The organism is Stenotrophomonas sp. SMYL86 (assembly GCF_036320025.1).
In the GTDB taxonomy this organism is placed as follows: Bacteria; Pseudomonadota; Gammaproteobacteria; order Xanthomonadales; family Xanthomonadaceae; genus Stenotrophomonas; species Stenotrophomonas maltophilia_A.
Window position 1 is genome coordinate 1 of record NZ_JAWIRU010000030.1, and the last position, 45,014, is coordinate 45,014.

The following is a 45,014-nucleotide window of genomic DNA, read 5'->3' on the forward strand; positions in this document are numbered from 1 at the left end:
CGCATGGCGTGGATCTACTGCAGATCGCAGAAAACTGTCGAAGGCGGGGTGGGGGGGGGGGGGGGGGGGGGGGGGGCGGGGGGGGGGGGGGGGGCGGCGGGGGGGGGGGGGGGGGGGGGCGCCCCCCCCCCCCCCCCCACCCCCCCCCCCACCCCGCCATCCCACGGAATTCCGCACTTGCTCTTGATGTCGCTCTGGCCTCTGCGGGTGCAGGGCGCCGTCCTGCCGAACTAAACTACCCGCCGTTGTCCCTGCAGGATTGCCCATGTTCGATACCTCGCCCCAGCTCGATTGCGCCGGCCGCATCCTGCGCCTCGACCGTGCCCGGGTCATGGGCATCGTCAACGTCACCCCGGACTCGTTCTCCGATGGCGGCGCGCACGACACCACCGAGGCCGCGGTCGCACATGGTCTGAAGCTGGTCGAGGAGGGCGCGGACCTGCTCGATATCGGCGGCGAATCCACCCGCCCGGGCGCCGCGCCGGTATCGGTCGAGGAAGAGCTGCGCCGGGTGCTTCCGGTGATCGAGCAGCTGGCCGCCCGTACCCAGGTTCCGATCAGTATCGATACCTTCAAGCCGGAGGTGATGCGTGCGGCCGTGGCCGCCGGCGCCGGCATGATCAATGACATCTACGGCCTGCGCCAGGAGGGGGCGCTGGACGCCGCCGCTGCAACCGGCGTGCCGGTGGTGCTGATGCACATGCAGGGCGAGCCGGGCCACATGCAGGCTGACCCACACTACGATGACGTGGTCGCCGAGGTGCACGGTTTCCTGGTGCAGCGCCTGTTCGCTGCAGAAATGGCCGGCATCGCGAAGAAGAACCTGCTGGTCGACCTCGGTTTCGGCTTCGGCAAGACCACGGCCCACAACATGACCCTGCTGGCGCGCTCGGAACGCTTCCTGGAACTGGGCGTGCCGATGCTGGCCGGCTTGTCGCGCAAGCGCAGCCTGGGGGAACTGACCGGCCGCGATACGCCGTCCGAACGCGTGGCCGCGTCGGTGGCCGCGCACCTGATTGCGGTGCAGCGTGGTGCGCGCATCGTGCGCGTGCATGACGTGGCGGCCACCGTCGATGCGCTGAAGATCTGGCAAGCGGTCGAGGCGGTGCCGACGCCGCGCGCCGACGCCACGCCGACGATCCGCTGGCCGGACGAAGACTGATGGGCATCGACCGGCGGCCACTGGCGATCGCCGTGATGGGGCCGACCGCAAGCGGCAAGACCGCCACCGCGATCGCCCTGGCGAAGCAGCTGGATGGCGAAATCGTCAGCGTCGATTCGGCGCTGGTGTACCGCCACCTGGATATCGGTTCGGCCAAGCCCGATGCGGCAGAGCGTGCGCAGGCGCCGCACCATCTGCTGGACCTGCGCGATCCCTGGCAGACCTACTCGGCAGCCGAATTCGCCGCCGATGCCGGCCGGGTCGTGGCCGACATCGTGGCACGCGGCAAGATGCCGATCCTGGCCGGTGGCACTGGCCTGTACTTCCGCGCCCTGTTGCAGGGCCTGTCGCCGATGCCGGAGGCCGATCCGGCGATGCGCGAAGCACTCAGCGCCGAGGCGGCCGAGCGTGGCTGGGCGGCACTGCACGCAGAGCTGGCCCAGGTCGATCCGGCGGCGGCCGCACGCATCCATGCCACCGACCCGCAGCGCATCCAGCGGGCGCTGGAGGTCTATCGCCTGACCGGCACCCCCATCACTGAATGGCAGCGCCGGCCGGGCGTGGCGCCGTTGCCGGTGCGCACCCTCAAGCTGATCCTGGCGCCGCGTGACCGCGCGGTGCTGCACCAGCGCATCGAGGCACGCTTCGACGCCATGCTGGCGCAGGGCTTCCTCGACGAGGTGCGAGCGTTGCGCGCGATGCCGGAAATGGCTGCCGTGGAGGCGCCGCTGGACCTGCCGGCAGTGCGCGCGGTCGGCTATCGCCAGGCCTGGGAGTACCTGGACGGGGAGGGCGATGCTGCCCGCTTCCGTGACAAGGCGATCTTCGCCACCCGCCAACTGGCCAAGCGCCAGCTGACCTGGCTGCGCGGCGAGCTTGATGCGCGCTGGTTCGACCCCCATATCGACCACGAGCGCCTGGCCGGCGCGGTGTCGACCTTCGTCGCACGCTGAACCCCCGCCAGCCGTGTAACATCATCGGTCGGCGGGCGGCTCGGGGGCCGTGGCAACCGTCGGCAACCCAATAAGAACAATAATCAGGAGTGTGCAATGTCCAAGGGGCAATCGCTGCAGGATCCTTTCTTGAACGCACTGCGGCGCGAACGCGTGCCGGTTTCGGTGTACCTGGTGAACGGCATCAAGCTGCAGGGCACGATCGAGTCGTTCGACCAGTTCGTGGTCCTGCTGCGCAACACGGTCAGTCAGATGGTCTACAAGCACGCCATTTCCACGGTCGTTCCGGCACGCAACGTGAAGGTCGGTCCGGGCGGTGGTTACGTGCAGTCGGGTGAAGGTGGTCAGGCAGGTGATGAAGCAGACGAGTAATACCGGAGCGGTGAATGTTTGACCGCTCAAAAAAGGGTGAACACGCCCTGTTGATCCAGCCCCATTTCGGCAAGCTGGAAGACGATGTGCTTGAAGAGTTCGGTGATCTGGCCCGCTCGGCTGGGGCCAGCATCGCCGCGACGATCACCGCACGCCTGGATCGTCCGAATCCGTCGACCCTGATCGGCAGCGGCAAGCTGGACGAGATCAAGGCCGCGGCCGATGCCAGCGGTGCCGATCTGATCCTGGTCAACCATGCGTTGAGCCCGGGCCAGGAGCGCAACCTGGAACGCTTCCTCGAGCGCCGGGTGATCGACCGTACCGGCCTGATCCTGGACATCTTCGCCCAGCGTGCGCACAGCCACGAGGGCAAGCTGCAGGTCGAGCTGGCACAGCTGCGTCACCTGGCCACGCGGCTGGTGCGCGGCTGGACCCACCTGGAGCGCCAGCGCGGTGGTTCGATCGGCCTGCGTGGCCCGGGTGAAACCCAGCTGGAAACCGACCGCCGCCTGTTGCAGAAGCGGGTCGAGCAGCTGCAGAAGCGGCTGGAAAAGGTCGAGGTGCAGCGCACCCAGATGCGCCGTGCGCGCGTGCGCAGCGAGCTGCCGCGTGTCGCGCTGGTGGGCTACACCAACGCCGGCAAGTCGACCCTGTTCAACGCCATGACCGGCGCCGAGGCCTATGCCGCCGACCAGCTGTTCGCAACGCTGGATCCGACCGTTCGCCGCATTGCGGTGCCGGGCGGCAACGTGGTGCTGGCCGACACCGTCGGCTTCGTCCGCGATCTGCCGCATGATCTGGTCGCTGCGTTCCGCTCGACCCTGTCCGAGGCGCGCGAGGCCGATTTCCTGCTGCATGTGGTCGACGCTGCCGATCCGCACCGCGAGGAGCGCATCGCCCAGGTGGACGAGGTACTGACCGCGGTCGGTGCCGGTGACCTGCCGCAGTTGCTGGTGTTCAACAAGATTGACCGGATCGAGGGCGCCGACGTTCGCCACGATGGCCAGGACGGTATCCCGGATGAGTCGCGTCGCGAGCGGGTGTGGATTTCCGCGCGTGACGGGCAGGGCCTGGAGCTGCTGCAGGCGGTGCTGGGCAAGCGCCTGGGCCTGCAGCATGTCACCGGCGAACTGCGCCTGCCGCCGGATGCCGGTCGCCTGCGTGCGCGCCTGCACCAGTTGGAAGTGATCCGCAGCGAGCAGGCCGACGAAGACGGCTGGCTGCTGCAGGTCGACCTGCCGATCGCAGAAGCCGAAAAGCTGGCCGCCAGTGCCGACGGCGCGCCGATCCGGGCGCTGCTGCCGGAGAAACTGCCGGAGTGGTGAGGTAGCGGCCCATGCCCGGTAGTGCCGGCCGCTGGCCGGCAGCGCAACCGTGCCGGAGGGGCGCGACATCCAGCTGTCATCTGCGGTACAACGTGCAGGTTCTTCACCCCACCGTCATGCCGATGTCCATTCCCACCGATGCTGAACTCAACGCCCAGTCCGCCGCGCTCGGGCAGCGCCTGCAGCAGGCCTCGCTGCAGCTGGTGACCGCTGAAAGCTGCAGTGGTGGCTGGATCGCCAAGTGCATGACCGACATCGCCGGTTCCTCGGCGTTCTTCGACTGCGGCATGGTGGTCTACAGCTACGAGGCCAAGCAGCGCCTGCTGGGCGTGCGTGCGCAGACGCTGGAGCAGTTCGGCGCGGTCAGCCGCGAAACCGTGCTGGAAATGGTGTCCGGTGCGCTGGTCAATTCCGGCGCCGGTATCGCCGTGGCGGTGACCGGCATCGCCGGTCCTGGTGGCGGCAGCCCGGACAAGCCTGTCGGCAGCGTCTGGATTGGCTGGAAGCGCCGCGGTGGCTACGCCCGTGCCGAGCTGTTCCAGTTCGACGGCGACCGCGAAGCCATCCGCCGGCAAACCGTGGCGGCGGCATTGCGCGGTATCGACGCCCAGCTGTGACATGCTGCTCCGGTAATCGTCCGGAGCACGCATGATGTGGGAAACGCTGGGCACGGTCCGTGACCTGGGCCGACTGCAGGAAATCGCCGTCGTCCTGATCCGCTATGGCTTCGGCGACGTGGTGCGGCGCATCGGCCTGGCCAGCACGCTGGAGCGGGCAGGGCGCCTGCTGCACTGGAACGAGGAGCGGCAGGAACTGTTGCGGATGACCGCGCCGGTGCGCGTGCGCAGCGCGATGCAGGATCTCGGCCCGACCTTCGTCAAGCTCGGCCAGGTACTGGCGACGCGCGTCGACCTGCTGCCGCCGGAATGGATCGCCGAGCTCTCTGAACTGCAGAACGCAGTGCCGGCGCTGCCGTACGCGGATATCCGCGAGCAGCTCGAGGCCGACCTTGGCGCATCGCCTTCAGAAGTGTTCGCCTTCCTCGATGAAACCCCGATGGCCGCCGCCTCGTTGGCGCAGGCCCACCGCGCGCGCCTGCATGACGGTCGCGAGGTGGTGCTGAAGGTGCGTCGCCCCGGCATCCGCGATGTGGTCGAGGCCGACCTGCGGCTGCTGGCCCGCCTGGCGGAGATCGTCGAGGCGCGCCTGCCAGACCTGCGCCGCTATCGCCCGGCCGAGGTGGTGCAGCAGTTCACCGTGTCGCTGCGTCGCGAGCTGGATTTCGCCGCCGAATGCCGCAATGCCGAGCGCATCGCGCGCAACTTCAAAGGCCGCGACGACATCCTGATTCCCGACGTGCACTGGCAGTGGACCTGCGAAAGCCTGAACGTGCAGGACTTCGTCGACGGCATTCCCGGGCGCGACCTGGCCGGCGTCGATGCGGCCGGGCTGGACCGGCGCGAACTGGCGCGGCGTGGAGCCGATATCGTGCTGAAGATGGTGCTGGAGGACGGCAGCTTCCATGCCGACCCGCACCCCGGCAACATCATCTACCTGCGCGACGGCCGTATCGGCGTGATCGATTTCGGCATGGTCGGTGCGTTGTCGGAGGTGCGCCGCTTCCAGGTCGCGCAGTTGCTGCACGGGCTGGTCGAGCAGGACCCGCAGGGTGTGGCCGACGTGCTGCTGGACTGGGCCGGCGGCGTGGAAGTGGACGAGAACCGGCTGCAGCACGACATCAGCCAGTTCGTCGACCAGTACCGTGGCGTGCCGCTGAAGGACCTGCGCATCGGTCTGATGCTGGGCGACATCACCCAGCTGCTGCGCAGCTACAGCCTGACCCTGCCGGCCGACCTGGCGCTGATGATCAAGGCGTTCCTGACCCTGGAAGGCATGGGGCGGCAGCTGGACCCTGATTTCGACATGGCCAGTGCCGCGCGCCCGTTCCTGGAACGGGTGGTGCTGCAGCGCTATGCGCCCAGGGCCCTGCTCAAGCGCGGCCGCCGCAGCTTGCTGGGCCTGGTCGACTTCGCCGGTGAACTGCCACGCGACCTGCGCAAGCTGGTCCAGGCCGCCCGCCGTGGGCGCCTGCAGCTGAAGGTGGAAACCACGGCGCTGCAGGGCTTCGGCGAGCAGGTCAACCGTGCGGCGAACCGGCTGGTGATGGGCATCGTCACCGCCGCATTGATCATCGGCTCGTCGATCGTGATGCACAGCGTTGGCGGCGTCTCCAGCCGCTGGCTGCTGGCACTGGGCGTGTGCGGCTTCATCGGCGCCGGCTTCTGCGGCGTCTGGATCCTGTTTTCGATATGGAGAAGCGGCAAGCACACATAGTGTGCTTGCCGCAGCGGTTCCCAACGGGAGCCGCGGAATCGCTGCGCGATTCCTGTAGAGCCGACCGCTGGTCGGCTGCTTCTGCTCTCGCCTTTGTCTCTGCCAGCCAGGCCAAGCCCGGCGACGATTACCGAGCACAGCTCGGCACCACAGCTGTCGCCGTGTCGCCCCCGGCACTTGCAGTCCCGCTCATTAGTAGTAATACTACTAACCATGGACCTGACCGACACCCAGCAGGCGATCCTGCAGTTGATCGCCGAGCGTATCGAGAGCGAAGGCGCGCCGCCGTCGCAGACTGAAATCGCACGTGCGTTCGGCTTCAAGGGCGTGCGCGCGGCCCAGTACCACCTGGAAGCCTTGGAGCAGGCCGGTGCGATCCGTCGCATCCCGGGCCAGGCCCGCGGCATCCGCCTGGTACAGGCGCCACCGGTCGAGAAGCTGGCCGAGCCGGGCCTGCCCGACAGCGTCCTGCGCCTGCCGGTATTGGGCCGTGTCGCAGCCGGCCTGCCGATCGGTGCCGATATCGGCTCGGACGACTTCGTGGTGCTGGACCGGGTGTTCTTCTCGCCGGCACCGGATTACCTGTTGAAGGTGCAGGGCGATTCGATGATCGACGAGGGCATCTTCGACGGTGACCTGATCGGTGTGCACCGCACCCGCGATGCCCATTCCGGACAGATCGTGGTGGCCCGCATCGATGACGAGATCACCGTCAAGCTGCTGAAGATCGCCAAGGATCGTATCCGCCTGCTGCCGCGCAACCCCGACTACAAGCCGATCGAGGTGCTGCCGGACCAGGACTTCTCGATCGAGGGCCTCTATTGCGGCCTGTTGCGACCCAACCGTTGACCCGTTCCATAGCGCATTACCCCGCGGTCTTTTGTGGCGATTCTCTGGTTCCACTGAGGTTGGTACGGATGTCCGATAATTCTTTTCAGAGCGCCGGGCAGAATCTCAGCCTGTGCGATACGTCCGACTTAAAGTGAACCCATGGCAAAGAAGACCCCCAAAGACAGCACCTCCAACGACACGACCTCTGCAAGGACCAATCCGATGGACGAGAACAAGAAGCGCGCCCTCGCTGCAGCTCTGGGCCAGATCGAAAAGCAGTTCGGCAAGGGCTCGGTGATGCGCATGGGTGACCGCGTGGTCGAGCCCGTCGAAGCCATCCCGACCGGTTCGCTGATGCTCGACATCGCGCTGGGCATTGGCGGTCTGCCGAAGGGCCGTGTCGTTGAAATCTACGGGCCGGAATCCTCGGGCAAGACCACGCTGACCCTGCAGGCCATCGCCGAATGCCAGAAGATGGGCGGCACCGCGGCCTTCATCGACGCCGAGCACGCGCTGGACCCGATCTACGCCGCCAAGCTGGGCGTGAACGTGGACGACCTGCTGCTGTCGCAGCCGGACACCGGCGAGCAGGCGCTGGAAATCGCCGACATGCTGGTCCGTTCGGGTTCGGTGGACATCCTGGTGATCGACTCGGTCGCCGCGCTGACCCCGAAGGCCGAAATCGAAGGCGAGATGGGCGACCAGCTGCCGGGCCTGCAGGCCCGCCTGATGAGCCAGGCGCTGCGCAAGCTGACCGGCAACATCAAGCGCTCCAACACCCTGGTGGTCTTCATCAACCAACTGCGCATGAAGATCGGCGTGATGATGCCGGGCCAGAGCCCGGAAACCACCACCGGCGGCAACGCGCTGAAGTTCTACGCTTCGGTGCGCCTGGACATCCGCCGTATCGGCGCGATCAAGAAGGGCGACGAGATCATCGGCAACCAGACCAAGATCAAGGTCGTCAAGAACAAGCTGGCGCCTCCGTTCAAGCAGGTCATCACCGAGATCCTGTACGGCGAAGGCATCAGCCGCGAGGGCGAGCTGATCGATATGGGTGTGGATGCCAAGCTGGTCGAGAAGGCCGGCGCCTGGTACAGCTACGGTGAAGAGCGTATCGGCCAGGGCAAGGACAACGCCCGTGGCTACCTGCGCGACAACCCGACGGTCGCTGCCAAGCTTGAAGCCGAGCTGCGCGAGAAGTTCCAGCCGACCGAAGCCACCCGTGAGGAAGGCGACGACGAAGGCGACGACGAATAAGGCTTGCTGTGGGGCAGGGCGGCGCCGTCAGTGACGTCGCCCTGTCCCGCAGGTTCGAATCGCCCAGGGATGGGCTGGGCGCCACGGATGGCGCCACCCTTGGAGCACCGATGTCCGACGCCGACGACATTCCCACCGGCCGCAAACGCCGGCCGCGCGAGCAGACCCCGGTACAACGGGCGCTGGGCCTGCTGGTCCGCCGCGAACACTCGCGCAAAGAGCTGACCCGCAAGCTGACCGCCCGTGGCATCGAGGATGAGGCCGCGCAGGCCGCTGTTGCCAAGCTGACCGAGGCGGGCTGGCAGGATGACACCCGCTTTGCCGAGAACCTGGTGCGGATGCGTGCCAATACCGGCTACGGGCCGATCCACGTGCGCGCCGAGCTCGGCACCCATGGCCTGGACAGCGAGGCGATCGCCGCGGCGATGGACAGCTATGAAGGCGACTGGCAGGAGAACGCCCGCGACCTGGTCCGCCGCCGCTTCGGCGAAACCGGCCCGCAGGACCTGGCGCAGCGTCGCAAGGCTGCGGACCTGCTGGCCCGACGGGGCTTCGACGGTGACAGTATCCGCCGCGCGACCCGCTACGACCCGGATGACTGAGACTGGCGGCGCCGGGCCTGATACCCTTTAGGTTTTCGGCGGTCCCGCGCGACCCTGGCCATTGCGGCCGGTGGTCCGGGTCCGCCGGCCCGCCGACTGCCAGCCCCCAATGAACGCATCCGCCAAATTCACGACTTCCCAGATCCGCAGCGACTTCCTTGAATTCTTCAAGGGCAAAGGCCACACCATCGTGCCGTCGGCGCCGCTGGTGCCGGGCAATGATCCGACCCTGCTGTTCACCAATTCCGGCATGGTGCAGTTCAAGGACGTGTTCCTTGGCGCGGAGAAGCGCAGCTACGTGCGCGCGGCCGACGTCCAGCGCTGCCTGCGCGCCGGCGGCAAGCACAACGACCTTGACCAGGTCGGCTACACCGCACGTCACCATACTTTCTTCGAAATGCTGGGCAACTGGTCCTTCGGCGACTACTTCAAGAAGGACGCGATTGCCTGGGCATGGGAGCTGCTGACCCAGGTCTGGAAACTGCCGGCCGAACGCCTGCTGGTCACCGTCTACCAGACCGACGACGAAGCGTATGCGCTGTGGCGCGACATGGTCGGCATCCCCGAGGAGCGCATCGTGCGCATCGGTGACAACAAGGGTGCGCCGTTCGCCTCGGACAATTTCTGGCAGATGGCCGATACCGGCCCGTGCGGCCCGTGCACCGAGATCTTCTACGACCACGGCGACCACATCGCCGGTGGCCCCCCGGGTTCCCCGGATGAAGACGGCGACCGCTTCATCGAAATCTGGAACCTGGTGTTCATGCAGTTCGATCGCCAGCCCGACGGCACCCTGGTGCCGCTGCCGGCACCGTGCGTGGATACCGGCATGGGCCTGGAGCGCCTGGCAGCGATCCTGCAGCACGTGCACACCAATTACGAGATCGACCTGTTCCAGGCACTGATCCGCAAGGCGTCCGAGCTGACCGGCACCGCCGATCTGGAGAACAAGTCGCTGCGCGTGATCGCCGATCACATCCGTGCCTGCTCGTTCCTGATCGTCGACGGCGTGCTGCCGTCCAACGAAGGCCGCGGCTACGTGCTGCGCCGTATCATCCGCCGCGCCCTGCGCCACGGCTGGATGCTGGGTGTGCGCCAGCCGTTCTTCAGCAAGCTGGTGCCGACCCTGGTCGAGCAGATGGGCGAGGCCTACCCGGAACTGCCGGCGGCGGTGGATACCGTCACCCGTGCGCTGCAGGCCGAGGAAGAGCGTTTCGCTGAAACCCTCGATGCCGGCATGAAGATCTTCGAGGACGTGGCCGGCAAGGCCAGCAATGGTGTGATCCCGGGTGTTGACGCGTTCCGCCTGTACGACACCTATGGCTTCCCGCTCGACCTGACCCAGGACATCGCCCGCGAGCGCGACCTGACCGTCGACATCGCTGGCTTCGATGCGGCGATGGAGCAGCAGCGCGAAACCGCGCGCGCGGCAGGCAAGTTCGGCGGTGGCGTGACCCTGCCGGCCGAGCTGGTGGCGACCCTCAGCCCGACCCGCTTCCTCGGCTACGACCGCCTGCAGGCCGATGACCTGACCGTGCTGGCCGTGCTCAAGGACGGCCGTCCGGTGCAGTCGGCCAATGCCGGTGATGCGGTCATCGTGATCACCAACCAGACCCCGTTCTACGCCGAGTCCGGCGGCCAGGTCGGTGACACCGGCGTGCTGACCGGCAACGGCGTGCGCCTGGTCGTGGACGACACCCAGAAGTTCGCCGGCCAGTTCCATGGCCACGTCGGCATCCTGTCCGAAGGCGGCCTGAAGGTTGGTGACGTGCTGTCCGGCCAGGTCGATGGCGAGCGTCGTGGCGCCACCATCCTCAACCACTCCGCCACCCACCTGCTGCATGCCGCCCTGCGCGAAGTGCTGGGCACCCACGTGCAGCAGAAGGGCTCGCTGGTGGCGCCGGATCGCCTGCGCTTCGACTTCTCGCACTTCCAGCCGATCAGCGCGGAAGAGCTGGCCGTGATCGAGCGCAAGGTCAATCAGCAGGTGCGTGCCAACAATGCAGCCGAAGTGCACAACATGGGCATGCAGGAAGCGCTGGACTTCGGCGCGATGGCCCTGTTCGGCGAGAAGTACGGTGAGCACGTGCGCGTGCTGAAGATGGGTGACTACTCCACCGAGCTGTGCGGCGGTACCCACGTCAACCGTACCGGCGACATCGGCCTGTTCAAGATCACCTCCGAGGGCGGCGTCTCCGCCGGCGTGCGCCGCATCGAGGCGGTCACCGGCCAGGGTGCCCTGGACTACGTGGACGCGGAAGAGGCTCGCCTGGCCGAAGCCGCCGACCTGCTCGGTGGCAGCGCTGCCGACGTGGTCGAGAAGATCCGTGCCCTCGGCCAGCGCCAGAAGCAGCTGGAGCGCGAACTGGAAGCCGTGAAGGCCAAGGTTGCCGCTGGCGCCACGGCCGACCTGTCCGGCCAGGCCGTCGAGGTTGCCGGCGTGAAGGTGCTGGCCGCCCGCCTGGAGGGCTTCGATGCCAAGGCCCTGCGTGACGCCATGGACCGCCTGAAGCAGCAGCTGGGCGATGCGGTGATCGTGCTGGCCGGCGCCCAGGACGGCAAGGCCGCCCTGGTCGCGGGTGTGAACGGCAGCGCAATGGGCAAGGTCAAGGCCGGGGAACTGTTGTCCCATATCGCCGGTCAGATCGGGGGCAAGGGCGGCGGACGCCCGGACCTCGCCCAGGGTGGTGGCGAGGACGGGCCCGCCCTTGCCACTGCGCTGGCTGCAGTCGTCGAATGGGTCAGCCCCCGCCTGTGATGAACCTGGCCGTCCCCCTCCTTGTAGGAGCGGGACGGCTGACGGTACCATTGCGAATCTTTTCCCTTTGTCGTGGTAGCGCTTCTTGACGGAGCGTCAAGCCGGTGGGGGATACCCTTCCACACGGTTCCATGGAGACTTACAAAAATGTTGATCCTGACTCGCCGCGTCGGCGAAACCCTGATGATCGGAGACTCGGTGAGCGTCACCGTGCTTGGCGTCAAGGGTAACCAGGTGCGTATCGGCATCACCGCGCCGAAGGACGTCGCTGTGCATCGCGAAGAGATCTATCAGCGCATCCAGCGCGGTGACGAAGCCGGTGGCACCGGTAGCGAAAATTCTGCCGAATAACGCTTTACCTTCGCACTCGATTAACGTTATGATTCACGCCCCGCTGAGGTGCAACGCACCAGACGCGGAGAAAACCCCGGAGTGATGCCCGAGTGGCCGAAGGGGCTCCCCTGCTAAGGGAGTATAGGGTCAAAAGCTCTATCGAGGGTTCGAATCCCTCTCACTCCGCCAGATACAAAGAAGCGCCTGCAGATCCTCGATCTGCAGGCGTTTTTCTTTATCCGACACTCGAAAGTACAGCCGGCGTGGAGCTGACTATCCTGGCTGATCGGTGCGGATGGCAGGCGTTGGCATGGGCGCGGGCGTCGCCGCTGGTGCCGGAGCGGGCGCACCGGGCAGCTGTGGCGGTTCAAGATAGCGAGGTGGGGTTTCCCGCCACAGCAAGGCAAGCGTGCAGTCGTTGGCACGTTCCCTGCACATTCTTTCGGCCTTCCGCTGCGCGGCGTCCGCGGTCTTCTCACCCAGTGCAAAGCCCAACGCAATCGTGCCGGTCGCTATGGCCGAATAGCCTTCGCTGCTGGTGCTGGCGGACTGACCGCAATTGCGCGATCGCGCTGCGCAGTAGTGCAGCGACTGCTGCATCACAGTGGTGAGGGAAGATTGGTTCATCGAATAGCCGTAGCGGCCATCCTTGTCGTAGGTGATCGCAGACGCAGCACTTGCGCCTGATGAAACGGACAACAACAGCGCCAGTGAGACCGCATGCTTCCAGTTCATCACGCTCTCCTTTTCTGCCGATGGTGAATCAACCGGGGAGCGTGGCGCAACCACGCAGGGGGTGCGATGGACGACGCCTGCAGGCCGTCTGCCTGCAGGCGTGTACCGATGCATCCGGTTGTCAGAGCTTCACCGTCACACCCACCTGGAAGCCCCGCCCGGGCAACGGTGCGATGTACTTCAACGGCGAATTGTGCGGCCGTGCTTCTTCATTGAGCAGGTTGCTGCCGTTGACGAACACCTCCACGCCGGCGATGTAGCTGTTGCGTACCGGCAGTTCGCGACTGACCTGCAGGTCGACCAGGTTGAACGCATCCAGCGGCACTTCCTCGCTCACGTTGCGGCCGAGGTACTTCTGCGTGTCGTAGTAGGTGCTGGACAGCTGCGCCTTCCAGCCCTCGCGCTGCCATTGCAGGTTGGCACCGTAGCGGTTGGTCGGCATGTTCGGCAGGTACTCGCCGTCATTGTGGGCACGCAGCGAATCGGGGCGGTCGGCCTTGTTCTTCACCAGGTCGGCGAAGGCGGACACATTCAACGTGCCGAAGCGGCCCAGGTCCAATGCCTGCGAAGCATCGATCTCGAAGCCCTTCACCGTGGTGTCGGTCTGCTTCCAGTACTTCAGTGGCAGGCGGTTGGCGGTCTGCAGGCCGGAGTAGCCGAGGTAGAGATAATTCTCGTACTTCATCCGGTACGCGGTAGCGGACAGCTCGAAACCGCCGAGATGGAACAGGCCGGTCAGTTCCAGGTTCTTCGCGCGTTCCGGTTCCAGATTCTGGTTGCCTTCTTCCTGGGTCATCACCGAGTAGTGTGCGTTGCTGGCATACAGCTCGTTGATCTCCGGGGCACGTTGCGAAGACGAGTAGCGCACCTTGGCCGCGAACATCGGCCCCAGCTCGACATACGAACCCAGGCTGTAGCTGTTGAGCCGGTAGTCGCGGTCCTGCAGTTTGGTGTTGGCGGCATTGCGCGCGGTCTTGAAGCGGCTGGGCTGCAATTCGTGATCCACACGCTCGTGGCGCACGCCGGCATCGAAGGTGGCCCAGCCGAAGTCCAGCGTCTCCTTCAGGAACACCGCATTGCTGCGCGTGTCCACGTCCGGCAGGTAGCGCTGCGAGCCGCTGCCGGTGACATCACGCGACTGATGGCTGAAACCGAGCAGGCCGCTGAGAGGGCCGATGCGTTGATGGCTGAGCAGCAGCTCGGCCTGGGTGCTCTCGAAATCGTAGTCGTTGGCCTTGGTGGCGCCCAGCCGCTCGCCTGAGGTGTTGTCCAGCTTGGAAACACGGAGTTCCGCGCGCTCGAACCACGGCAGTGGATCACGCAGCAGGGCTTCCAGCGCGTAGCGCTGCTGCTTGATCACCACGCCCACCGGCAGGCCATCGGCATAGTTGGAACCGAACGACAGGTTCTGCATCGAGAAGCCCGGTACGCCGTACTCGCTGTCCTTGGCATCGATGCTGACACCGACGTAGCCACGGTCGAAGAACAGGGTCGAGCCGAAGGCCACCTGACTGTTGCGCGCATAACTGTTGCCCAGCCGGCGATGGTAGTCGGCCGTCACATCGTTGTTGATCTGCTTCTGCACGTATGAAGGCGTGCCTGCGACGTAGGCCGGATTGATCGGATTGACGTAGGTGCGGCGCTGCCAGACCGAGGTCGGATTGTTGGTGTAGAACGAGAAATCACCATCGGCCCAGTCCGGGTTCTCGGTCATGAACTGGTCGATGTACGGCTGCGAGGCCTTGTTGTAGAGCTGCTGGACGCGCGCCTCTTTCTGGCAGGCGTCGGCCAGTGCCGAGTTGACGCCCCCGCCGGCCGGGAACAGCCCGGTGTTGCAGACGCTGGCCTTGCTGTTGCCGGGGATGTCGTAGTGCGAGATGCGTTGCCGCGACACCTGCAGATTGGTGGAGATGTTGCGCTGGTTGTTGAAGTTCATGCGGAAGCCCTGCGCGTCGGCCGCGTTGAAGCCCTTGCGCAGGACCAGTTCCATCGACTGGTCCTTGTCTTCCATGCTGCGCGAGATCAGGGCCGAGTCGATCTCCACGCTGCCGCCGATCGCATTGCCCCCATAGCGCACGGTGTCGGAGGACTTGTTGACGGTGACGCTGCGTACGAACAGCGGATCGAACGGGATGTTGATGTCACCGCTGATCGCGTTCATGCCCAGAATCGATTGGCCGTCCTGCAGGATCTGCACGCGGTTGCCGCTGAGGCTGCGGATGACCGGAGCGCCCGCGTTTGGCCCGAAGGCGCTGCTCTGCACACCGGAGACGTGTTCGAGCAGGCCGCCGAGGGTGCGGTTCTGCGCCTGCGGATTGTCGACGGTGACCCGGCTGTCGATGCGCGAAGGCTGGGTGGCCTGGACCTGGAGGGTGGGGAGGGTGGGTTCGTCCGCGGCCTGGGCGGTGTGGACGGCGAACAGAATGGCTGCAGCAAGGAGATGGCGGCGCATGACACGATCCGTGAAGTTGATGTGAAATGTTATAACGTAACTATTTGTATCGACAAGGGCGGATTGGGCCTTGCCACCAGGGCTGGATATGAGAACGGTTCTCATATGAGAATGGCGGGTGATTTTTCACGGGCGCACCATGCACAGCCTCACCCTCGCCGACCTGGACCGCCTGGGCCGCAGCAGCGGCTTCCGCTATCGGCTGCCTGCACTTGCGTCCGCTGCGGATTCGGGCGCGCTGTGCGTGGTCGAGGGCAGGGTGGAACAGCGCTGCTTGCGCCCTGGCATCAGCCTGGCGCTGTCGGACGTGGTCGCGCATCAGCCGTTCGAGGCGACTTCGGAGGCACCCCCGCCGTTCGCTGCGATCGTGATGCTGGAAGGTCGTGCCAGAGCACGCCTGGAAGGGCAGGCTGTGATCGGCATGAACCGCGGCGCCGGCGCGATGATGTTGGCCGATGCCACGCCGATGACTGCGATTCATCCGGCCGGTCAACGGATGCGCAGTCTGAATGTCTCGCTGGATGCACCGGCCGAGATGGATGATCCGGTGATCAGCGAACTGCTGTTGCAGGCGCATCGCCATGGTCGCCGGCGGCTGCACAGCTGGCAGGTACCCGCGCATCTTGAACATGCCGCCGAACAGTTGCTGTCGGGGACCTGGCAGGGCGCAATGCATGCGCTGCTGTGCGAGGGTGTGGGCCTGCAGATGCTGGCGATGGCGTTGGGTGCGCCTGCCCAGGAGGCATCGCCGGACCAGCGTGTTTCAGCACGTGATCGCCGCATGCTGCAACGGGTGATCGACTGCCTGCAGGCATCACCTGCGGCTGACCACAGCCTGGAGGATCTGGCGCGCCTGGCCTGCATGAGCTCGAGCAGCCTGCGGCTGAAGTTCCAGCAGGTGCACCGGTGTTCGGTGTTCGCCTGGCTGCGCGAGCGGCGCCTGCAGCTGGCCTGCGAGCAGCTGCGGCAGGGCTGCAGCGTGCAGCAGGCCGCACATTTCGTCGGCTACCGGCACGCCACCAATTTCGCGACCGCATTCCGCGCGCGCTACGGCATCGCGCCCAGCGAGCTTCGCTGAGTCCGGACCACCGTCGGCAGTGCGCATACGCCTGCTGCGTCCGCGCATACGTACGCTCACGCTCAAATGACAATAATTCTCATCCAGCCTTTCCTTCCCGCTGGATCTCCGATGCCTGCCTGTTTCCGCCCGTGTGCCCTGGCTAGCGCCATCGGCACGACCCTGGCGCTGTTCAACGCTGCCCACGCCGCCGAACGCGCCCCTGCCGCGACGACCTCCCAGCTCCCGACCGTGCAGGTCACTGCCGACCTTGATGGCAGCACCGAAACGTCGCGTTCGTACACCACCGATTCGATGGGCACGGCGACCGGACTGTCGCTGACCTCGCGGCAGACCCCGCAATCCGTCAGCGTGGTCACCCGCCAGCAGATCGAGGACCGTGGCCTGCTCAGCACCGCCGATGCCCTGGCGACCGCACCCGGCATCTCGGTCACGCGCAGCGACGCCAACCGCTATTCGTTCTCCGCACGCGGCTTCGACATCGACAACTACCAGTTCGATGGCGTGGTGATGCCGGTGCTGTCGCCGTGGAATTTCGGCGAGAACAACCTGGACATGGTGGTGTATGACCGCATCGAGATCGTGCGCGGCGCCAACGGCCTGATGACCGGCGCCGGCAATCCCTCGGCGGCGGTGAACTATGTGCGCAAGCGCCCGATGCGCGAGTTCGCTGCCAGTGGTGGCATCAGCCTCGGCAGCTGGGACGCACGGCGCGCGTGGGCGGATGTGTCCAGCCCGCTGAGCCGGGAAGGGCGTGTGCGTGGTCGCCTGGTGGCCGCGCAGGCAGAGGGCGACAGCTACACCGCTGGCCTGGACAGTACGGCGAAGACGCTCTACGGCGTGGTCAGCGTGGACTTGGGCGAGGACACCGGGTTGATCGCCGGCATCTCCTACCAGGGCAACGACAACCGTGGCTTCGGCAGCGGCTTCGCGCTGTTCAACGCCGATGGCACGCGTACCCGCTTCGACCGCTCGGTATCAGCCACCGCGCCGTGGGCACGGATGAGCACCGATACCCGCAACGGCTTCTTCGATTTCAACCATCGTTTCAGCAACGACTGGCAGGCGCGCGTCTCCTACAGCCGATCGCATACCGACATGGAGATGAAGCATCTCTATCGCGGTGGCTATCCTGACCCGGTCACTGGCGCCATGCCCAATGGCAACAGCTTCACCCGCTACGACGGTCCGGTGCGCCGCGAAGCGATCAGCGCCAGCCTGACCGGTCCGTTCCAGCTGTTCGGCCGCCAGCACACTGCGTCCATCGGCTGGTCGCGCTCACGCGATGAAATCGCGCTGGGGCAGTACCGCGCGCTGGCGCCGCTGCCGCCGTTGGCCAGCTATCTGGACTGGCACGGGCCGGGCACGCCGGAGCCGACGTGGGCCAGCAGCAAGACCCAGGCCGATGACCTGGACAACCATCAGAGCGGTGCCTACGCGGTGGCGCGGTTGTCACTGGCCGATCCGCTGCACGTGATCGTCGGTGGCCGCATGAGCAACTGGGAGACCGACCAGGTCTACTTTGGCACCAAGCGGAAGTACCGCTACCGCAACGAGTTCGTACCGTATGCCGGCGTGGTCTGGGACCTCAACGGCTACAGCAGCGTGTACGTCAGCTACACCGGCATCTTCAAGCCGCAGAACAACCGCAACGAATCCGGGCAGATCCTCGATCCGGTCAGTGGCCGCAGCTATGAGCTGGGCCTCAAGGGCAGCTGGCTGCAGGAGCGCTTGAATGCGTCGGCGGCGCTGTTCCGCACCCAGCAGGACAACCTGGCCGAGGCCACTGGTGGTCTGGTCGAAGGCAGCACGCAGGCGGCCTACCGTGCGGTGAAGGGCGCAACCGTGGATGGCCTGGAACTGGAGCTGGCCGGCGAGCCGCTACCGGGCTGGAGCCTGGGTACCAGCTTCACCACCTTCATCGCGCAGGATGCACAGGGACGGGCGATCAACACCGCCAAGCCGCGCAGCCTGTTCAAGCTGTTCACCACCTGGCGGCTGCCGGGTGCCTGGGACCGGCTGACGATCGGCGGTGGCGCGGACTGGCAGAACCGCATGTACCAGACCGCCACCGCGCCAGGGAATCGCCGTGTGCCGGTGGAGCAGCCCGGCTACGCGCTGGTGAACCTGATGGCGCGCTACCAGTTCAGTTCCCACGTCTCTGCGGCGGTCAACATCAACAATCTGTTCGACCGCCACTATTACTCGCAGATCGGCTTCTACAACCAGGGCTGGTACGGCGCGCCGCGAAACGTGATGTTCACTGTGAAGGTTGGCTATTAAGGCACGGCGTTGCCCTCCGTTCAGCGCCCTGCCTTGTGCGGGGCGCCGATGCTGTGCAGCATCCGGATGCTGCGCCCCACAGTGCTTCACGCAGCGTCCTCTTCACGGGAACGGAGCAACGTATGAAGCTGTTGTCCGCTGTGTTGTTGTCTGCGCTTTCATTCCCCGCCGTTCCGGCGCTGGCAGTGGAGGCGTCTTCTTCACCGCTGTTGGGGCGCTGGTCGCTGGATATCGCTACGTCTGCGTTGCCCGAGGCGCAGCGCCCGAAGCAGGTGGTGCTGGAGTTCAAGGACGCCGGTGCGGGGCGTTGGAGTTCACACGTGGACATCGTCCTGCACGACGGCAAGACCATGAATTCCGACGGCACGCTGGCGCTGGACGGCACGCCGGGGCCCTTGTCCGGCACCTATGGCGCAGACAAGGCCAACCTGAAACTGCCAGCGCCGAACACCCTGGTGATGCAGCTGGTGGACCACGGCACGCCGGCCTCCACCCGTATCTATACCGTCGCGGCCGACCGCTCGACGATGACCGAGACCAAGGCGTTCTACGGCCACGACGGTACGCCGATCCTGCAGACCAATCTGTTCAAGCGAATGCCCTAGCGTTGCCGCCGGCACCACGCCCGTAGAACGGGCGTGGTGAATGCAGCAGCCTTACACCGCAGCAGGGTCGCGCTTGCCGGTGTCGATGCCGTACTTGTCGATGGCGTCCTGCATCCGCGCGCGCTCGATGCGGCCTTCGTCGGCCAGCGACTTCAGGGCGGCCAGCACGATGAAGTGGCGATCCACTTCGAAGAACGTGCGCAGCGACTCACGCGTGTCGGAGCGGCCGAAGCCATCGGTACCGAGCGCGGTGAAGCGGCGGTCGTTGATGAAGGGACGGATCTGGTCGCCGACGATCTTCATGTAGTCGGTGGCCACCACCACCGGGCCTTCATGGCCCTGCAGGCACTGCTGCAGGTAGGGCATGCGGGGCTCCTCGGCCGGATGCAGCAGGTTCCAGCGCTCGGCGGCCAGGCCATCGCGGCGCAGTTCGGTCAGGCTGGTCGCGCTCCACACATCGCTGGCGATGCCGAAGTCCTGCTGCAGCAGTTCTGCCGCGGCTTCCACTTCGCGCAGGATCGAACCGCTGCCCATCAGCTGCACGCGTGGCTGCGAGTCGCTGTCGGCGGCCGCCGGGTGTAGCAGGTACAGGCCCTTCAGGATGCCGGCCTCGGCGCCCTCGGGCAGCGCTGGCTGCGGATAGTTCTCGTTGAGTACGGTGATGTAGTAGTAGATGTCTTCCTGCTCGACGTACATGCGGCGCAGGCCGTCGTGGATGATCACTGCCAGCTCGTAGTTGTAGGTCGGGTCGTAGGATACGCAGCTCGGGATGACCGACGACAGCACGTGGCTGTGGCCGTCGTCATGCTGCAGGCCTTCGCCCATCAGCGTGGTGCGGCCGGAGGTGGCACCCAGCAGGAATCCACGGGTGCGCGCATCGGCGGCGGCCCAGGCCAGGTCACCGACGCGCTGCAGGCCGAACATCGAGTAGAAGATGTAGAACGGGATCGTCGCCAGGCCGTGGTTGCTGTAGGCGGTGCCGGCGGCGATCCACGAGCAGATCGCGCCGGATTCGTTGATGCCTTCCTGCAGGATCTGGCCGTCCTTGGCTTCCTTGTAGTAGCTCAGCTGGCCGGCATCCTGCGGGGTATACAGCTGGCCCAGGTAGGAGTGGATGCCGATCTGGCGGAACAGGCCTTCCATGCCGAAGGTGCGCGATTCATCGGGCACGATCGGAATCACCAGCTTGCCCAGCTCCGGGTCCTTCAGCAGGCTGGTGAGAATGCGCACGAAGCCCATGGTGGTGGACTGTCCGCGATCGCCGCTGCCCTGCAGCTGGGTGTTGAAGATCGACAGCGGCGGCAGCGGCAGCGGATCGACCTTGGCCAGGCGCGCGGGTAGTTGCCCGCCCTGGATGCGGCGGCGCTCGGCGAAGTAGATGGCTTCGGCGCTGCCCGGTTCCGGGCGCAGATAGGGCATCTCCTCCAGCTGGTCGTCGCTGACCGGCAGGTTGAAACGGTCGCGGAAGGCGCGCACCGCGTCGGCGCTCATTTTCTTCAGCTGGTGGTTGATGTTCTGGCCTTCACCGGCTTCACCCATGCCGAAACCCTTGACCGTCTTGGCCAGGATCACCGTCGGCCGGCCGCTGGTGTTCACCGCCTGCTGGTAGGCGGCATACACCTTCTGCGAATCATGGCCACCACGCGCCAGCGCCCAGATGTCGTCGTCGCTCATGTGCGCGACCAGCTCCAGCAGTTCGGGGTAACGACCGAAGAAGTGCTCGCGCACGTAGGCACCGTTCTGCGACTTGAAGGTCTGGTAGTCGCCGTCCACGCATTCCATCATGCGCTGGCGCAGCAGGCCGCTGTGGTCGCGGGCCAGCAGGTCGTCCCAGCCGCTGCCCCAGATCAGCTTGATCACGTTCCAGCCAGCGGCGCGGAAGGTGCCTTCCAGTTCCTGGATGACCTTGGCGTTGCCACGCACCGGACCGTCCAGGCGCTGTAGGTTGCAGTTCACCACGAACACGATGTTGTCCAGCCGCTCGCGGCCGGCCAGCGAGATCGCCGCCAGCGATTCGGGCTGGTCCATCTCGCCGTCGCCGAGGAAGGCCCAGACTTTGCGGCCCTGGTGTTCTTTCAGGCCGCGGTATTCCAGGTAACGCATGTAGCGCGCCTGGTAGGCGGCGGTCAGCGGGCCCAGCCCCATCGACACGGTGGGGAACTGCCAGAACTCCGGCATCAATCGCGGGTGTGGATACGAGGACAGGCCTTCGCGCCCGGCTTCACGGCGGAAGTTGTCCATGCGCGCCGGATCGATGCGGCCTTCCACGTACGCGCGGCCATAGATGCCCGGCGCGGAGTGGCCCTGGATGTAGATCATGTCGCCGTCGAAGGTGTCGGTACGGCCACGGAAGAAATGATCGAAGCCCACGTCGTACAGTACTGCCGCCGACTGGTAGGTGGCGATGTGGCCACCGACGTTGGAATGCTTGCCGGCACGCAGCACCATCACCATCGCGTTCCAGCGGATCATCGCGTTCAGGCGGCGCTCGATGGCCAGATCACCCGGGTAGGCCGGCTGGCGCTCGGGCGGGATGGTGTTGACGTAGGCGGTCCAGGCACGGGTATGCAGGTCGCCGTGCTGCTGTGCATCCAGCTCGCTGAGCTGGTCGATCAGGTAGTGCGCGCGCGGCCGGCCACCGGTCTGCATCACCGCTTCCAGTGATTCACGCCACTCGCGGGTTTCCAGCGGATCGGTGTCGAAGGGAATGAGCGCTTGGTTCATGACTGTCTCCAGAGGGCGCCGGTCGGACTTCTGCCTGGGCGACAACACCGGCAGGGCGCACAGCACTGGAGCGGGGTCGCAACGGCGGGGCCGTGACGCGAAGGGCGACCGTGGCGGCCGCCGAGAAGACAAGCGTAGGCCCGGCCACCCGGCTTCGATAGGCGGGCCCGGCTTGGGTCTCTGGCAAGCAAGGGTTGGCACGGCGCGCCGTATCATGGGCGGGCGTGCTGGGTGCGGCCGCTGATCAGGCCGGTGACAGGCCCGGGAAGAACATCGGGATGACCGCCACACCAATGCCCAGCAGGCACCAGGCCACGATCGGCAGCCAGCCCGAGAGCTGCTGGCAGCGTTCCGGCAAGCGGCGTCCTCCGATCCACAGCAGCAGGGTGAGCAGGCCCAGCGCGTAGGCGAGGGCGACGACCACCGGATGCACGTGGACGACACGGCTGGGCGGCCACATCTGCTGCTGGTACGCGGTGGTGTGGGCGACCAGCAGCAGGAACAGCAGGCTGCTGAGGGTGTTGATGGCGGTGCGGGCGTTCATTGCGGGGCACTCCTTGTGCCGGCTGCCGGAAACTGCAGAGGCGGCATTCTAGCGGCTGCCTGCCGGCAGTTGAAACGCCACTGTCATCGATGGCCGTCACCCTGCGGGGCTTTCCAGCCTTGGGGTGGTTGGCCGGCCGTGAACAGCGTGAGGATCTGGGAGAAGAGCTATGCGCTGCGGCGGCGGCTGCTGCGCGGCTTCTTCCTGCGCCGGGGCTCTGCCAGCGAAGATGCCGAAGATCTGGCGCAGGAGGTTTATCTGCGGCTGCTGCGCAGCACCGGTGAGCATGCCGACGCGGTCGAGAACCCGGAAGCCTACCTGTTCACCGTGGCCGCCAATCTTGCACGGGAGCACGCGCGCGCGCGTTCTTCGCTGCCGCCGCTGGAGGACGTCGACCTCCTGGCCGAAGTGCTGAAGAGCGAAGAAGACATCGAAGGCGAATTCGAGCGCGCGCAGCGCTGGAACGATATCCGCACCACCATCGCACGGCTGCCGGCGACCACGCGGCGGGTGATGGAGCTGCATTACCGCGACGGGCTGGACTGCCGGGCAATCAGTCAGCAGCTGCAGGTCTCGGTGCACATGGTGCGCAAGCATATCGGCAAGGGGCTGGACGCCTGCAGGAAGGCGCTGGGCGCCAGGGAGCTCACATGAAACGGAATCCATCGGGTGCGGCCGACGACGCGATCGCCAGCGAGGCCATGGACTGGTTCCAGCGCAATCGCGAGGGCGTGCTGGGCGAAGCCGAGCGGGTTGCGTTGCTGGACTGGATGAAGCGCTCGCCGGAGCATGTGCGCGCCTATATGCACGCGCTCGCACTGCACCGGCAGATTGGTGAGGCGCTGCAATCGGCATTGGCTGAAGAGGCCTCGGTGCCGCCACAGCAGGCCGCTGCCAAGGTCGTGCCGCTGTTCGGACACGCACAGGCCCCGCTGCGCAGTGCGCCGCACAGCCGTCGCACGCGTTGGTGGGTGGCGGCTGCCGCAGCCTGTATCGCCCTGCTCGGCGTGGGCCTGGTTCCGCAGCTGATGCCTACCGAGCAGCTTTACAGCGCCGGACATGGAGAAATTCGCGACCTGGTGCTGCCCGACCAGACCCAGGTGCGGCTCAACGCGGACAGCCGCCTGCGGGTGCGCATGGGCGGGTTCAGCCGCAGGGTGGAGCTGCTGCAGGGCGAGGCCACGTTCGACATCGCCCAGGACCGACGGCCGTTCGAGGTGCAGGTGAACAGATTGCAGATCCGCGATATCGGCACGGTGTTCGACGTGTCGCGACGGCTGCAGGGCACCCGCATCGGTGTGGTTTCCGGCGAGGTGGAAGTGTGGAGCCACGGTGCGGATGCGCGGCGTCTTGCACAACTGGGCAAAGGCCAGGTGGTGCAGGTCGACGCGCGCAGCCATGCGGTCGAGTCGTTGGATGTGCCGTTGTCGATGCTGCTGGACTGGCAGCAACGCAAGGTCTCTTTCCTGGACGAGCGGCTGGATGAGGTGGCCGCCGCCTTCAACCGCCACAACCAGGTGCAGGTGCGGGTGCTGGATGAAGGTGCGGCGTCGGCGCGGTTGTCCGGCAGCCTGGACGCGCATCGCATCGGTGCGCTGCAGGCCTTCCTCGAGCGCGACCCGCGCTTCGTGGTGCGGCGCGAAGGCGACACCGTGCGGGTTGGCAGTCGCTGAGGTCGACATGGCCGTGGGTTGTCAGAAAAAATTCATCAAATCCGCGTTCTCCACTTCGGTGGATGCGGGCTCTTACTTGGGAGAAGCCGCTGCCGAGTCACGCAGCGGCACCTGCTGCCTTCTCTCTTCCAAGGACCCGTGATGCGCAACACGCTCTACCTGTCGATCATCCTCGCCCTGTCTCCCTGCAGCGTGCCGCTGGCGGCTGCGGCCACTGCCGATGGCCTCGAGGCCCGCGTTTCGGCGCCGATCGCGGCGCAGCCGCTGGCGCGCGCGCTGGAGCAGTTGTCGCGCAGTTCCGGCGTGCAGTTCCTGTATTCGGGCAGTGGTGAAGTGCACATGGCCGGGGCGGTGCCGCGCGGTGCCACCGTCAAGCAGGCGCTGGACGCGCTGCTGGCAGGGACCGGCCTGGGCTACACCGTGGTGGATGGCAACGTCATCGCCATTGATCCTGCGCCGGCACACAACGAACCGAAGCCGGCTGCGCCGAAGCCGCGCGAGGCCGAAGCGGTGGTGGCGCCGACCCTGGGCACGGTGAAGGTGATTGCTGCGCATGAGGTGATCGACCAGAAGAAGACCTCGCCGGTGATCAAGGATTCGGTGGTCTACGACGAGATGGACAGCTACGGCGACGAGACCCTGGCCGAGAGCCTGATGGCCGCGCCAGGCCTGAGTGCCGTGGAGGATGCCGGTGAGCCCCGTTACGTGACGGTGCGTGGCGTGCAGGCCAACCTCAACTACACCACCATCGATGGCATCGCGATTGCCAGCGTGGGTGGCAGTGGCTCGGGTGAGCGCATGAACAACCTGCAGCTGATTCCCAGCGACATCGGCACCCGCACCGACATCTACAAGAGCTTCAGCGCAGAGCAGGCGCCGGATGCGATCGGCGGCGTGATCGACATCATCAGCCGCAGTGCCTTCGACCGGTCCGGCAGGTACGTGTTCGCCGATGTGGCTGGTATCTACTCCACGGCCGAGACCAATGTCGAGCGCAGTGCCGGTGGCAACCACGAGACCCTGGGGCATTTCGGCAAGAGCGCCAAGATGGTGTTCTCCAACCAGTTCGGTGCCGACCAGGAATTCGGCCTTGTTGCGGTAGCGCGCTATGAGCAGCGTTCGCGCAACAGCGTCAAGCGCTGGGTGGAGTCGAACTACTACTACAACGACGCCGGCAAGTACCTCACCGACGGCACCACCGGGCCGGACGAGGCCAAGGGCTGGAACGGACTGCGTGCGCCGGGCAACTTCAGCACCGGCACCTACACCAACTTCATCACCAACTTCGGTGGCTCGGCCAAGCTGGAATGGAAGCCATCGGACGATCCCTTCTACGCATCGCTGCTGCTGTACTCGTACCGGTTCTACGAGAACTCGACGATGAACAAGACCGATCTGTACGGCAACGCCAAGTTTCCGATCCGCAACCAGACCGAAGACAGTGGTACCACCCAGATCAACAGCATCTACATCAAGAACCGCCACGACCGCTGGGACCGCAGCAACCGGGGCGCCATCGCCAGCTTCAACTGGGATATCGGTGATCGCTCGCGGCTGACCCTGCGTGGCGGCCATACCGAAGAGACCTTCCACAACAACCAGGTCTACTGGGGTGTGCGCGCCTACCCGAGCAATCTGTTCGTCGACTACGAGAACGACAGCCACGGCTTCCCGAACGCAGTGGCGGTTTCCGATTCCAGCCTGCTGACCAGCTCAGCGTTCAAACTCAACCCGGCACAGGCCTATGTCTCGCCGCGCGACGCCAAGGAGAGCATCGACAACCTGCGTGCCGACTTCAGCTACAACATCGACGCCGATGCGCGTGGCTTCGGCCTGGCCGCCGGCGCCGAATACCGCCATCTGAAGATCTGGCAGGACATCGACTTCGACTACTTCAAGAGCAGTGCCACGCTCAACGATTACCTGTATCCGGGTTCGACGCTGCTGGGCAGCGTGCCGGGCTTCCCGCTGATCGACAACCGCAAGTGGAACGAGGAACTGCTGCCGAAACTGGGCAACAACAATGCGGCGTATCCAAATGCCAACTTCACCAGCGACTACAAGTACGTGGAGGACATCACCAATGCCTACGTGTCCGCACACTACGCCTGGGACCGACTGCTGCTGATCGGCGGCCTGCGCTACGACCACACCCGCTTCGATGCCTACAGCCCATTCAGCGATGATGGCGGCACTACGTATACCTCTGCCTTCCGCAATACGAGCGGTGGCTACAACAACCTGCTGCCTTCATTGAATGCGACGTTCAAGTTGAGCGAGGACCAGCGCCTGCGCTTCTCCGCCAGCCGAACGCTGGGCCGGCCGACACCCAGCAACATCGCCCAGGCCACCAGCACCAGCTGTGGTGATGACGAGGAGGGCAGGGGCTTCTGCACCATCAAGCAGGGCAATGCCAACCTGCAGCCGCGCCGTTCCACCAACATCGACCTGGCGTGGGACCTGTACTTCAACGGCAACAACGGCCTGGTCTCGGTGGCACTGTTCGACAAGGTGATCAAGGACGACATCTACACCCTGACCACCTTCGAGAACGTGGGTGATACCCGCTACCGGGTCACCCAGCCGATGAACACCGACGAGTCCAGGCTGCGCGGTGTCGAGTTCGCGGTGGCCAACCGCAACCTGCAGTGGGGCCGCCAGCGCTTCGACATGTACTTCAACGCAACGCGGCTGGAAGGCCAGACCAACTACCGCATCAGTGATGGCACCGAACGCCGCCTGGACCGCCTGCTGTACCAGCCGGACTGGTCGCTCAATGGGTCGGTGATCTGGCGCATGCCGTGGAAGAGCGCACAGCTGCGCCTGTCCGGTACCTACCGCAGCCGGATGCTGGTCGACTTCGGCGATACCCAGTGGCTGGATTCGTACTACGACCCGTACATGACCTTCAACATGGGCTTCAGCCACAAGGTCAGCAGGCACGTGACGCTGAAGTACGAGGCCAAGAACCTGTTCAACACGCAGCCGACCTACAGCACCGGTCCGAATGGGCGCTTCCGTACCGAGATCGACGACTACGGCCGCTTCTTCTACTTCCACATCATCTACAACTGAGGGCGCAGCCGTGGATACGATCAATCGCAGGCGATTCCTGGCCCTGGCTGGCCTGTCCGCTGCCGGCGCGTGGATGGGCACGGCGCACGCGCTGGCCGCACAGGCCGATGCCGCCGCGCTGAACCCGCGCAACCTGCTGGCGTCGCCGCGGTTCGCCAGCACGCCGTTCACCCTGGGCGTGGCCTCGGGTGATCCTTCGGCCGATGGCATGGTGCTGTGGACACGGCTGGCGACCGAGCCGCTGGTGTTCGGCGGTGGCATGCCGACCCGGCCGATGGTGGTCGAATGGCAGCTGGCCGGGGACGAGGGCATGCGCAAGGTGGTACGCCAGGGTTCGGCGATGGCGCATCCCGAACTCGGCCACGCCGTGCACGTGGAGCTGGGTGGGTTGGCGCCCGCACGGCCTTACTGGTACCGCTTCACCGTAGGCGGCCACGCCAGTGCGGTCGGTTGCACCCGCACGCTGCCCGCAGCCACGGCCGCAGTGGATCGCGTGCGGTTTGCGGTGGCCGGTTGCCAGCACTACGAAGAAGGCCACTACACCGCGTGGCGGCGCATTGCCGAGGAACCGCTGGATTTCGTCTTCCACTACGGTGATTACATCTACGAAGGCGAAAGCCAGCCGGGCCTGCGGAAAATGAACGGCCAGCCGTTCACCAACCTGCGCAATCATGTCGGGCCGCAGATCTACACGCTGGACGACTACCGTCGCCGCTACGCCCAGTACAAGAGCGATGCCGACCTGCAGGCCGCGCATGCGTCGGCGCCGTGGTTCGTCACCTTCGATGACCACGAAGTGGACAACAACTGGGCCAGCGCCGAAGACCAGGACGATACGCCCAGCGAAGTGTTCCTGCTGCGCCGCGCACAGGCGTTCCAGGCCTACTACGAGAACATGCCACTGCGCCGTTCGGCGTTCCCGCGCGATGGCCACATGCAGATGTACCGGCGCGCACGCTATGGCACGCTGATGGACCTGCACCTGCTCGACACCCGCCAGTACCGCAGCAAGCAGGTGAACATGGCGCTGCGCGGGGAGGTGGAATCGCCGGAGCGCAGCATTGTGGGGGCAAAGCAGGAGCGCTGGCTGTTCGACGGCCTGGCCGATGCCGCGCCGCGCTGGCACACCATCGCCCACCAGGTGGCACTGGGCAACTACATGCGCGAGAAGGACGGGATGGTGCAGTCGTCCGACGACCAATGGTCGGGCTATCTGGACAGCCGCCGGCGCCTGCTCGATCACATCCAGAAGGTGGGCTTCGGCAACGTGGTGACGGCGTGTGGCGACGCGCACCGGCATTACGCCAGCGACCTGGTGCAGGACCATCGTGATTCAGGCGTGGTCTCCAGTGAGTTCCTTGCCACTTCGATTACTTCCGGCGCTGATGGCCAGGGTGTGGATGCATATGCCGAGAACCAGCTGCGGCACAGCCCTTATCTGAAGGCGACCACCGACAAGCGTGGCTATGTGTTGTGCGATGTCACCCGTGATGCGTGGATCGGCGACATGAAGACGCTGGATACCGTGATGCAGCCGAATGGCGCGCTGCAGAGCTGGAAGCGCTACGCGGTCGAGCACGGTCGGCCGGGGCTGCAGGAGGCCTGATCGGGCACGCCCCCTTGTAGAGTCGAGCCATGCTCGACTGCTTTTCCAGGCAATGATCGAACAGCGATCGAAAAGCAGTCGAGCATGGCTCGACTCTACAACAGCGCGACGGCTCAATCGTGCTCGAACCGCAATGGTTCGCTGCCCATCGCCGGGTCACTGGTGCCAGGACGCCCATCCTCGGCACGGCCCGCCAGGCGCAGCACACTCTCACCGGCGTTGACCTGCAGGTCGTACCAGCCCGCGGTAGGCGCTGCATCCCACGCCAATGCGGTCTCCGCATGCGCCGGCAGCGCCAGCGTCTGTTCCGGCATGTGCCCGGCATAGGCGCCGGCATGCACGCGCACTTGCTGTGCACTTTCACCCAGATTGCGCAGGTGCAGCCGCAGCTGGCCGTCGGCGCGCTCGACCGACGCCTGCACAACGGGTCCTTTGGCAGCGCCCTGGAAGTGACGGTGGAAGCCGTTCGGGCCCAGCAGCCAAAGGTCGTAGCGACCGTGCACATCCAGCGGCCAGCGCTCCCGCAGTGGCGTGCCCGGTATCAGTGTATAGCGGCGTGGCACCGCACCCAGCCGCAGCCGATCGTAGACATGCAGGACCGCTGCCGCACCTTCGCAGGACAACACCAGTTCCACGCCCGATGTGTTGATCGCGGCAATCGATGCCTGCGGCCGATAGGGCAGGGCACGCGCCGGACGTACGCCACGTTCCTGTTGCGCCGGTTCCAGCCCCTCCGGCAACGCCGGCACGGTGCGTCCCGGCAGGGCGGCGGCACGTGCGGCCGCCGCGCTCACGTCGGGCAGGCCGCGTATGAACGGACGGGTATCGCGCTGGGCGAAGTCGAAGGCGTTGCTCAGGTCTCCGCAGACCGCACGGCGCCAGGGTGAGATATCCGGTGCGGCCACGCCGAAGCGGCGTTCGATCAGCCGTATGACCGAGGTGTGGTCGTACACCTGCGAATCGACCCAGCCACCGCGGCTCCAGGGTGAAATCACGTACAGCGGCACGCGCGGACCCAGCCCATAGGGGCGGCCGCGCAGCTCGGCGGCGTCGTACTTCTCGTCGCCCGGTGCCGGATGGCGGTGGTACTCGCCTTCGGTACTGACCGAAGACGTACCCGCCCAGCCACCGTTTATCGGTGAAGGCGGTGCCGGTGGCGGCATGTGGTCGAAGAAGCCGTCGTTCTCGTCGAACATCAGCAGCAGGGCGGTGCGGCTCCACACCTCCGGATCGGCGGTCAGTGCATCCAGCACGCGTGCGGTATAGGCCGCGCCCTGGGCCGGGCTGGAGGGGCCGGGATGCTCGCTGCCGGCCGCGTCGGCGATGATGAAGCTGACCTGCGGCAGACGCCCATCGACCACGTCCTGGCGCAGCTGCGCCAGGCCACGGGTGCTGACCCCGCGTGCTCGCAGCTGCGGGTCATGCCCCGGCGCAGCGCGGTAGGCCTGGCGGAACGCCTCGAAGCCGGCCAGCGGGTTGTCGGTGAAGTTGTCGGCCATGTCCTGGTAGATCTGCCAGGAGACGCCCGCCTTCTGCAGGCGTTCGACATAGCTGGTCCAGCGATACGACGCCGGATGCCCGCCGTGCTCGGGGAAGTTGTCGTGTGAGTTGGCGATCACCGGGCCGCCAGCACGCGCGTGTGCATCATTGTGACCGGTCCACAGGAACACCCGGTTCGGGTTGGTTCCGGCCTGCATCGCGCAGTGGTAGGCGTCGCAGATGGTGAAGGCATCGGCCAGTGCGAACTGGAAGGGCAGGTCGCTGCGCTGGAAGTAGCCCATCGAGTGGTTCTGCTTGGCCTTCGGCCATTGCCCCATGCGGCCGTGGTCCCAGGCGCGCTGTGCGTCCGGCCAGGTGTGTGGTGTGCCCTCCACCCGCATGTAGCCGAAGTGCGCGGCGGTATCCAGCGGGAACGGTGCGATCGCGCGCGTGCCGCTGGCATCGGGTTGCAGCCACAGGCTGCGCGTGCGGCCGCCGGCCTGCAGCGCAGCGGCCGGGGCCACGAAGCGGTCGCCGAACCCCCGTACGCCCGGCAGCGTACCGAAGTAGTGGTCGAACGAGCGGTTCTCCTGCATGAACACCACGATGTGCTGCAGGTCTTCGAGGCTGCGCGTCTGCGCGGCGGGGGCGATCGCTGCGGCCCGGGCGATGCTGGGAAGCAGCGGAGAAAGGCCGGCGGCAACGCCGGCCTGCAACAACCGGCGTCGGCCGATATCAGTCACGGGTTCACTCACAGGTCCACACGGAAGGAGATGCCGACAGTGCGCGGGGCGCCGATGAAGGCGTTGTCGCGGCCGTCCACCCCTGCAAGATACCGCTTGTCGGTGAGGTTGCTCACCACCAGGTTGGCACCCATGCCCTTCAGGCGCGGCGACAGGCCCTGCAGGTCGAAGCCGATATTGGCGTTGAACACGGTGGCCGAGGGCAGCTTGTTGACGTTGGCGGCATCGAGGTAGCGCGTGCCGAGGTAGCGACCGGACAGGCCGAAGTTCCAGTTTTCGCCCTGCCAGTCGGCCGACAGCACCAGGGTCTGTTCTGGCTGGCCGATCACCTTGGCACCGTCGACGATGCCCAGCTGGGTATCACGTGCGGCATCGCCACTGCCCAGGTACTTGGAGCGGTTGTAGGTATAGGCGGCGTTTAGGCGCCAGCCATTGTCCCAGCCGTAGCCGAACGCCGCCTCCAGGCCGTTGCTTTCCACGCCACCGAAGTTCTCGTAGACACCGTCGGTCTCGCCCAGGTAGTCGATGCCGCTGACAAAGCCAGCCGGCAGGTAGACGATGCGGTTGTCGAACTTGATGTTGTACAGGGTGACCGACGCGGTCAGCGGCCAGCGGCTGATGCGCATGCCGACTTCGATGTTGTCGGCGGTCTCCGGCTCGACGTTGCGGAAGCGCTGCGGGTCGGTCTCGCCGAGCACGCCGGAGGGAATGGCGGCGAAGTTCTGCGAGAAGCCAGCGAACAGCTCCATGCCTTCCACACCGGGTGCCCAGGTGAAGCCGGTGGACAGCAGCGGATCGGACTTGGAATCGGATTTGACGTGCTCGCTGGCACCGATCACGCGGCGGCGCGACTGGTCGACGAAGAACTGCTTCACGCCCAGGCGTGCGCTGAACGGCCCGAAGCGGGCCACGTCCTCGACGTAGTACATCTGCTCGTCAACCTTGTACTTGTCCTCGAACTGCACCCAGTAAGGCTGGTGGTCGAAGGCGATGTCCTGGCCGACGTTGAGCAGGCGGTGCCAGTCGCGGCGGGCAGAACGGTCCAGCTTCTCCACCCACAGGCCGCCGCGGATCGTGTTGTCGACGGCACCGAAGGTCTGCCGCCATTCGACGTCGGCGGTCACGCCCATGCGGTCGTTGTCGTAGTGGGTGTGGCGGTAGGACTGCGCGCCCAGCACGTTGCCGGCATAGCAGTTCGGATCGTATTCGGCAGTGAAGCCCAGCCGCGGCGTGCAGCTGGCCAGGCGCTGCGCGGCGCTGCCGTCGGGATTGACGAAGAAGATCTGGCCGCGGTTGCTGCCGCCATACACGGTCTTTCCGCCGATGTACTCCGACTCGGGGCGGCCGGCACCATCATCGCTGACCTGTGCCAGGTACGGTGGCAGCCAGTCGCCACGACCTTCCATGCGGTGCCCGTAGGCCGCCACCGAGGCCTTGAAGCCGTTGCCGCCGTCGAAGGCCGCGCGCAGGTAGCCGAAGGTGTTCTCACGCAGCGCACGCGAGCCGGAACGGTAGTTCTGGTCCAGGTACGGAATGCCGGTGAGGGTGCCGACCAGGTTGTCGCGGTCCGGATTGGTGGCGAAGCCCTTCGGCGAGACGCTGGTGTACTCCGGCTCGTCGGCATCGTTGTAGGACAGGTAGCCGGTCAGCGTCCAGCGATCCAGCTCGGTGATGAACTTGCCGGCGATGTGGTCGTTGCTGGTCTTGCCGCTGCCATCGATCCAGTCGTGCACACGTGCGGAAGAAGCGCTGACCCAGGCGCGGGTATGGCCGCCGAGCAGGCCGGTGTCGTAGCGCACGTAGTACTTGCGCGCTTCGTTGTCACCGGCACCGACCACTAAGCGCAGGCGGCTGTCCTGCAGCGGATCGCTGGTAAGGAAGTTCAGGGTGCCGCCGAGGGCTTCGTTCGAGCGCGAGGAGATATCAGCGGTGCCCTGGCTGACTTCCACTGTTTCCAGGTCCAGGGTATCGATGTAGCGGTTGGCCAGCGAACCGCCACCGTAGCCCGAGCCGCCATTGGGCAGGCCGTCGATGGTGGTGCCGATCTGCTGGGTGTCACGGTTGGTCACGAAGCCGCGCATGCTGATCTGCGTGCCCCACACCGACGAACCGGTGGCATCGGCCTCGCTGACCACCACGCCGGGCACCTCGTTGAGCGCGTCGTTGACGCTGCTCATCACCGTCTGCCGGTTCAGTGTTTCCGCGCGCACCGACGTCTTCGCGTAGCTGGTGGCCTGACCAATCACCTGTACCTGGTCGAGGGTACGCGCATCGCTGCTGCGCGCTTCGCCCGTATCGCCCTGCGGTGCTTCTGCGAGGGCGTCCAGGGCGGGGGCGATCAGCAGGGCCAGCAGCGAGACACGGGGAAAACGCGCAATCGTTCGCATCGAAACCGGACCTTCAGAGGGAGGAAACCCCGGAGTGTCGGCAGCGCCAATGACATCGGCATGACGTGGCAGCGCAGGAACGATGGCACTGTGGGGGCGGTCACGGCCTTCGGGTATGCTCGGCGCTTCAATGGACCTGAGGTGGTGGCGATGCAGAAGCGATCGAAGATCTGGCTGGGAGGTGCAGCCCTGGTGCTGCTGGCAGGGTGCAACCGGACGCCCTCGGATGGAGAGGTGGCACCGCCTGCGCCAGCCACGGCGGACGAGGCCGCAGCACCGGCCGCCGCCCCAGCGGGTTCAACGGCCGCCGCCGACGGCACCGCACTCACCGACCGCGATGGCAAGCCGGTGCCGCTGGTGCCTTTCGACACCAGCAGCGTGCCGCTGAGCGACACCACGCTGGGCGGACTGCCGTTCTTCAGCCTGCCGCAGGGCTACGCGCCGCAGAACGCCCCGCACCCGCGCGCCTGGGCGCGCTTCCCGTTCCGGATGGGCGAGGGTGTGCATTGGGTGGAAGGTCCGAGCTGGTCGGCGCGCATCGTGACCGACAGTGAGGTGGCCCCCGACAAGGCGTTCTCTGCGCTGGAAGTGCAGCGCAACTTCGACGGTGTGATCACCGCGGCTGGCGGCCGCAAGGTCTTTGAAGGCACGCTGCTGCGCGACATCTACTACGGCCCGCAACTGGAAGGCGAGATCGGTGGTGGCTTCATCGATGCGGTGAACGGTGAACAGGACGCACCCACCACCGTCTACGTGCTGCGCCAGGCCAACCGCACCGTGTGGGTGCAGCTGGCGGTGGACAGCAACGGCGCCGGTCTGGTGGTCGTGGATGACGTTCCGTTCAAGGCCACCGCGCAGTGGTCGGACCGTTTCCCGCACCTGTCCCTGCCGGCCGGCTATCGTGAGCGCAACACGCCCGAGCAGCGTGATTTCGATGCCTTCCCGTTCTGGACCGGAGATCACTTCGAACCGGTCGAGGGCCGCACCTTCGCTGCCGATTTCGACAAGGGCGAGCGCGAATACTCGATGCATGAAGTACGCCGCAACCTTGAGGCGATGATGGCCCAGGTCAACGGCACCAAGGTGTTCGTGGGGCGCATCCCGCACGAGGCGGCCGAGGGCGTGTCGAAGCAGGTGCAGTCGTCCTACGGCAACGCGGCCAGCTACAGCTGGGACAACTACGACACCGTGGTCTATCGCGTCGATCTGGCTGATGGCCGCCAGGTGTGGGTGCATGCTCGCCTCGAATACCTCAGCGCAGGCTGGGTCGTGGTCGAGCGCAAGGGTTTCACCCAGACCGCGGCGCTGCTGCCGGCCGATGCGTTGAAGAAGAAGCTGGACAGCGACGGCCGCGTGGCGATCCAGGTCAACTTCGCCACCGACAAGGCGCAGATCCTGCCGACGTCCGAACCGCAACTGGCGCAGGTGCTGGACCTGCTGCGTGCCGACCCGTCGCTGAAACTGTCGATTGAAGGCCACACCGACAACAGTGGCGCGGCCGCGCACAACCGCAGCTTGTCCGAGGATCGTGCGCGGTCGGTGGTGGCGGCGTTGACCGCCAAGGGCATCGCCGCCGACCGCCTGCAGGCGGCCGGCTTCGGTGCCGACAGGCCGGTAGCCGACAATGGCAGCGAGCAAGGCAAAGCGCGCAATCGCCGGGTCGAGCTGGTCAAGCGCTGAACCACGCCCTCCTCAGTACCGCGCGTCCTTGGGTTTCGGGTCGCGCGGCCAGTCCTTGGCCTTGTTGGCGAAGTCCGGCCGCGGCTGGTTGATGAAGTAGCTGGCGATGTCCACCGCATCCTGGTCGGGCATCACCTGCTGCCCCAGTGGCGGCTCGCGGGTCACCGCCGGCGGCATGTTGTGCTTGACGAAACCGGCCGCCTTGTACAGGCGCGCCATGCCGGCGCCGATGTTGAAGCTGTGGTCGCCCCACAGCGGCGGGAAGGCGATATCACCGCTGGCGTCGCGCCGGCCTTCGCCGTTGTCGCCATGGCAGGCGGCACACTGCACGGCGTACAGCGCCTGGCCACGGATCGGGTCCGGGGTCAGCGTGCTGTCGATGGGGCCCTCGCTGGGGGCGGCCACCTTTGCACCGTCTGGCACTGGACTGCTCAGCCACGCCATGTAATCGAGCATGGCGCGCATCTGCGGTGAGTCTTTCGGCAGCGGCTTGCCGTTCATTGAGCGCTGCAGGCAGCCATTGATGCGCTCAGTCAGCCCGATCACCTTGCCCGGGCGCGGCATGTAACGCGGATAGGCGCCGCCGCCCGTATTGAAGTAGTGGTTGCCGAACGGTCGCTTGCCCTCGGCCATGTGGCACGAATTGCAGTTCAGATCGTTGCCGACGTTGTCCGGCAGCAGCCGTGCGGTCTCGTTGAGGAGGCGGCGACCAAGCATCACCGATTCGGCATTGCCGAGCCCGGCGATCTCCTCGGCGCTGGGTGCATGGTAGTGGCCGACCACCTTGCCCTGGGCATCGAGGATATCGATCGTGCTGGCTACGGCGGCATCCAGGTCCGGGTACAGATGGCGATAGGCGAGGGTGCCGGCGCCGGCCAGCAGCACGAGGGTGACCATGCTGCCGATCAGCAGGCGGGAGCGTTTGCGCGAACGTTTCATCGTGCGGCCTCCTGCGGAACGTAGTGCACCGGCTTGTCACGCACCACCCGGCGCATGCGCGCCACGTCGACCTCGCTCACCGCGCTGGCCTGGTTGCCCCAGCTGCTGCGGATGAAGGTCAGGATCTGTGCCAGCTGTGCATTCGGCAGCTGCTCGAAACCGGGCATGGTGAAGGCCATGCGGTCGTGCGGGGTATGCGGCGTGCGGCCGCCGATCAGGGTTACCTGTACCAGCGAGCTGGGATCATCGGCGAACACGATCGAGTTGCCGGCCAGCGCCGGGTAGACCCGTGGCATGCCGCGGCCGTCGGCGCGATGGCAGGCCTGGCAATGCTCGGCATAGGCCAGCGAGCCGGCCACGCGATAGTCGCCGCTGCGCAGTGCGGCGGTGGTGGTGTCGGTACCCGGGGACCACTGTGCGTTGCGGCCCTCGCGTGCCGGCAGCTGTTTCAGGTAGCGGGCCATCGCCAGCAGGTCGGCGTCGGACAGGTACTGCGTGCTGTGCTCGACCACGTCGGCCATACCGCCGAAGGCTGCCGAGCGATCGGTGCGGCCGGTGCGCAGGAAGTCGACGATCTCGCCCTCGCTCCAGCTGGCCAGACCGGTTGATTCATTGCGCAGGTTCTTCGCATACCAGCCTTCCAGCACCGAGCCGGACAGGAACTGGCGGCTGCCATCATCGGCCATCGCCTTTTCCTGGAACGCCAGGCCACGTGGCGTGTGGCAGGCGCCGCAGTGGGCCAGGCCTTCCACCAGTTCGGCGCCGCGCTGCTGGCCGGCATCCAGCGACGGATCCGGGTTGAACGTACGCGGGCGTGCGAACAGCAGCTGCCACCAGGCCAGTGGCCAGCGCATGTTGGCCGGCCACGGGATCGTGCTGTCGGCGTTGCCCTGCTTCACCGGCTGCACCGAGCCCATGAAGTAGGCGTACAGCGCCTTGATCTCGGCATCGCTGGCGATCACGTATGAGGCATACGGCATTGCCGGATACAACGGCTGCCCATCGTGACGGATGCCGCGACGGACCGCGCGCTCGAAGTCCGCGTAGTCGTAGGCGCCAATGCCGGTGTCCGGATCGGGCGTGATGTTGGTCGAGTAGATCGTGCCCATCGGCGTCTGCATGCCGAGGCCACCGGCGAACGGCTTGCCGCCGGGCGCGGTGTGGCAGGCGGCGCAGTCGGCGGCGCGCGACAGGTACTGCCCCTGCGCGATCAGTGCCGGGTCGTGGGTGTCGACCTGCGCCGTCTGTCGCGGTGCGAACCAGTAGGGCGTGGTGCGGGCGATGCCGTAGGCGGCGGCCAGCATGGCGGCCAGGGCAATGGCGAGCTTGAACGAGGTGCGCATGGCGGCACTGTGGGCAATCCCGCGCGCGCGTTCATTGATCCGGATCAATGACTGAACGGATACAGCTTGTACACCAAGCTGAATCGTTCCTGCGCTGTCATCAAGCCGTCATCCGCGCGCGATAGATGACCGGTCTATCGGGGCGTTAACGTCCCAGCCTGTCTGATTCACCCCTATGACGTGATATGAAGCGCCTGCTGCTGCTGTTGCTGGCGTGCGCCGGCCTGTGGTTGGCTGCATGCTCCTCCTCCATCAATGCCTCGTCCACCTCACTCGCCGATCGGCTGATCGCACCGGGTGGCGTATCGACCCTGCTCGATCGCCCGCGCATTGCCGCGGCCATCGCCGAACTGCCCAACCGCCATGGCTTCGCGCCGGGCCGCGATGGCGTGCCGATCTTCTGGCGTGTGTTCGATCCCGGCGATTACGGCGCGCGTTACCACTACCTGCCGCAGCGCCATGAGAACGGCCTGCCGCTGGATACCGGCCTGAGCCTGGCGGTGCCGCAGCCGTTCCGCGCGCAGACGCCGCGCGGCACCGTAGTGCTGCTGCACGGCTGGATGATGAACGGTGATTCGATGCTGCCGTGGTCGCTGCAGCTGGCCGAGTCCGGCTACCGCGTGATCACCCTGGACCTGCGCAACCATGGCCAGTCCGGTACCGGTCCGTCCGGATACGGCACCTACGAATCCGATGACGTGGTTGATGTGATCGGTGAGCTGCGTGCACGCGGTGAAGTGACCGGTCCGTTGTACCTGTTCGGTGTGTCCTACGGCGCGGCCACGGCGGTGTTCACCGCCGACAAGCTGGGCGACCAGGTGGAAGGCGTGGTGGCGATGGAATCGTTCGCCAATGCCGGTGTGGCGATCCGCACCATGATCCCGCACCTGATGGGACTGCAGCCGGAAGGCCTGAAGGCGCAGGCGGTGGCGTCGTACGCGCGCTGGCGCTACGGCGGCCAGGACATCAACCAGGTGATCGCCGCCGCCAGCCGCCGCATCGATGTTGACCTGGACCGCGTGGACGTGGCGCGCGCGCTGGCCGATACCCGCGCCTGCGTACTGCTGCTGCACGGGCAGGGCGACCAGCACATTCCGGTCAGCCAGGGCCGCGAACTGGCCCAGGCCAATCCGCGCGCGCACTACATCGAGATGCGCGGCGAGGACCACATCACGCTGCCGCTGCGACTGGACCTGCTGGCGGGCGTGGTCGATGACTGGATGGCGCGCGACGAGCACCATCCGCAGAGCGCGTGCCCGGCACCACAGCTGCCGGCCCAGGCCGAGTGGCTGACACGCAGCTGAGAAAAGGGGACGGAGGGGATTAAGTCGTTTCCCGCACAGCTGGGCCAGAAACGACTTAATCCCCTCCGTCCCCTTTTTTCTGTCAGGCCACCCGTCTTGCCAGCGAGCGCGCAGACGCCGCGACGCCCAGCAGCAGCGCGGCCACGCACAGGAAGGCGAAGCCGAGGCTGGTAGCGTGTGCGAGTGCGCCGATCGCTGCCGGTCCGGCGAGAATGCCGGCGTAGCCCAGCGTGGTGACCGCGGTGATGGCGATGCTCTCCGGCATCACCCGCTGTTGGCCCGCCATCGAGAACAGCGCCGGCACGATGTTGGCGCAGCCCAGCCCGACCAGTACGTAGCCGGCCAGCGCCACCGGGAACGATGGCACCAGCGTCGCCAGGGTGAAACCCGCAGCAGCGGTGATGCCGCCGAAGACCAGGGTGCGGGTCCGGCCGAGGCGCTCGACGATGCCGTCGCCGAACAGGCGCATCGCGGTCATCGCCAGGGTGAACAGTGCAAAGCCGGCACCGGCCTGGTCACGTGGCACCTGCCGCACTTCGGCGAGGAACACCGCGCTCCAGTCCAGCATCGAGCCCTCGGCGAGGAACACCACGAAGGCCAGCACGCCGATGAACAGCACCACGCCATGCGGCAATGCCAGCAGGGGGCCTTCATGCAGGATCCGTTGTGGGCGCCAGTGCGGTGCCGACAGCACTGCCACCAGCAGCAGAGCGGCCACGGAAACCAACGCGGCGAGCCACAGCGGCGTACCCAGGATCAGCATGCCGGTCATGCAGCCGGCGCCGACGAAGCCGCCGATGCTGTAGAAGGCATGGAATCCGGACATCATCGCGCGCCCGGCGTCGCGCTCGACCGCGACCGCCTGCATGTTCATCGCACAATCCAGTGCACCGACGCCGGCGCCGAACACGAACAGGGCCGCGCCCAGCGCTACCGGAGAGGGCGCCAGCACCAGCAAGGGCAGGGCGCACAGCATCATCGCGCAGGTGATCACCATCACCCGGCGGCATCCCAGCCGCCCGGTCAGCGCACCTGCCAGTGGCATCGCCAGCAGTGAGCCGAGCCCGAGGCACAGCAGCACGGCGCCGAGGCTGGCGTCGGACAGCCCGGCCTTGGCCTTGGCGTAGGGCACCATCGGCGCCCATGCGGCGGTGGCGAATCCAGGGATGAAGAAGGCGGCACGGGTGGCGTGCTGTTGGGCACGTGGGGATGAAGGCGTCATGCGCGGTGCGAAGCTCCAGGGATCATCCATGAAAACGTTTTCAAGCGGGATCGGCAAGTGCCATGCATGACATCCAGCGACGCATACGATTGCAGTGACCCGAATGCGTCACCGCTGATTAACGCCAAAGACGGACAGTGGCGACACGGTCGGCATTCCGCCGGCCGCTGCCGGAGATCCGTACATGAGCACGACACCGACCATCCTCCTCGTCCATGGTTTCTGGGGCGGGGCCGCACACTGGGCCAAAGTGATCCTGGAGCTGCATCGCAACGGCCATGACCGCGTGCAGGCGGTGGAACTGCCACTCACCTCGCTGGCCGACGATGCCGGCCGCACCCAGAAAATGATCCGGCAGATCGACGGGCCGGTGCTGCTGGTCGGCCACTCCTACGGTGGTGCGGTGATCAGCCAGGCCGGCAACGAGGCCAACGTGAAGGGCCTGGTCTATATCGCAGCGTTCGCCCCGGATGCCGGCGAGAGCCCCGGTGGCATCACCCAGCAGCATCTGCCGGAAGCGGCACCGAACCTGGCGCCGGACAGTGATGGTTACCTGTGGCTGCGCGCCGACAAGTTCCATGAAAGCTTCTGCCAGGACCTGAGCGACGACGAGGGCCGGGTGATGGCGGTGACCCAGAAGGCGCCGCTGGCCAGCACTTTCGGTGATGCGGTGAGCGACCCGGCGTGGAAGCACAAGCCGAGCTGGTACCAGCTGTCCCGCCATGATCGGATGATCGCGCCGGAGAACCAGAGGGCAATGGCCACGCGCATGCAGCCCAAGCGACTGCTGGAGCTGGATGCCAGCCATGCCTCGCTGGCCTCGCAGCCGAAGGACGTGACCGCAATGATCCTGGAGGCCTGCGCCGCCATCGGCGGCTGAGCCTGCGGCAGCGCGCCGCACCACAGCACATCGCACGACAGCCGGGGCGCAGGGGAGTACACTCCTGCGCCTGCGGCCATCCGGCCGCGTCCCCGTCTTCCCTCCAGCCGCCGCCAGAGGATCCCACCCGATCGTGGAGGTCCCGTCGTGCTGTCTGTGCCTGATGCCCGTATTCCGTCCCCCTTGCCGCGTCGCCGTGCGTTGCCGCAGGCGCTTGCCCAGGGCCTGCTGATCACTGCACTGGCCAGCAGCGGCATCGCAGCCGCGCAGTCCGCCGCCGAGCCGGACAAGGCCGCCGAGGCCCCCGCGTCGCAGACCCTGCAGACCGTGCAGGTCACCGCCAACCTGCTCGGCACCATCACCGAGGGCAGCGGCGCGTACACGCCCGGCACCATCGCCACCGCCACCCGCCTGGTGCTGACGCCACGGCAGACCCCGCAGACCATCAGCGTCATTACCCGCGCTCAGATGGACGACTTTGGCCTGAACGGCATCGATGACGTGATGCGGGTGACCCCGGGCATCAGCATCGTCACCTACGACAGCGAGCGCACCGAGTACTACGCGCGCGGCTTCGCCGTGCAGAACTTCCAGTACGACGGCATCCCGATGTCGCGTGACTCGGCCTATTCGGCGGGCAACACGCTCAGCGATACCGCGATCTATGACCGCATCGAAGTGCTCAAGGGCGCGACCGGCCTGCTCACCGGCATGGGCGATCCGGGCGCGACCATCAACCTGGTGCGCAAGAAGCCGGGCAAGGAGTTCGCCGGCAGTGCGACGCTGGGTGTGGGCCGCTGGGATGACTATCGTGCCGAGATCGATGTTGGCGGCCCGTTGACCGCCGATGGACGCGTGCGCGGTCGTGCGGTGGGCGCCTGGCAGGACAAGCATTCCAATCTCGACTTCTACCAGCGCACCAGCAAGGTGGGCTACGCAGTGCTGGAAGCCGATCTGGGCGAGCGCACGCTGCTGACCGTGGGTGGCGATACGATGGACAGCGACCCGAAGGGCTCGACCTGGGGTGGCATCCCTCTTCTGGACAGTGCCGGCAACTTCAATGACATGCCGCGTTCGTTCAACAACGGCACGCGCTGGAGTGGCTGGCGCCAGTATGTGCGCACCGGCTTTGCCACGCTCGAGCACACCTTCGCCAACGACTGGGTGGCCAAGCTGCAACTCAACCACCAGGTCAACGGCTATGACGCCGCACTGGCCGGCGCCGCCGCCGGCAATCCCGATCCGTTGACCGGCGAGGGCGTCAGCCTGTGGCTCGGCAAGTACGTTGGCAAGACCGTCAGCAATGCTGCCGACTTCTATGTGAGCGGTCATTTCGGCCTGTTCGGGCGGGAGCATGAGCTGGTGGTCGGTGGCAGCGCCTCGCGCAAGCGCTGGACCAATACCGGCTACGGCCCGCAGGCGGGGTTCCCGGATACCGTGCCGGACTACAGAACCTGGAATGGCGACATTCCCGAGCCGGAGTGGCAGCGCAGCTACAGCAACAACGAAGTGACGCGTGAGAACGGCCTGTATGTGGTCGGCCGTTTCGACGTGGCCGATCCACTGAAGGTGATCGTGGGCAGTCGCCTGGCCAGCTACCGCTCGCCGGACACGCGCGAGACCGGCGTGTTCGTGCCGTATGCCGGTGTGGTCTACGACCTCGGTGAGCACTATTCGGTGTACGCCAGCTACAGCACCATCTTCAAACCGCACAGCGAACGCGACGAGCAGGGCAAGGCACTGGATCCGCTGGAAGGCCGCAGCTACGAGATGGGCCTGAAGGCCGAGTTCCTCGATGGGCGCTTCAACGCCAGTGCGGCGCTGTTCCAGCTCGACCAGGACAACTTCGCCCAGCCCACTGGTGGCAAGACACCGGACGGGCAGGATGCCTATCGCGCCCTGATGGGCGTGCGTACCAAGGGTTACGAGCTGGAAATGTCGGGCCAGCTGGCCGAAGGCTGGCAGGTGCAGGGTGGGTTCTCGCACAAGATCGCCCGCCAGGCCGGTGCCAAGGTAACCACACTGGAGCCGGAAAACCAGTTCAGCCTGCACACCAGCTACCGCCTGCGCGGCGACTGGAAGGGGCTGACGCTGGGCGGTGGCGCGCGCTGGCAGGATTCCACTTTCGGTGAGATCACCAACCCGGCCACGCAGGCCAAGGTGGTGCATCGCACCCAGCCCTATTGGCTGCTGGATGCGATGGCGCGCTATGAATTCAACGATCGCCTGTCGGCCACGCTCAACGTCAACAACCTGCTGGACAAGCGTTACTACACGATCTTCAGCTGGTACAGCACCTACACCTGGGGTGAGCCGCGCAATGTGCGGTTGGCGATGACGTACAAGTTCTGACGCCGGTGGTGCTGTAGAGCCGAGCCCGCGCTCGGCTGGCTGTCAAACCGCAGCCGAGCATGGCTCGGCTCTACAAATACGCCCACGATGCTTTTCGGCATCGCGGGCGTTGTCGTTACAGCGGCAGGTCGAACACCAGCACTTCGGCGTCGTTGCCGTTCTCCAGGGTCAGCTGAGCTTCGTCGCTGACCTGCAGCGCATCACCGGCTTCCAGTGTGATGCCATTGACCTGCAGCTGGCCTCGGGCCACCTGCACATAGGCGCCACGACCGTTGCCGAGGGCGTGGTGCAGCTTCTGGCCGCCATCGAGGATGGTGGCGAAGATGCGGGCATCCTGGTGGATGCGCAGCGAACCATCGGCACCGTCCGGCGAAGCGATCAGGCGCAGCTGGCCGCGCTTGGTTTCCGGGGCGAAGTGGGTCTCTTCGTACGACGGAGTAATGTTCTCCGCGTCCGGGAAGATCCAGATCTGCAGGAAGTGCACGGTCTCGTCGGCGGAGTGATTGAACTCGCTGTGGCTGACACCGCTGCCGGCACTCATGCGCTGCACGTCGCCGTAACGCAGCACCGAACCGGTGCCCATCGAGTCCTTGTGCTCCAGCGCGCCGCCCAGCACATAGGAAACGATCTCCATGTTGCTGTGGCTGTGGGTGCCGAAGCCCTGGCCGCCGATCACCTTGTCTTCGTTGATCACCCGCAGCGGGCCGAAGCTGACGTAGCGGGGGTCGTAGTAGTTGGCGAAGGAGAAGGTATGGCGCGAGGACAGCCAGCCATGCTCGGCCAGGCCACGGGTAGCGCTCTTGCGGATCTGCAGCATGATGGAATCTCCTTGTTCGATGGTTTCGATGGGGCGGGGTGGGCTGGTAGCCGCTGTGTTTACCCGTTGGAGTGAAGTATCCGCTTGCACCCGGGGTTTGAAAAACGGATAGTTTTGACAGTCATCATCGAAAAATTCGAATGCTCAAGCTCAGCCTCGATGCCCTGCAGATCCTGGACGCCATCGACCGCCGCGGCTCGTTCGCCGGCGCCGGCAAGGCCCTGCACAAAGTGCCTTCGACCATCTCCTACACCGTGGCCAAGCTGGAGGAGGACCTGGGTGTACAGCTGTTCGACCGGGTCGGCCCGCGCGCCGAGCCGACCGAGGCCGGACGCGCCCTGCTGGACGAGGGGCGGCATCTGCTGCGCGCGGCCCGCGAGCTGGAACTGCGGGTGCGCCGGGTGGCGTCGGGCTGGGAGACCGAACTGACCCTGGCGGTGGACTCGGTGTTCCCGACCTGGCTGCTCGGCCCGGACATCGCTGCGTTTCGTGAGGCGGAGGCGCCGACCCGGCTGCGGTTGATCGGCGAGGCCCTGTCCGGTACCTGGGAGGCCTTGCTGGACCGCCGTGCCGACCTGCTGGTTGGTGCGCCGGGCGAGGGTCCCAGCGGCGGCGGTTACGTGGTCGAGCCGCTGGGTACGGTGGAGTTCGTGTTCGCGGTCGCCCCCGGTCATCCGTTGGCTGCAGTGCCGGGCGTGCTCGGACGCGAGCAGCTGGTCGAGCACTGCGCGATCGCGGTCTCCGATTCGGCGCGGCGGCTGCTGCCGCGCACGGTCGGTCTGTTGATGGGGCAGGAGATGCTGACGGTGCCGGACATGGCCAGCAAGCTGAAGTTGCAGTGCGAAGGCGTGGGCTTCGGTTTCCTGCCCGAGCCCTGCGCGCGTGCGGCGGTGGCGCGTGGCCAGCTGGTGATCCGCGAGGTGGAGGAGCACAAGCCGGAAGAGACCTTCTGGCTGGCCTGGCGCACCGGCGAGGATGGTGCCGCACTGCGCTGGTGGCGAGAGCGCCTGCGCAGGCCGGAGCTGCTGTCACAGTGGTGGCAGTCAATGGCCAAAGGGTAGGGGTTTGGCAGGGCTGCGCCCTGCACCCGCTGCGAGCTGGAGCAACAGCAACAGCAACAGCAACAGCAGAAGCTGGTTTCCTGTGGGGAGGTGGGGGGGGGG

At 66.3% G+C, this 45,014-nt stretch carries 33 protein-coding genes and 1 tRNA gene; 24 read left to right on the forward strand and 10 right to left on the reverse strand.

Features of this window, described 5'->3' with window-relative positions; all coding sequences use genetic code 11:
• The first annotated feature begins 265 nt into the window (after positions 1-265).
• The 12 genes from folP to V3B64_RS21180 all read left to right on the forward strand — a co-directional run bounded on the left by folP (position 266) and on the right by V3B64_RS21180 (position 12,119).
• Complete coding sequence (folP, locus tag V3B64_RS21125) at positions 266-1,162, forward strand: dihydropteroate synthase (protein WP_329914904.1); 897 nt, start codon at positions 266-268, stop codon at positions 1,160-1,162.
• Positions 1,162-2,115: a tRNA (adenosine(37)-N6)-dimethylallyltransferase MiaA gene (gene miaA, locus V3B64_RS21130; RefSeq protein ID WP_180859969.1), complete on the forward strand. Its 954-nt coding sequence runs from the start codon at positions 1,162-1,164 to the stop codon at positions 2,113-2,115. The genes folP and miaA overlap by 1 nt, the downstream gene beginning before the upstream one ends.
• A gap of 96 nt (positions 2,116-2,211) precedes the next feature.
• Entirely contained in the window at positions 2,212-2,487 is a 276-nt protein-coding gene (hfq, locus tag V3B64_RS21135; RefSeq protein ID WP_004152891.1) for an RNA chaperone Hfq, read from the forward strand.
• A gap of 14 nt (positions 2,488-2,501) precedes the next feature.
• Positions 2,502-3,812: a ribosome rescue GTPase HflX gene (hflX, locus tag V3B64_RS21140; protein WP_032128411.1), complete on the forward strand. Its 1,311-nt coding sequence runs from the start codon at positions 2,502-2,504 to the stop codon at positions 3,810-3,812.
• A gap of 122 nt (positions 3,813-3,934) precedes the next feature.
• Complete coding sequence (locus tag V3B64_RS21145; protein ID WP_010484249.1) at positions 3,935-4,429, forward strand: nicotinamide-nucleotide amidohydrolase family protein; 495 nt, start codon at positions 3,935-3,937, stop codon at positions 4,427-4,429.
• A 34-nt stretch (positions 4,430-4,463) separates the two neighbouring features.
• On the forward strand, positions 4,464-6,146 hold the full coding sequence (ubiB, locus tag V3B64_RS21150; RefSeq protein WP_049461320.1) for a 2-polyprenylphenol 6-hydroxylase: 1,683 nt from the start codon (positions 4,464-4,466) through the stop codon (positions 6,144-6,146).
• Between the two features lie 213 nt (positions 6,147-6,359).
• Positions 6,360-6,995: a transcriptional repressor LexA gene (gene lexA, locus V3B64_RS21155; RefSeq protein WP_032128412.1), complete on the forward strand. Its 636-nt coding sequence runs from the start codon at positions 6,360-6,362 to the stop codon at positions 6,993-6,995.
• Positions 6,996-7,199: 204 nt separating this feature from the next.
• On the forward strand, positions 7,200-8,237 hold the full coding sequence (gene recA, locus V3B64_RS21160) for a recombinase RecA (RefSeq protein ID WP_049449560.1): 1,038 nt from the start codon (positions 7,200-7,202) through the stop codon (positions 8,235-8,237).
• 110 nt (positions 8,238-8,347) lie between these two features.
• The gene (gene recX / locus V3B64_RS21165; protein WP_329914905.1) at positions 8,348-8,839 is read left to right on the forward strand and encodes a recombination regulator RecX; all 492 of its coding nucleotides are present in this window, start codon (positions 8,348-8,350) and stop codon (positions 8,837-8,839) included.
• Between the two features lie 109 nt (positions 8,840-8,948).
• Positions 8,949-11,597 carry an alanine--tRNA ligase gene (alaS, locus tag V3B64_RS21170; RefSeq protein WP_329914906.1) on the forward strand — a complete coding sequence of 883 codons (2,649 nt, stop codon included), beginning with the start codon at positions 8,949-8,951 and terminating at the stop codon, positions 11,595-11,597.
• Between the two features lie 147 nt (positions 11,598-11,744).
• Positions 11,745-11,948 (forward strand): carbon storage regulator CsrA, encoded by a 204-nt coding sequence (gene csrA / locus V3B64_RS21175; RefSeq protein WP_004152909.1) that lies wholly within the window; start codon positions 11,745-11,747, stop codon positions 11,946-11,948.
• A 78-nt stretch (positions 11,949-12,026) separates the two neighbouring features.
• Positions 12,027-12,119, forward strand: a tRNA-Ser gene (locus tag V3B64_RS21180).
• An 84-nt stretch (positions 12,120-12,203) separates the two neighbouring features.
• Here the strand turns inward: V3B64_RS21180 and V3B64_RS21185 are convergent.
• A complete protein-coding gene (locus V3B64_RS21185) occupies positions 12,204-12,665 on the reverse strand; it encodes a DUF4189 domain-containing protein (protein ID WP_329914907.1) in 462 nt (153 codons plus the stop codon).
• Between the two features lie 121 nt (positions 12,666-12,786).
• Positions 12,787-15,117 carry a TonB-dependent receptor gene (locus V3B64_RS21190; RefSeq protein ID WP_329914909.1) on the reverse strand — a complete coding sequence of 777 codons (2,331 nt, stop codon included), beginning with the start codon at positions 15,115-15,117 and terminating at the stop codon, positions 12,787-12,789.
• 139 nt (positions 15,118-15,256) lie between these two features.
• Between V3B64_RS21190 and V3B64_RS21195 the strand changes: the two genes are divergently transcribed.
• The 3 genes from V3B64_RS21195 (at position 15,257) to V3B64_RS21205 (ending at position 19,083) form a co-directional block, all read left to right on the forward strand.
• A complete protein-coding gene (locus V3B64_RS21195) occupies positions 15,257-16,195 on the forward strand; it encodes a helix-turn-helix transcriptional regulator (RefSeq protein ID WP_329914911.1) in 939 nt (312 codons plus the stop codon).
• 111 nt (positions 16,196-16,306) lie between these two features.
• On the forward strand, positions 16,307-18,478 hold the full coding sequence (locus tag V3B64_RS21200; RefSeq protein ID WP_329914912.1) for a TonB-dependent siderophore receptor: 2,172 nt from the start codon (positions 16,307-16,309) through the stop codon (positions 18,476-18,478).
• A 122-nt stretch (positions 18,479-18,600) separates the two neighbouring features.
• The gene (locus V3B64_RS21205; protein WP_329914913.1) at positions 18,601-19,083 is read left to right on the forward strand and encodes a LuxR family transcriptional regulator; all 483 of its coding nucleotides are present in this window, start codon (positions 18,601-18,603) and stop codon (positions 19,081-19,083) included.
• A 51-nt stretch (positions 19,084-19,134) separates the two neighbouring features.
• Here V3B64_RS21205 and aceE read toward each other — a convergent pair whose 3' ends face one another.
• Positions 19,135-21,807, reverse strand: coding sequence for a pyruvate dehydrogenase (acetyl-transferring), homodimeric type (aceE, locus tag V3B64_RS21210; protein ID WP_329914914.1), 2,673 nt, complete (start codon positions 21,805-21,807; stop codon positions 19,135-19,137).
• 244 nt (positions 21,808-22,051) lie between these two features.
• The gene (locus V3B64_RS21215; RefSeq protein WP_049422680.1) at positions 22,052-22,351 is read right to left on the reverse strand and encodes a hypothetical protein; all 300 of its coding nucleotides are present in this window, start codon (positions 22,349-22,351) and stop codon (positions 22,052-22,054) included.
• A 138-nt stretch (positions 22,352-22,489) separates the two neighbouring features.
• Between V3B64_RS21215 and V3B64_RS21220 the strand changes: the two genes are divergently transcribed.
• The 4 genes from V3B64_RS21220 (at position 22,490) to V3B64_RS21235 (ending at position 28,705) form a co-directional block, all read left to right on the forward strand.
• Entirely contained in the window at positions 22,490-23,005 is a 516-nt protein-coding gene (locus tag V3B64_RS21220; RefSeq protein ID WP_329914915.1) for a sigma-70 family RNA polymerase sigma factor, read from the forward strand.
• The gene (locus tag V3B64_RS21225; RefSeq protein ID WP_329914916.1) at positions 23,002-24,024 is read left to right on the forward strand and encodes a FecR domain-containing protein; all 1,023 of its coding nucleotides are present in this window, start codon (positions 23,002-23,004) and stop codon (positions 24,022-24,024) included. The genes V3B64_RS21220 and V3B64_RS21225 overlap by 4 nt, the downstream gene beginning before the upstream one ends.
• A 141-nt stretch (positions 24,025-24,165) precedes the next feature.
• On the forward strand, positions 24,166-27,099 hold the full coding sequence (locus V3B64_RS21230) for a TonB-dependent receptor (protein ID WP_329914917.1): 2,934 nt from the start codon (positions 24,166-24,168) through the stop codon (positions 27,097-27,099).
• A gap of 10 nt (positions 27,100-27,109) precedes the next feature.
• Complete coding sequence (locus V3B64_RS21235) at positions 27,110-28,705, forward strand: alkaline phosphatase D family protein (RefSeq protein WP_329914918.1); 1,596 nt, start codon at positions 27,110-27,112, stop codon at positions 28,703-28,705.
• A gap of 113 nt (positions 28,706-28,818) precedes the next feature.
• Here V3B64_RS21235 and V3B64_RS21240 read toward each other — a convergent pair whose 3' ends face one another.
• Together V3B64_RS21240 and V3B64_RS21245 are read right to left on the reverse strand one after the other, a co-directional pair.
• A complete protein-coding gene (locus V3B64_RS21240) occupies positions 28,819-30,927 on the reverse strand; it encodes a phospholipase C, phosphocholine-specific (protein WP_329914919.1) in 2,109 nt (702 codons plus the stop codon).
• 8 nt (positions 30,928-30,935) lie between these two features.
• Entirely contained in the window at positions 30,936-33,314 is a 2,379-nt protein-coding gene (locus V3B64_RS21245; RefSeq protein WP_329914920.1) for a TonB-dependent receptor, read from the reverse strand.
• Between the two features lie 150 nt (positions 33,315-33,464).
• On the opposite strand from V3B64_RS21245, the gene V3B64_RS21250 reads away from it, so the two are divergent.
• Positions 33,465-34,994 (forward strand): OmpA family protein, encoded by a 1,530-nt coding sequence (locus V3B64_RS21250; protein ID WP_329914921.1) that lies wholly within the window; start codon positions 33,465-33,467, stop codon positions 34,992-34,994.
• A gap of 12 nt (positions 34,995-35,006) precedes the next feature.
• Here V3B64_RS21250 and V3B64_RS21255 read toward each other — a convergent pair whose 3' ends face one another.
• Together V3B64_RS21255 and V3B64_RS21260 are read right to left on the reverse strand one after the other, a co-directional pair.
• On the reverse strand, positions 35,007-35,933 hold the full coding sequence (locus V3B64_RS21255; RefSeq protein ID WP_329914922.1) for a c-type cytochrome: 927 nt from the start codon (positions 35,931-35,933) through the stop codon (positions 35,007-35,009).
• The gene (locus tag V3B64_RS21260; protein WP_329914923.1) at positions 35,930-37,276 is read right to left on the reverse strand and encodes a cytochrome c; all 1,347 of its coding nucleotides are present in this window, start codon (positions 37,274-37,276) and stop codon (positions 35,930-35,932) included. Before V3B64_RS21260 ends, V3B64_RS21255 begins: the two co-directional genes overlap by 4 nt.
• Positions 37,277-37,461: 185 nt before the next feature.
• Here V3B64_RS21260 and V3B64_RS21265 point away from each other — a divergent pair, with 185 nt between their 5' ends.
• A complete protein-coding gene (locus tag V3B64_RS21265) occupies positions 37,462-38,580 on the forward strand; it encodes an alpha/beta fold hydrolase (protein WP_329914924.1) in 1,119 nt (372 codons plus the stop codon).
• Between the two features lie 82 nt (positions 38,581-38,662).
• On the opposite strand, the gene V3B64_RS21270 is transcribed toward V3B64_RS21265, so the two are convergent.
• Positions 38,663-39,802, reverse strand: a complete 1,140-nt coding sequence (locus V3B64_RS21270) for an MFS transporter (RefSeq protein WP_049461323.1) — start codon at positions 39,800-39,802, stop codon at positions 38,663-38,665.
• A 184-nt stretch (positions 39,803-39,986) separates the two neighbouring features.
• Between V3B64_RS21270 and V3B64_RS21275 the strand changes: the two genes are divergently transcribed.
• Positions 39,987-40,682, forward strand: coding sequence for an alpha/beta hydrolase (locus tag V3B64_RS21275; protein WP_329914925.1), 696 nt, complete (start codon positions 39,987-39,989; stop codon positions 40,680-40,682).
• Positions 40,683-40,829: 147 nt separating this feature from the next.
• Complete coding sequence (locus V3B64_RS21280; RefSeq protein WP_329914926.1) at positions 40,830-43,034, forward strand: TonB-dependent siderophore receptor; 2,205 nt, start codon at positions 40,830-40,832, stop codon at positions 43,032-43,034.
• 115 nt (positions 43,035-43,149) lie between these two features.
• Here V3B64_RS21280 and V3B64_RS21285 read toward each other — a convergent pair whose 3' ends face one another.
• Positions 43,150-43,851: a pirin family protein gene (locus tag V3B64_RS21285; protein ID WP_012510689.1), complete on the reverse strand. Its 702-nt coding sequence runs from the start codon at positions 43,849-43,851 to the stop codon at positions 43,150-43,152.
• A gap of 140 nt (positions 43,852-43,991) precedes the next feature.
• Here V3B64_RS21285 and V3B64_RS21290 point away from each other — a divergent pair, with 140 nt between their 5' ends.
• Positions 43,992-44,912: a LysR family transcriptional regulator gene (locus V3B64_RS21290; RefSeq protein ID WP_097049880.1), complete on the forward strand. Its 921-nt coding sequence runs from the start codon at positions 43,992-43,994 to the stop codon at positions 44,910-44,912.
• The last annotated feature ends 102 nt before the right edge of the window (positions 44,913-45,014 follow it).

Bases quoted from the DNA above. Each gene is read 5' to 3' on its own strand.
- V3B64_RS21260 (WP_329914923.1), bottom strand. From the start codon at position 37,276: ATGCGCACCTCGTTCAAGCTCGCCATTGCCCTGGCCGCCATGCTGGCC.
- V3B64_RS21195 (WP_329914911.1), top strand. From the start codon at position 15,257: ATGCACAGCCTCACCCTCGCCGACCTGGACCGCCTGGGCCGCAGCAGC.
- V3B64_RS21285 (WP_012510689.1), bottom strand. From the start codon at position 43,851: ATGCTGCAGATCCGCAAGAGCGCTACCCGTGGCCTGGCCGAGCATGGC.
- recA (WP_049449560.1), top strand. From the start codon at position 7,200: ATGGACGAGAACAAGAAGCGCGCCCTCGCTGCAGCTCTGGGCCAGATC.
- recX (WP_329914905.1), top strand. From the start codon at position 8,348: ATGTCCGACGCCGACGACATTCCCACCGGCCGCAAACGCCGGCCGCGC.
- V3B64_RS21275 (WP_329914925.1), top strand. From the start codon at position 39,987: ATGAGCACGACACCGACCATCCTCCTCGTCCATGGTTTCTGGGGCGGG.
- V3B64_RS21185 (WP_329914907.1), bottom strand. From the start codon at position 12,665: ATGAACTGGAAGCATGCGGTCTCACTGGCGCTGTTGTTGTCCGTTTCA.
- V3B64_RS21215 (WP_049422680.1), bottom strand. From the start codon at position 22,351: ATGAACGCCCGCACCGCCATCAACACCCTCAGCAGCCTGCTGTTCCTG.
- hfq (WP_004152891.1), top strand. From the start codon at position 2,212: ATGTCCAAGGGGCAATCGCTGCAGGATCCTTTCTTGAACGCACTGCGG.
- V3B64_RS21270 (WP_049461323.1), bottom strand. From the start codon at position 39,802: ATGACGCCTTCATCCCCACGTGCCCAACAGCACGCCACCCGTGCCGCC.
- V3B64_RS21145 (WP_010484249.1), top strand. From the start codon at position 3,935: ATGTCCATTCCCACCGATGCTGAACTCAACGCCCAGTCCGCCGCGCTC.
- alaS (WP_329914906.1), top strand. From the start codon at position 8,949: ATGAACGCATCCGCCAAATTCACGACTTCCCAGATCCGCAGCGACTTC.
- folP (WP_329914904.1), top strand. From the start codon at position 266: ATGTTCGATACCTCGCCCCAGCTCGATTGCGCCGGCCGCATCCTGCGC.
- V3B64_RS21255 (WP_329914922.1), bottom strand. From the start codon at position 35,933: ATGAAACGTTCGCGCAAACGCTCCCGCCTGCTGATCGGCAGCATGGTC.
- V3B64_RS21265 (WP_329914924.1), top strand. From the start codon at position 37,462: ATGAAGCGCCTGCTGCTGCTGTTGCTGGCGTGCGCCGGCCTGTGGTTG.
- V3B64_RS21250 (WP_329914921.1), top strand. From the start codon at position 33,465: ATGCAGAAGCGATCGAAGATCTGGCTGGGAGGTGCAGCCCTGGTGCTG.
- V3B64_RS21200 (WP_329914912.1), top strand. From the start codon at position 16,307: ATGCCTGCCTGTTTCCGCCCGTGTGCCCTGGCTAGCGCCATCGGCACG.
- V3B64_RS21245 (WP_329914920.1), bottom strand. From the start codon at position 33,314: ATGCGAACGATTGCGCGTTTTCCCCGTGTCTCGCTGCTGGCCCTGCTG.
- V3B64_RS21290 (WP_097049880.1), top strand. From the start codon at position 43,992: ATGCTCAAGCTCAGCCTCGATGCCCTGCAGATCCTGGACGCCATCGAC.
- V3B64_RS21225 (WP_329914916.1), top strand. From the start codon at position 23,002: ATGAAACGGAATCCATCGGGTGCGGCCGACGACGCGATCGCCAGCGAG.
- V3B64_RS21205 (WP_329914913.1), top strand. From the start codon at position 18,601: ATGAAGCTGTTGTCCGCTGTGTTGTTGTCTGCGCTTTCATTCCCCGCC.
- hflX (WP_032128411.1), top strand. From the start codon at position 2,502: ATGTTTGACCGCTCAAAAAAGGGTGAACACGCCCTGTTGATCCAGCCC.
- V3B64_RS21230 (WP_329914917.1), top strand. From the start codon at position 24,166: ATGCGCAACACGCTCTACCTGTCGATCATCCTCGCCCTGTCTCCCTGC.
- ubiB (WP_049461320.1), top strand. From the start codon at position 4,464: ATGTGGGAAACGCTGGGCACGGTCCGTGACCTGGGCCGACTGCAGGAA.
- lexA (WP_032128412.1), top strand. From the start codon at position 6,360: ATGGACCTGACCGACACCCAGCAGGCGATCCTGCAGTTGATCGCCGAG.
- aceE (WP_329914914.1), bottom strand. From the start codon at position 21,807: ATGAACCAAGCGCTCATTCCCTTCGACACCGATCCGCTGGAAACCCGC.
- csrA (WP_004152909.1), top strand. From the start codon at position 11,745: ATGTTGATCCTGACTCGCCGCGTCGGCGAAACCCTGATGATCGGAGAC.
- miaA (WP_180859969.1), top strand. From the start codon at position 1,162: ATGGGCATCGACCGGCGGCCACTGGCGATCGCCGTGATGGGGCCGACC.
- V3B64_RS21190 (WP_329914909.1), bottom strand. From the start codon at position 15,117: ATGCGCCGCCATCTCCTTGCTGCAGCCATTCTGTTCGCCGTCCACACC.